41 protein-coding genes are annotated in these 47,311 nt (G+C 39.2%); 2 read left to right on the forward strand and 39 right to left on the reverse strand.

All coding sequences use genetic code 11. From position 1 onward, the window contains the following. Nucleotides 1-503 precede the first annotated feature (503 nt). The 15 genes from KI375_RS04780 to KI375_RS04850 all read right to left on the reverse strand — a co-directional run bounded on the left by KI375_RS04780 (nt 504) and on the right by KI375_RS04850 (nt 17,155). Nucleotides 504-734 (reverse strand): KH domain-containing protein, encoded by a 231-nt coding sequence (locus tag KI375_RS04780; protein ID WP_207452954.1) that lies wholly within the window; start codon nt 732-734, stop codon nt 504-506. Nucleotides 735-745: 11 nt separating this feature from the next. Beyond that, nucleotides 746-1,018, reverse strand: coding sequence for a 30S ribosomal protein S16 (gene rpsP, locus KI375_RS04785; RefSeq protein WP_057986695.1), 273 nt, complete (start codon nt 1,016-1,018; stop codon nt 746-748). A gap of 207 nt (nt 1,019-1,225) precedes the next feature. Next, nucleotides 1,226-2,569, reverse strand: a complete 1,344-nt coding sequence (gene ffh / locus KI375_RS04790) for a signal recognition particle protein (RefSeq protein ID WP_212972378.1) — start codon at nt 2,567-2,569, stop codon at nt 1,226-1,228. A gap of 11 nt (nt 2,570-2,580) precedes the next feature. Beyond that, nucleotides 2,581-2,913 carry a putative DNA-binding protein gene (locus tag KI375_RS04795; protein WP_207452967.1) on the reverse strand — a complete coding sequence of 111 codons (333 nt, stop codon included), beginning with the start codon at nt 2,911-2,913 and terminating at the stop codon, nt 2,581-2,583. Nucleotides 2,914-2,995: 82 nt separating this feature from the next. Further along, the gene (gene ftsY / locus KI375_RS04800) at nt 2,996-3,991 is read right to left on the reverse strand and encodes a signal recognition particle-docking protein FtsY (protein ID WP_212972379.1); all 996 of its coding nucleotides are present in this window, start codon (nt 3,989-3,991) and stop codon (nt 2,996-2,998) included. 18 nt (nt 3,992-4,009) lie between these two features. Further along, nucleotides 4,010-7,573, reverse strand: coding sequence for a chromosome segregation protein SMC (smc, locus tag KI375_RS04805; protein ID WP_212972380.1), 3,564 nt, complete (start codon nt 7,571-7,573; stop codon nt 4,010-4,012). Nucleotides 7,574-7,599: 26 nt separating this feature from the next. Further along, a complete protein-coding gene (gene rnc, locus KI375_RS04810) occupies nt 7,600-8,337 on the reverse strand; it encodes a ribonuclease III (protein ID WP_212972381.1) in 738 nt (245 codons plus the stop codon). Nucleotides 8,338-8,544: 207 nt separating this feature from the next. Further along, on the reverse strand, nt 8,545-8,778 hold the full coding sequence (locus KI375_RS04815) for an acyl carrier protein (RefSeq protein WP_212972382.1): 234 nt from the start codon (nt 8,776-8,778) through the stop codon (nt 8,545-8,547). A gap of 111 nt (nt 8,779-8,889) precedes the next feature. After that, a complete protein-coding gene (gene fabG, locus KI375_RS04820) occupies nt 8,890-9,633 on the reverse strand; it encodes a 3-oxoacyl-[acyl-carrier-protein] reductase (protein ID WP_212972383.1) in 744 nt (247 codons plus the stop codon). Between the two features lie 3 nt (nt 9,634-9,636). Next, complete coding sequence (gene fabD / locus KI375_RS04825) at nt 9,637-10,578, reverse strand: ACP S-malonyltransferase (protein ID WP_212972384.1); 942 nt, start codon at nt 10,576-10,578, stop codon at nt 9,637-9,639. Between the two features lie 297 nt (nt 10,579-10,875). Then, the gene (gene plsX, locus KI375_RS04830; RefSeq protein WP_212972385.1) at nt 10,876-11,865 is read right to left on the reverse strand and encodes a phosphate acyltransferase PlsX; all 990 of its coding nucleotides are present in this window, start codon (nt 11,863-11,865) and stop codon (nt 10,876-10,878) included. Then, complete coding sequence (gene fapR / locus KI375_RS04835; RefSeq protein ID WP_207452961.1) at nt 11,862-12,446, reverse strand: transcription factor FapR; 585 nt, start codon at nt 12,444-12,446, stop codon at nt 11,862-11,864. The genes plsX and fapR overlap by 4 nt, the downstream gene beginning before the upstream one ends. Before the next feature lie 314 nt (nt 12,447-12,760). Further along, complete coding sequence (gene recG, locus KI375_RS04840; protein ID WP_212972386.1) at nt 12,761-14,809, reverse strand: ATP-dependent DNA helicase RecG; 2,049 nt, start codon at nt 14,807-14,809, stop codon at nt 12,761-12,763. Nucleotides 14,810-15,103: 294 nt separating this feature from the next. Further along, the gene (locus tag KI375_RS04845) at nt 15,104-16,774 is read right to left on the reverse strand and encodes a DAK2 domain-containing protein (RefSeq protein ID WP_212972387.1); all 1,671 of its coding nucleotides are present in this window, start codon (nt 16,772-16,774) and stop codon (nt 15,104-15,106) included. Nucleotides 16,775-16,792: 18 nt separating this feature from the next. After that, a complete protein-coding gene (locus tag KI375_RS04850) occupies nt 16,793-17,155 on the reverse strand; it encodes an Asp23/Gls24 family envelope stress response protein (protein WP_207451851.1) in 363 nt (120 codons plus the stop codon). Nucleotides 17,156-17,440: 285 nt separating this feature from the next. Between KI375_RS04850 and rpmB the strand changes: the two genes are divergently transcribed. Beyond that, nucleotides 17,441-17,629 carry a 50S ribosomal protein L28 gene (rpmB, locus tag KI375_RS04855; RefSeq protein WP_212972388.1) on the forward strand — a complete coding sequence of 63 codons (189 nt, stop codon included), beginning with the start codon at nt 17,441-17,443 and terminating at the stop codon, nt 17,627-17,629. Between the two features lie 200 nt (nt 17,630-17,829). Here rpmB and spoVM read toward each other — a convergent pair whose 3' ends face one another. The 14 genes from spoVM to KI375_RS04925 all read right to left on the reverse strand — a co-directional run bounded on the left by spoVM (nt 17,830) and on the right by KI375_RS04925 (nt 33,700). Next, complete coding sequence (gene spoVM / locus KI375_RS04860) at nt 17,830-17,910, reverse strand: stage V sporulation protein SpoVM (RefSeq protein WP_062105115.1); 81 nt, start codon at nt 17,908-17,910, stop codon at nt 17,830-17,832. A 96-nt stretch (nt 17,911-18,006) separates the two neighbouring features. After that, nucleotides 18,007-18,660 (reverse strand): thiamine diphosphokinase, encoded by a 654-nt coding sequence (locus tag KI375_RS04865; RefSeq protein ID WP_212972389.1) that lies wholly within the window; start codon nt 18,658-18,660, stop codon nt 18,007-18,009. After that, a complete protein-coding gene (rpe, locus tag KI375_RS04870) occupies nt 18,653-19,312 on the reverse strand; it encodes a ribulose-phosphate 3-epimerase (RefSeq protein ID WP_212972438.1) in 660 nt (219 codons plus the stop codon). Before rpe ends, KI375_RS04865 begins: the two co-directional genes overlap by 8 nt. A gap of 1 nt (nt 19,313) precedes the next feature. Next, nucleotides 19,314-20,195 carry a ribosome small subunit-dependent GTPase A gene (rsgA, locus tag KI375_RS04875; RefSeq protein WP_212972390.1) on the reverse strand — a complete coding sequence of 294 codons (882 nt, stop codon included), beginning with the start codon at nt 20,193-20,195 and terminating at the stop codon, nt 19,314-19,316. 54 nt (nt 20,196-20,249) lie between these two features. Continuing rightward, complete coding sequence (gene pknB / locus KI375_RS04880; protein WP_212972391.1) at nt 20,250-22,298, reverse strand: Stk1 family PASTA domain-containing Ser/Thr kinase; 2,049 nt, start codon at nt 22,296-22,298, stop codon at nt 20,250-20,252. Continuing rightward, nucleotides 22,298-23,050: a Stp1/IreP family PP2C-type Ser/Thr phosphatase gene (locus tag KI375_RS04885; RefSeq protein WP_212972392.1), complete on the reverse strand. Its 753-nt coding sequence runs from the start codon at nt 23,048-23,050 to the stop codon at nt 22,298-22,300. Before KI375_RS04885 ends, pknB begins: the two co-directional genes overlap by 1 nt. A gap of 34 nt (nt 23,051-23,084) precedes the next feature. Then, a complete protein-coding gene (gene rsmB / locus KI375_RS04890; RefSeq protein ID WP_212972393.1) occupies nt 23,085-24,449 on the reverse strand; it encodes a 16S rRNA (cytosine(967)-C(5))-methyltransferase RsmB in 1,365 nt (454 codons plus the stop codon). After that, nucleotides 24,442-25,395, reverse strand: coding sequence for a methionyl-tRNA formyltransferase (gene fmt, locus KI375_RS04895; protein WP_212972394.1), 954 nt, complete (start codon nt 25,393-25,395; stop codon nt 24,442-24,444). Before fmt ends, rsmB begins: the two co-directional genes overlap by 8 nt. A 447-nt stretch (nt 25,396-25,842) precedes the next feature. Further along, complete coding sequence (priA, locus tag KI375_RS04900) at nt 25,843-28,245, reverse strand: primosomal protein N' (protein ID WP_212972395.1); 2,403 nt, start codon at nt 28,243-28,245, stop codon at nt 25,843-25,845. Next, the gene (gene coaBC / locus KI375_RS04905) at nt 28,242-29,450 is read right to left on the reverse strand and encodes a bifunctional phosphopantothenoylcysteine decarboxylase/phosphopantothenate--cysteine ligase CoaBC (protein WP_212972396.1); all 1,209 of its coding nucleotides are present in this window, start codon (nt 29,448-29,450) and stop codon (nt 28,242-28,244) included. The genes priA and coaBC overlap by 4 nt, the downstream gene beginning before the upstream one ends. Nucleotides 29,451-29,725: 275 nt before the next feature. Beyond that, complete coding sequence (gene rpoZ, locus KI375_RS04910) at nt 29,726-29,923, reverse strand: DNA-directed RNA polymerase subunit omega (protein ID WP_212972397.1); 198 nt, start codon at nt 29,921-29,923, stop codon at nt 29,726-29,728. Beyond that, nucleotides 29,923-30,540, reverse strand: coding sequence for a guanylate kinase (gmk, locus tag KI375_RS04915; protein WP_212972398.1), 618 nt, complete (start codon nt 30,538-30,540; stop codon nt 29,923-29,925). Before gmk ends, rpoZ begins: the two co-directional genes overlap by 1 nt. A gap of 7 nt (nt 30,541-30,547) precedes the next feature. After that, nucleotides 30,548-30,811 carry an extracellular matrix/biofilm regulator RemA gene (remA, locus tag KI375_RS04920; RefSeq protein WP_207451840.1) on the reverse strand — a complete coding sequence of 88 codons (264 nt, stop codon included), beginning with the start codon at nt 30,809-30,811 and terminating at the stop codon, nt 30,548-30,550. 219 nt (nt 30,812-31,030) lie between these two features. Beyond that, on the reverse strand, nt 31,031-33,700 hold the full coding sequence (locus KI375_RS04925) for a calcium-translocating P-type ATPase, SERCA-type (RefSeq protein ID WP_212972399.1): 2,670 nt from the start codon (nt 33,698-33,700) through the stop codon (nt 31,031-31,033). A 282-nt stretch (nt 33,701-33,982) separates the two neighbouring features. Between KI375_RS04925 and KI375_RS04930 the strand changes: the two genes are divergently transcribed. Beyond that, entirely contained in the window at nt 33,983-35,686 is a 1,704-nt protein-coding gene (locus KI375_RS04930) for an Rqc2 family fibronectin-binding protein (protein WP_212972400.1), read from the forward strand. 92 nt (nt 35,687-35,778) lie between these two features. Here KI375_RS04930 and pyrE read toward each other — a convergent pair whose 3' ends face one another. The 10 genes from pyrE to KI375_RS04980 all read right to left on the reverse strand — a co-directional run bounded on the left by pyrE (nt 35,779) and on the right by KI375_RS04980 (nt 47,211). Beyond that, a complete protein-coding gene (pyrE, locus tag KI375_RS04935; protein ID WP_212972439.1) occupies nt 35,779-36,405 on the reverse strand; it encodes an orotate phosphoribosyltransferase in 627 nt (208 codons plus the stop codon). Between the two features lie 2 nt (nt 36,406-36,407). Next, complete coding sequence (gene pyrF / locus KI375_RS04940) at nt 36,408-37,124, reverse strand: orotidine-5'-phosphate decarboxylase (RefSeq protein WP_212972401.1); 717 nt, start codon at nt 37,122-37,124, stop codon at nt 36,408-36,410. Beyond that, nucleotides 37,114-38,037, reverse strand: coding sequence for a dihydroorotate dehydrogenase (locus KI375_RS04945; protein WP_212972402.1), 924 nt, complete (start codon nt 38,035-38,037; stop codon nt 37,114-37,116). The genes pyrF and KI375_RS04945 overlap by 11 nt, the downstream gene beginning before the upstream one ends. Beyond that, a complete protein-coding gene (locus KI375_RS04950; RefSeq protein ID WP_212972403.1) occupies nt 38,034-38,816 on the reverse strand; it encodes a dihydroorotate dehydrogenase electron transfer subunit in 783 nt (260 codons plus the stop codon). The genes KI375_RS04945 and KI375_RS04950 overlap by 4 nt, the downstream gene beginning before the upstream one ends. Further along, nucleotides 38,813-42,028, reverse strand: coding sequence for a carbamoyl-phosphate synthase large subunit (carB, locus tag KI375_RS04955; RefSeq protein WP_212972404.1), 3,216 nt, complete (start codon nt 42,026-42,028; stop codon nt 38,813-38,815). The genes KI375_RS04950 and carB overlap by 4 nt, the downstream gene beginning before the upstream one ends. Beyond that, the gene (locus KI375_RS04960) at nt 42,021-43,121 is read right to left on the reverse strand and encodes a carbamoyl phosphate synthase small subunit (protein WP_212972405.1); all 1,101 of its coding nucleotides are present in this window, start codon (nt 43,119-43,121) and stop codon (nt 42,021-42,023) included. The genes carB and KI375_RS04960 overlap by 8 nt, the downstream gene beginning before the upstream one ends. Further along, nucleotides 43,121-44,398 (reverse strand): dihydroorotase, encoded by a 1,278-nt coding sequence (locus KI375_RS04965; protein ID WP_212972406.1) that lies wholly within the window; start codon nt 44,396-44,398, stop codon nt 43,121-43,123. Before KI375_RS04965 ends, KI375_RS04960 begins: the two co-directional genes overlap by 1 nt. A 13-nt stretch (nt 44,399-44,411) precedes the next feature. After that, the gene (locus KI375_RS04970; protein WP_212972407.1) at nt 44,412-45,287 is read right to left on the reverse strand and encodes an aspartate carbamoyltransferase catalytic subunit; all 876 of its coding nucleotides are present in this window, start codon (nt 45,285-45,287) and stop codon (nt 44,412-44,414) included. A gap of 146 nt (nt 45,288-45,433) precedes the next feature. Next, nucleotides 45,434-45,970: a bifunctional pyr operon transcriptional regulator/uracil phosphoribosyltransferase PyrR gene (pyrR, locus tag KI375_RS04975; protein WP_212972408.1), complete on the reverse strand. Its 537-nt coding sequence runs from the start codon at nt 45,968-45,970 to the stop codon at nt 45,434-45,436. A gap of 788 nt (nt 45,971-46,758) precedes the next feature. After that, on the reverse strand, nt 46,759-47,211 hold the full coding sequence (locus KI375_RS04980; protein WP_212972409.1) for a hypothetical protein: 453 nt from the start codon (nt 47,209-47,211) through the stop codon (nt 46,759-46,761). Between the last annotated feature and the right edge of the window lie 100 nt (nt 47,212-47,311).

Consider the following 47,311-nt stretch of genomic DNA (forward strand, 5'->3'; position numbering starts at 1 on the left):
TCCTCCGAACATTTTTATGTATAGTGTTTAATTATCTTATAATACCTGTTCAAAAAGGAGGATAAAAAGGACCTGTCGGCTAAGAGCGCTGATGTCCTGTCAGCAACGCCGACACTAGCACATCCTGTGCGTCGAAAGTTCGAGGCGGCGCCGTTTCGAGCAGCGGACTTGTACAGGATGTACTGACTTCTGCGTTGCCCACAAGACGTGGGCGATTTTAGCAGAAGATCCTTATCCTGATACATGAGCAGCGTAGAAACAAGCCAACGAGCTACCACAGGACGTGGTTACTTCGACGTTCGACACAGGACGTGTCGGTACTTAGTCGAAGATCCTTTATCTCGCAGTGTCAATTTTACCGGACTTTTTGAACATCCTTTGATAAAATCAAAATGAAGGGAGGTGTCTTCGCCTCCCTTCATTTAGAACAAGCTTTAGCACTTAGCAAACTTTTAGCTTCATCCTACATGAAGTATAAATCGCTATGGGCGCCTCTGCTTTACTCAGTCGATTTCTAAGTAAACCTTTTTTTGTTGTTTTTGTCCTGCTGCTGCATAAATAATCGCCCTAATGGATTTTGCTACTCGACCATTCTTCCCAATTACTTTTCCGATATCCTCTTCATGAGTAATAAGTTTATAAATGACATGGTTTTCTTCTTCCTTTGTCTCCACACGAACGTTGTCAGGAAAATCAACAATTGGCTTGACGACCGACAGGATTAAATTTTCCATGCTTATCCCAATTATTTGCCAAGCTTGGCGTTATGGAATTTTTCCATGATCCCTTGTTTTGAAAACAAGTTGCGAACCGTATCAGATGGTTTTGCACCATTTTGCATCCATTTAATCGCATTTTCTTCATTAATTGTCACTTGAGCCGGTTGTGCAACCGGATTATATGTGCCAATCTCTTCAATAATTCTTCCATCACGTGGAGAACGAGAATCTGCAACTACGATACGATAGAAAGGAGCCTTTTTTGCCCCAATACGTTTTAAGCGAATTTTAACTGCCATTTTATATAGCACCTCCGAATAGTTTCACACAAGATATAATAATATCAAATAAGTGTTTTGGTTGTAAAGTATTTTTTCTTAACAATCTAGAAAAGCGCTGGAGCTGGATGTCGACTGCAACATAAGCTACTTATCCACAAGCTACAATTTTATAATTTCCTAAACAACAATGAAAAGCGAAAAAGCCTGTCCAGCGACGTACGAACATTACATAAAAGGAAGCTTAAAGCCTTTCTTCTTGCCTTTTTGTTGCATACCAGACATTTGTTTCATCATTTTCTTCATCTCTTCGAATTGCTTTAAAAGCCGGTTAACCTCTTGAATGGTTGTGCCACTTCCTTTTGCAATTCGTCGTCTGCGTCCTGAATTGATAATATCAGGTTGTTGCTTTTCTTGCTGTGTCATGGAATGAATGATTGCCTCTATTCGATTGATTTGTTTTTCATCAATCTGCAGATTATTCATTCCCTTAATCTTATTGGCCCCAGGCATCATTTTTAATAATTCGTCAAGTGGCCCCATATTCCGCATTTGTGATAATTGCTCTAAGAAATCATCAAAATCAAGCGAAGCATGCTTTATTTTTTGTTCTAATTCTTTTGCTTTCTCTTCATCTACTGAGTCTTGCGCTTTTTCGATTAATGTCAGCATATCACCCATGCCTAGAATTCTAGAAGCCATGCGTTCTGGATGAAAAGCTTCCAATGCATCCATTTTTTCACCCATACCAACAAACTTGATTGGTTTATCAGTTACCGCACGAATAGATAGGGCAGCACCACCCCTTGTATCACCGTCTAGCTTCGTTAAAACTACACCAGTAACTTCCAGTTGATCATTAAATGCTTTTGCGACATTTACGGCATCTTGCCCAGTCATCGCATCCACAACCAGGTAAATTTCATCAGGACGTGCAACTTCCTTCACATCTTGTAATTCTTGCATGAGTTCACCATCAATATGCAAGCGCCCTGCTGTATCAATCAAGACATAATCAAAATGTTCTTCCTTCGCCTTTTCGATTGCTTTTTGTGCAATTTCAACTGGACTTACTTGATCCCCCATTGAAAAAACGGGTAAATCTAACTGTTTGCCAATCGTTTCTAATTGTTTAATCGCAGCTGGCCGATATATATCAGCAGCCACCAATAATGGCTTCCGATTATATTCCTTACGAAGTAAATTGGCTAACTTCCCGGTTGTCGTTGTCTTACCAGCCCCCTGAAGACCGGACATCATAATAACCGTTGGAGGACGATTTGCTACAGCGATTTTGCTTTGCTCCCCACCCATCAAATCTGTTAGCTCTTCTTTTACTACTTTGATAACCTGTTGTCCTGGTGTTAGACTTTTCATAACCTCTTGTCCAACAGCTCTCTCGCTTACTTTTTTGATAAACTGCTTGACAACTTTAAAGTTGACATCTGCTTCAAGTAAAGCAAGTCGGACTTCACGCATCATCGCTTTTACATCCGCTTCTGAAACCTTCCCTTTACCGCGGATTTTTTGCATTGTTGCCTGTAATCGGTCGGCTAAACCTTCAAATGCCATATGGCCGCCCCCTAATCCAGTTCATCAAGCAAACCTATAAAATGTTCCAACATCACTTTATCCAATTTGTCTTGATCCAGACAAAGTTTCATTTGCTTGGTGACTTTTTTTCGTTTTTGGTATTTATGAAATAAATTCAACTTTTCTTCGTAATCCTCCAGCATCGCCTCTGTCCTTTTAATATTATCATAAACAGCTTGACGACTGATCTGGAATTCTTCGGCTATTTCACCCAATGAAAAATCATCCAAGTAATAAAGGGACATATAATTCCTTTGTTTTGGAGTCAACAAAGCTTGATAAAAATCAAATAAGTAATTGATGCGCGTAGTTTTCTCAAGCATTGTCATGTAAAACCCACCTTGTTAAGTTAAACGCCTTTACAGCAAAATAATACCGATAAATAACAGGATTGTCAAGAGGCCTTTATTTTTCTTCCTCTACATTGTCAATCATATCAGAGAAAAGCCCATAAACATATTTTTCAGGATCAAATTCTTGAAGATCATCCATTTTCTCACCAAGCCCAACAAATTTCACTGGCAAATTCAATTCATTACGTATAGCCAGGACGATTCCACCTTTAGCTGTCCCATCAAGCTTCGATAGGACGATTCCACTAACATCAACAGCTTCTTTAAAAGTCTTGGCTTGAATCAAAGCATTTTGGCCAGTTGTCGCATCTAAAACAAGCAAGACTTCATGCGGTGCGCCCGGTATTTCTCTTTCAAGTACACGTTTCACTTTTTCTAATTCTTTCATCAAATTCACTTTATTTTGCAAGCGCCCAGCTGTATCACATAGAAGAATATCCACTTTTCTCGATTTCGCCGCCTGTAAAGCATCATACATTACAGCGGCCGGGTCTGATCCTTCCCCCTGCTTTATAACATCGACATCGACGCGCTGTCCCCATACTTCTAATTGTTCAATCGCACCAGCTCGGAAGGTATCTCCAGCAGCTAACATTACCTTTTTTCCTTCTTGCTTAAATTTATGAGCTAGTTTCCCAATTGTCGTCGTTTTTCCAACTCCATTGACGCCAACAAATAATATAACCGTTAATTCATGATCTTTTATAGCCAATTCTGAGGATAGATTTTCCCCACCATCATAAATCTCAATCAATTTTTCTGAGATTACGGGTTGTAGTTCCGCGGGATCTTTTATGTTTCTTCTTTTCACTTCTAACTTTAATTCTTCAACTAAATCCATTACTGTTTCAAAACCAACATCCGCTTGAATGAGAATTTCTTCTAATTCTTCAAAAAAGTCCTCATCAACCTTTCGATACCGAGCAACGAGGTCATTTACCTTGCCAGCAAATTGATCTCTTGTTTTCGTTAATCCCGTTTTAAACTTTTCGGATACAGAATCTGATGAAGAAGTAAATTTTTCTTTTAATTTATTAAAAAAACTCATTTTAAGTCCCCCCTTTATTTATTGCACCATCTCTTGTGCATTTTCCAACTTAACAGATACGATTTTAGACACTCCCGATTCCTGCATGGTAACACCGTACAGCACATCTGCTCCTTGCATTGTACCTTGGCGATGCGTAATGACGATAAATTGTGTCTCTTGACTAAATGCTCGTAAATAATGACTAAATCTCTGTACATTAGCTTCATCTAAGGCCGCTTCTACTTCATCTAAAACACAGAAAGGTACGGGGCGAATCTTTAAAATAGAAAAAAGCAAGGCAATTGCGGTTAAAGATCTTTCGCCACCTGATAAAAGACTTAAATTTTGCAATTTTTTTCCAGGTGGTTGAGCAACAATATCCACTCCTGTATTAAGCAAATCTGATGGATCTGTAAGCTTCAATTCCGCATGTCCACCACCGAACAGCGCCCTAAACACACCCATAAATTGGTCTTGGATTTCATGGAAGGTTGTGCCAAATCTTCTTTTCATTTCATCATCCATTTCATCCATTACGTGAAATAGATGCGTTTTTGCCTCTGTTAGATCTGTCTGTTGTTCCAAAAGAAAATGATATCTTTCGTAAACTCGGTCATATTCTTCTATAGATCCTAGATTAACAGAACCTAGTTCCTCAATGCCTAGTTTAGTTAATTTAACCTTTTTTCGTGTTTCTTCAACAGATAAGATCAAAGGATATTGATCTTTCGCCCCTTCGTATGATAGGGAATAATCTTCACGCAGCATATGTAGCAGGTTATCCAGCTCAACATCGAGCCGATTCTTTTTAACCTCTTCTGCTCTCAAGGCATTGCTTATGCCAGAGTATAATCTTTTCTGTTCTTTTAGATCGGCTTCCCTTTGCTCAATCAATACTTGTAATTGGAATCTGTCTTCTCTTTCCTTATTCAAACGCTCTTCTATTCCATCTTTCTCACTAGAGCCTTGTTGTATCAGCTGAGCTAGGTCTTCTTCACTTGTCTGATGTCCTGTCATCTCTCCTTGAATAAATCCCCATTCATCCATAAGTGAGTTTTTATGCGACTCTGCCTCATCAAATTCAGTTGCAAGATTCTTAAGCTGTTTCTCAGTAGACTGAAGCTGCTCGTTTATGACAGCAGATTTTGATGAGAGCTCATTAATTTCTCTCTCAAGCGATTCTTTGGATTGCCTTTCATCATTTCTTTGCTTAGTTAATTCATCTATTTTTGCATTTAAAGAAACGATTTTCTCACTGCATTCAGCAGTAATTTTTTCTAAGGCGTCCATTCGTTCCTTTATTTTATTTTTCTCTTCTTTTAACTCGGTTGTTTCTAAATCATATAGAGCAAGACGATCATCAACATTTTTTTTCGTCATCTCTATCTGGGAAAGATCGGCTTGCGCTTCATTTTTTTGCAGGCGAAGCTGCTCGCCATTCTGTTTCATTTCCTCCACTTGTTGTTCACTATTTGCTAATTGTTCTTTAAGTTCTTGCCACTCTTCTTCAACATTCTTGGTTTTGCTTTTCATTTCTATTAATTTATTTTTGAGCTCTTCTAGCTCGGTTTTCCGTCCTAATAAAGAAGTCGTTTTTTGTTTAGTGGCACCACCTGTCATCGAGCCGCCTGGGTTCACAACATCCCCATCAAGGGTAACGATTCGATAACGGAACTGTAATTGTTTTGCTAGTTGATTCGCTCCTGCTAAAGAGTCGGCAATCACAATATTGCCAAGCAAATGCTCGATCACTTGTTTATAAGCTTGATCGGTTTCCACTAGATCTGCTGCTATTCCTACAAAAGAGGGATGAGTAGAGAGATCTATTCGTTGATTTGCAGGTAAGCTCCTCCCTTTAATTACATCCATAGGTAAAAATGTAGCTCTTCCTAATTGCTTTCTTTTCAAAAAGGCAATCGCATTCCGTGCATCAGCTTCAGTATTAACAACAATATGTTGCATAGCTCCACCAAGAGCTGTTTCCATTGCCTTTGCAAATTGCTGAGGAACATGGATAAGTTCGGCAATCGCTCCTTCAACCCCTGCTAATTCACTCTTTTTAGCCTTCAGGACTTCCTTTACCCCATAATAAAAACCTGTGTAATCCTCTTCCATTTCTTCTAACGTATCTTTACGGGATTCCGCCTTTTGAATAAACTGATAGGCCTTGTTTAACAATTCATTCTTTGCTTCATATTTTTCTCTTATGTCTTTAGTCAAACTTTGTGCAGCTCGAAATTGCTCAATTTGAGCAGTTAACTCGCTGTCAATTTTTTCTACTTCCTGCATTTTCTCATCTAATTGTGCGATATAATTTGCTCGTTGTTCAAGATATTTTCTATTTTCTTGATCTAATCGATTACTCTTGGCAATCTGTTGTTCTAATTGCTGCTGTAAATAACGAAATTCATTTTTCGCTGTTGCTTGTTGATTCAGCACTTCAATATAATCACTTTTTAATGATTCGATCGTCTCCTCAATCGAATCATTGAGGGCACTGGCCATTTTCTTCTTGTCTACTAATATTTTCTTAAGTTCTCGAGCTTCATTTCTCTTTTTATGAAGTTCAGCTTCCGTATCTTCTTGTTTTTGTTTAATTAAGGTTATTTTTTGTTCAGCATCCGTAATGTTTTTCTGCAATTGCCCAGAGTTTAACGCTGCGTTATTTTTTCTTTCTTTTAATATCCCCAGTCTACCTTGAAGCTTTTCCAAATCTTTTGAAGCGGTCAGTAAGGCAGATTGCCATTCAGTAATTTTTTCATCAAAAGCACTTAATTGGCTTCTTTCATTCTCTAGTGATAACTCAATCTGTTGAATATAAGAGGATCGATCTTTTTCCTGGGTTGTTAGTTTTTCCAACACTTTTTTAGCAGTTTCCCATTGGGTATGCTTTTCATCTATTTCATAGACAGTTAAAGCAATTTCATGTGTCTCTAAATCCTGCTTCTTCTGTAAATAATCTTTTGCCATTGACGCTTGCATTTCGAGGGGTTCCAACTGGCCTTCCAATTCATACAAAATATCATTTACTCGATTTAAATTCTCAGATGTTTCTTGAAGTTTAAGTGAAGCCTTTTTCTTTCGATTTTTGTATTTTAAAACGCCTGCTGCCTCTTCAAATATTGTCCTTCGTTCCTCAGGTTTACTATTTAATATCTCTTCAATTTTTCCTTGACTGATAATAGAGAAAGCTTCTTTTCCTAGTCCTGAATCCATAAATAAGTCAACAATATCTTTCAGCCGACAACTATGCCCATTCAATAAATATTCACTGTCACCATTTCGAAAAACTCTCCGGGTGACACACACCTCATTATATTCAACAGGTAAGGTTCCATCTTCGTTATCTAATGTAAGAGAAACTTCCGCGAAATTGAGCGATTTTCTAGAATCACTACCCGCAAAAATGACATCCTCCATTTTTCCTCCACGCAATGATCGTGCAGACTGCTCCCCTAAAACCCAGCGTATCGCATCGGTAATATTACTTTTTCCACTTCCATTCGGACCAACAACTGCTGTAACGCCAGGCACAAATTCAAGTGTCGTTTTCTCTGCAAATGATTTAAATCCGATAATATCTAGTTGCTTGAGGAACATCATCATCCTCCTCTTTTTTTACAGGATTATTGTTTATCTGAACGCAAATGATCTAAGGCCATCTGCGCCGCATGTTGTTCCGCCTCTTTCTTCGATCGCCCTTTTCCTTCTCCAAGGATCTTGCCCTCTAGAGAAACTTGGGATATAAATATGCGATTATGGGCTGGTCCCACTTCTTGTAAAATTTGATATGATAATGTCCTTGTCCCATCTTTTTGAACGACTTCCTGAAGTTGGCTTTTAAAATCCATCGCATGCGAAAAAGCACCTGCATCTACTTTAGGATAGACAACTTTTTCTAACAATGCTATCACCTTGTCTAACCCTTGATCAAGGTATAGGGCGCCTATAACAGCTTCAAATGCATCTGCTAGCAATGCTGGCCGTGCGCGCCCCCCTGTCATTTCTTCCCCTTTTCCCAGAAGCACTGCATCGCCAAATTCTAATTCATTTGCAAACTCAACTAGAGCTGGTTCACAAACAATAGAAGCACGAAGTTTTGTTAGTTCTCCTTCACTAATAGTCGGAAACTTTTTATATAAGTATTGGGAAATTGTTAATTCTAAAACCGCGTCGCCTAAAAATTCTAAGCGTTCATTATCTTCATAGTTTTTTTTGCGATGCTCATTCACATAAGATGAATGGGTAAGAGCCTGTTTTAATAAGCGTTCATTTTGAAATTGCATGCCGATTCTCTCTTGAAAATCCTTTATTTTTTGATTTTCAAAATGATTTTTTGTTTTGCTTCGATTCGTTTTGCGCATAGATCCTCACCTAAGTTGATTTTTTGTCGTTAGGAAAATATAAAATCTTAGCTTTGAGATAAGTTATAATTTTTGAGTTTTGTCGTCAAGCTCCAGCACCTACACTAGATTAAACCATTTTCTCTCCACAGTGTATACACTAAAAAAAATTCTATACAACGTAGAAAAGCCCCGTCAGCAATCGACGGGACATATCCTTACATTAGACTAGGCATTACTTTCTATGTAATTGACTGTATCGCCTACTGTTGCAATTTTTTCAGCATCATCATCAGAGATTTCCATATCAAACTCATCTTCTAATTCCATGACAAGTTCAACAACATCTAGTGAATCAGCACCTAGGTCGTCTTTAAATGAAGCTTCAAGCGTTACTTTTGATTCCTCAACACCTAAACGATCCACAATAATTTTTGTTACACGCTCTACTGTGTTTGCCATTTTGTCACCTCCCCTCAAGTATTATAGTCGAATCTGTCCAAAAGATAAAGTGAAACTCTATCAGCGAGGATCATGCTGAATATACAAGCCATAACACAAAAGTCAAATTTTTCACATGTACATTCCGCCATTCACATGAATGGTCTGGCCAGTAATATATTTCGCATCGTCGGAAGCCAGAAAAACGGTTAGTGCTGCAATGTCTTTTGGCTCACCTAGTGAACCTAATGGAATTTGCTTCAACATTGCTTCTTTTGTATCTTCCGGTAATTTTTCTGTCATATCGGTCGTAATAAAACCAGGTGCAATCACATTTACAGTAATCCCTCTCGTCGCTAGCTCCAAAGCAGATGTTTTAGTTAATCCAATAACACCAGCCTTTGCCGCAGAATAATTCGCTTGTCCAGGATTACCGCTTGACCCTACCACAGAGGAAATATTAATAATTCTTCCTTGCCGTTGCTTCATCATTGGTCTTGATACACTTTTCGTGCAATGAAAGACGCCTTTTAAATTGGTATCTAAGACATCGTCCCATTCGGATTCTTTCATCCTCATTAATAGATTATCCCGGGTAATGCCGGCATTATTCACCAAAATGTCTATTTTTCCAAACTCTTGAACAGTTTCCTTGATCATCGATTGAACGGAAGAAGAGTCAGCTACATTACATTGATAAATCATTGATTTTCTTCCTAAAGCGACAATCTCATCCATTGTTTCCCGTGCTTTTTCTTCGTTGCCAGAGTAATTCACAATTACATTTGCCCCTTCCTTTGCAAGCGTAAGGGCAATTTCCTTACCGATCCCTCTAGAGGCACCTGTGACAATCGCTACTTTATTCTCGAGTTTCATCGATCATTCCCCCCTTAAGGCTGTAATAGCTGCCTGACAGCTTTCCGGATCTTGAACAGAGAAAGTTGTTACCTCTCTATTAATTTTTCTAATAAGGCCTGTTAATACTTTTCCTGGTCCAATTTCCACAAAAGTATCGACACCAAGATCAATCATTTTTCGTACAGAATCCTCCCATAAAACAGGTGAATACAATTGCTCCAGCAACAGTTCGCGAATCTCGTTTTGCTTATTTGTTGGTTCCGCTGTTACATTGGCAATTATTGGAATTTGTGCTTCCTGAACTTGTATATCATCCAAAACAGCCGCAAATCTTTCTGCTGCAGGTTTCATTAAAGCGGAATGAAAAGGTCCACTCACTTGCAAAGGCAGCACTCGTTTTGCCCCATTTTTTTTCGCTTCTTCTCCTGCTTCAGTGACCCCATCAACCGAACCAGAAATCACAATTTGGCCAGGGCAATTCATATTTGCTAACTGCACTGATTTTCCCTTATCCGTTACCTTCTGACAAATATCAGTTAGCAGATTTCGATCCATTCCAAGGACAGCCGCCATTGTGCCCTCACCATTTGGCACGGCTTCTTCCATTAATTCCCCTCGTTTTGCGACAGCATAAACAGCTTCGGAAAAAGAGATGGCGTCACTTGCCACTAATGCGGTATATTCCCCAAGACTGTGGCCAGCCGTATAATCTGGTTGAATACCTGCCTCCTTCAAAGCTTGTAAAAGCGCAATACTTGTTGTAAGAAGAGCTGGTTGCGCGTTTGCTGTCTTTGTTAATTCTTCTTGAGGGCCATCTAGTATAATGGATGTCAAATCACGGCCCAAGCTTTTATCTGCTAAATCAAATATTTTTTTTGCATTTTCTTCCTTTTCCCTTACAGAAGCTCCCATTCCAACGGTTTGAGACCCTTGACCAGGAAATACGAAGGCTATTTTCCCCATACCTATCTCTCCCTCTATTCGATATTCAAAAAAGTCCGTTAAAAATGACACTGCGTTCAACTAAACACCGACACGTCCTATGTCGAACGTCGAAGTCACCACAACTGCTCCACAGAAAAGAAAACCGCTTTCCCTTCGTGCGATGCAGATTCAGAGAAGTTCTTCTTGCGATTATGTATTTAAAAGCATACATTCCACTGCGCGAAAACTTCGCCACTTCGAACTCTCGATGTACAGGATATACTAGTGTCAGCATAGTCGCCGACTGGTTCTTTTTATCCTTTTTTTGAACTCATATTATTCATTGTCTGTTTTTAATGAGGTGGCAATTGTTTCGGAAATTTGATGTTGTACCATTTCCCTAGTTTGTCTGATTGCATGATAAATAGCATTGGCATTGGAAGAACCATGTGCTTTCACAACCGGCGCATTTAATCCAAACAGACAAGCACCACCATATTCTGTATAATCCATTTTATTTTTAATTTGCATCAAGTCTGATTTAATGAGACCAGCTGCTAATTTATTTTTGAAACTATTCATAAAGGTATCTTTTAACATAGAAAAAAGGCTTGCTGCTGTCCCTTCAATTGTTTTTAGTACAACGTTGCCCGTAAACCCATCTGTCACGATTACATCAGCGGAGCCGTCTAATACATCACGTGATTCAATATTGCCAACAAAGTTCAAGTTGGACTCTTGAAGTAATGTGAAGGCTTTTTTCGTTAATTCATTCCCTTTATTTTCTTCTGTTCCGATATTCAATAACGCCACTCTAGGTTGAGTAATCTTTCTTACATTCTGTGCATAAATACTGCCCATAATTGCGTATTGCAATAAATGCTCCGGCTTCGCATCTGCATTAGCCCCTACATCTAAAAAAACAAACCCTTTTCCATCTAATGTTGGTAATGTTGGAGCAAGAGCAGGACGATCAATCCCTTTGATTCTTCCCACAATAAATAGGCCAGCAGCCATTAAAGCCCCAGTGTTTCCTGCAGAAATACAGGCATCAGCAGTTTTATCCTTGACAGCTTGTGCCATCATTACCATTGAAGCTGTCTTTTTTCTTCTAACAGCTTTAACAGGTTCATCCGTTGATTCAATCTTTTCATCTGTATGAACGATCGTTATCCGCTCATTTTCTTTAATATACTGATTTATTTCTTCTTTATTTCCAAATAACGTACATTCAATATCGGGAAATTCCTCCAGCGCACGATGAACACCAAGGATAATTTCTTTAGGAGCATGATCCCCTCCCATAGCATCAATCGCAATTTTCATACTTTCTCACCTTCTGACGTTTGACTAGAACGAAACATCTCAAATTCTCCCTTAAACACTAATTCTTTATCGACAAAGCTTTTTACATCCACAATCGTACGATCTCCTTGCCATTGCTGTTTTCGCACTTTTGCCTTTGCAATCACTCTTTCCCCAGCTTTTACTGGTCGTGTAAAGTGAATATTTACCTTAACCGTTAAGGCAAGCGCGTCATTTATCACAGCCACAGCAAGTGAATTGGCTTGCGCAAATAAATGATGTCCTCTTGCAATTGCGTTTCGTTTAAAAGTATGCTCCTTTTGGACATCAAAGATCGAAATTGCAGCTTCATCTAATTCAATATCAATAATGTCACCAATGACTTCTTCAATCGGCAGAGCTTTCACTTCATCTTCTACATGTTTTTCTGCCACAGTTTTAATTCTCTCTCTTAATTCAGGGATCGCCAACTCCATCCGATCAAGGCGAATGGTTTGCACACTTACAGAAAATTTCCCTGCTAATTCCTCATCCGTAATAAATGGATTTTCAAGGATTGTCTCTTGTAATAAATTTTGACGTTCTTTTTTTGGAGGTCTCATATTTCATCAGCACCAATCAAGATATTAAGACTAGGTATTAACAGTAGTATATAAAAAGAAGGAGCAATGCGCAACCTTTACGCTGGCTACTGAATGTGGGTTATAACTCGTGAAGATTCATCGGGTTCTGTCCCTAAAGGAGCGCCCTGCACTTTTGTGTGGATAACTGGCGTGATGTTGCAGTCGATGGCGGCCATCGTCAATAGGCCCGCAGGAACGAGTCTATTGACATTGCAACCTACAGGGTGTATTCGTGAGACACAACGACAGGGCAAGCCTTTCTTTCTAGATCAAAGCGCTTGTACTTTTTGTTCTCAATCCAATTTTTCACCATTTAAAACATCTGTCCTTGCTAAATAATCTCGTAATGATGCATATTCGGGACTTTGCCAAAAGTCATCCTGTTCCAATAAAGTAACCGTATCGTTGCGAGCTGCTTCTAAAGCGCGGTAATCATGAACCATATCCGCAATTTTAAACTCAGGTAACCCACTTTGTTTCTTTCCAAAAAAATCACCTGGACCACGCAACTCTAAATCTCTCTCGCTTAATACAAATCCATCTGTAGTTTCAGTCATGATTCTCATCCGTTCTTTTCCGTTATCTGACTTAGGATCTGCTAATAGGATACAGTATGATTGCTCGCTCCCTCTGCCTACTCTTCCGCGAAGCTGATGCAGCTGGGAAAGGCCAAAACGTTCAGCATCATAAATCACCATTAACGAGGCATTAGGGACATTGACTCCAACCTCTACTACTGTTGTCGAAACGAGTAATTGAATTTGATTTTCACTAAAGGATCGCATCACGGCATCCTTTTCTTTTGCTGGTAATTTCCCATGCATGAGCCCGACTTGGTATTTCTCCTGAAAATATTGCGATAGCACCTCATATACATCAATAGCATTTTGAACATCAAGCTTGTCCGATTCTTCAATAAGAGGGCAAATCATATAAGCTTGCCTTCCCTTCACTAATTCTTTATCAATAAATTCAAAAACACGATCAATACTATTATGTTTCACCCAGTAGGTTTCGACCTGTTTTCTCCCTGATGGCATTTCATTGATAACTGAAACATCCATTTCTCCAAAGACAGTGATGGCTAAGGTTCGAGGAATGGGTGTTGCTGTCATGAATAATACATCAGGTGTTTCACCTTTTTCACGTAAAATTCTCCGTTGCTCAACCCCAAAACGATGCTGTTCATCTGTAATAACTAAGCCTAATTTCGCGAAAATGACATCCTGCTGAATAAGTGCATGTGTTCCAATCAAAATATCAATCTCGCCGTTAGCCAATTTGCCAAGGATTTCTTCCCGCCTTTTACCTTTTACTGAGCTTGTTAATAATTCGATCGTCACGTCCGTTTGTTCGAATAGTTTTGCTAAGGAGGTAAAATGTTGCTCTGCTAAAATTTCTGTTGGCACCATCAATGCACATTGATAACCAGCTGTTACACTAGCATAAAGTCCGATAGCTGCTACAACAGTTTTACCTGAACCGACATCCCCTTGTAATAAACGATTCATCCGGTATGATGATTTTAAATCCCTGCAAATTTCATTGACTACTTTTTTTTGGGCATTGGTTAATTCAAAAGGGAGAGATTGGATAAATGCCTTTAATTGTTGGAGCTGATAGTGTTGAGAGAGCCCGGTAGACGCTTCCCTTTTCAATTGACGAAAAGCCTGAAGCCTTAGTTGAAAAAAGAAAAATTCCTCATAAATAAGGCGGCGTCTGGCTTCCTTTACTTCAGAAAGGCTTTGTGGAAAATGAATTTTTCTCAGAGCTAGTTTTCGACTTGGTAATTTATATTTTTTTACAAGCGTTTCAGGTAAGGTCTCATTAATAGCCTCCCCATATTCTTTAAAAGCTTGTTCCATAAATCTTTGCAAAGCCTTAATTGTCATTGATCCTTTTAATGGATAGATCGGTGCAAAGTCGTTTGTATGGTCTGCGGGATTGATCTGAATCTCCTGTCCAGTTATCGTCATGCGATGTTTATCCCACTTACCAGACACAATGACTGTATCTCCAATCGATATCTTTCTTTTTAAAAATGCTCGATTAAAAAAGACAGCCTTTACTAAATATTGATCGATAAGTAAATGAATCACTAGTCGATTTCTCTTCCTGCCATAATACACAATCGCTGGCTCACTATGCACCTTTCCCTCGATGGTTATTTTCTCATCATGAGCCACTTCATTTAAATCACGTAATCTGACATCTTCATAGCGATAGGGGAGGTAATTGAATAAATCATTAATGGTATCAATTCCCATTTCAGAGAGAGCTTCAGCCGTTTCCTCCCCAATGCCGTTTAATAATGTTGTTGATCCTTCAAGCAAACTATTCACCTTTTTACACTCCCGAATATGACTTCTAGAGGGGTTCAAAAAATTGACACTTCGATAATAGATCTTCTACTAAACCGCTCACGTGCTGTGAGCAACGGAGAAGTCAGTCCATCCTGCCGCCTCGAACTTTCGAAGTACAAGATGTACGAGTGTCGTGTTGCTGACAAGACGTCAGCGTTTTTAATCGACTTGTTCCTTTTTGAACACTCACTTCTATCTATTCTATATTTTTCCTTGATAGAAAAAGGAAGGGTTTCCCCTTCCTTTCTATAACAATTATATGATCTTGGGTGATTATTCCACAGAAAAGATATAAGGATAAAGTGGTTGTTTTCCATCATGTACTTCTATTTCAAGATCTGGATATTGATCATTAAGATCCTCTACTAGCTGGTCCACTTCGCTCGCATCCGTATCTACTCCATATAGAATCGTCAGGATTTCGGAATCTTCATCAAGCATATGCTGAAGAAGATTTTTTACTGTGCTCTTTAAGTCTTGATTGGCTTCGACAATGTCTCCGTCATTAATTCCCATATAATCATCTTTTTGAATTGACAAACCATCGATGACTGTATCGCGAACCGCATACGTAATTTGCCCTGTTTTAACCTCTTTTGCAGCTTCACTCATCCCTTCCCCATTTTGCTCAAGTGCAAGTGTAGGATTAAAGGCCAGAACAGCCGCTAAGCCTTGAGGAACAGTTTTTGTAGGAACAACATAGACGGATTCTTCCACTACTTCTGCAGCTTGCTCAGCCGCCATAATAATATTTTTATTATTTGGAAGTAAGAGAACCTTTTCCGCATGGGTAGATTGAATTGCTTTAACAATATCCTCTGTACTAGGATTCATCGTTTGGCCGCCTTCGATGACCTTTTCAACACCTAGACTGTTAAATAGTTCGGCAATTCCTTCCCCCATCGAAACAGCGATCATAGCATAAGCTTGTTTCTCCTGTTGAGCTGGATTGGTTCCTCTATGCTGTTGTTGATCTTGTTCTAAAATTGAACTATGCTGCTCACGCATATTTTCAATCTTCATATTGATTAGACTGCCATACTTTTGTCCATAGCTGAGAACGTCTCCCGGTTTTTCAGAGTGGATATGAACTTTTACTACATCATCATCTGAGATGACAAGGAGAGAATCACCATAGTGACTTAAATCTTCTTGAAAAGCTTGTTCCGAGAATTTCTTTTTCTGCTCATCAAACTTCACCATAAATTCAGTACAATAGCCGTAAACAATTTCGTCTGTATGTAGAAAACCTTGTACACTTTGATGATGCTGTGCATTCACAAGCTCATCCATACTTGGTTCAAGGACAGGTCTGTCTGGTAAGGCTTCCCCCTTTAAAGCGGCTAAAAAACCTTCATATACACAAACTAATCCTTGCCCACCACTATCGACAACGCCAACTTCTTTCAAAACTGGTAATAAATCAGGAGTCCTCTCCAAGGAAGCTCTTGCCTCATTTAAAACGGCTTCCATAATGACAATAATGTCATTTTCCGATTTAGCGGATTCGATTGCCTTTTGAGCAGAATCCTTCGCAACAGTCAATATAGTTCCCTCTACTGGTTTCATCACAGCTTTATAAGCAGTTTTGACTCCAGCCTCAAAAGCGTTCGCAAATTCACTTGCATGTAAAACAGATTTTTGTTCAATATCTTTAGCGAACCCGCGAAAAAGCTGAGATAAAATCACTCCTGAATTCCCACGAGCTCCCATTAATAGACCTTTCGATAAGGCCATGGCGACTTTTCCAATATGAGCCTGTTTATTTTTTTGGACTTCTTTTGAACCAGAAGTCATAGAAAGATTCATGTTTGTTCCCGTATCGCCATCAGGTACTGGAAAAACATTTAATGCATCGACCATTTGAGCATTAGCTCCTAAATGGTTGGCTCCTTTTATGATCATTTCAGCAAATTGATTTCCATCCAATGATTGTATAGACACTAATTTTTTCCTCCTCCATTACGGGTTCACTACACGGACGCCTTGAACATAAATATTAACCGTGTCAGCGGCAACTCCTATTGTCTGTTCAAGTGTATATTTCACTTTGGATTGTACATTATGAGCGACTTCAGATATTTTCGTTCCATAACTCACAATAATATACATATCTATGTGTAGAGCATCTTCCTCCTGGCGGACAATGATTCCACGAGTGAAATTTTCTTTTCGTAAAATATCAGTCAGACCATCTTTAATTTGATTCTTGGAAGCCATTCCGACAATCCCATAACAATCAATCGCAGCTCCACCCGCAGTAATTGCGATTACTTCATTGGATATATCAATATGACCGTAGTTATTTTTCAATTCTATGGACATGCATATTCCTCCTTAATTGGTCGAAATCCTCCACAGCTTACAATTACACTCTAATTATAACGCACTCATAACATAGATAAGAATATTTTACTATACTGTCAGCTTTTTTTAAAGTATTGCTTGTTTTGAATATCTAAGATTAAAAAATTAAAGCTTCGCCACTTTACAACTAATAAGAATGATTGCAATCAACATATATCTATGGTAAATTATTTAAGTGTCTGAGGAATTTTGAAGGAATGAACGAAGCAATAGTTTGACTTCAGTGACAGGAGGGAATACAAAATGGCAAAACAATGTGTCGTAACAGGTCGTAAAACAAAATCTGGAAATAGACGTTCACACGCAATGAATGCGAATAAACGTACTTGGAAAGCGAATCTTCAAAAGGTAAGAATCCTTGTAGATGGTAAACCTAAACGTGTTTGGGTTTCTACGCGAGCACTTAAATCCGGTAAAGTTGAACGTGTATAAAAGAAAAGCGTAAGGCGCCGCTACCTTTGACAAGCGTTCGCATGTCTTCATAGGTGGCGCCTTGAGCTAGACATTTACCGTAACATATCCTCAAGCTAGAATTTTATAAATTCCTAAGCAACAAAAAAGGCGCCCATAATGGACGCTTTTTTGTTTTCGATTTACTTTTGCAGATTATCCCATCTATAAGGGTCAGCGGCTTACCCCTTTTTAAAGGCACCTAGCATGGCCCTTACAATTCCACCCAAAAATCTTGGAAGCTTAATCGTATAAAATCTCACTTCATTCCCTCCTAACCTAGAAAATACCCACATTTACTCTTAATCATTATATACAATGTTTATAGATAAGTACTTGCCTTTTAATAAGGCTATCTCTTAATCATTACTTCTTATCATCATTAATATGCCTTTTTCAAATGAAAAAGTACCAGTTTTTTGTATAAGTTCATTGCTTATACATAAGGACGAAGCAAAATGGATATTTTGATTAACAAGTGGATATTTAAAACCGGTTAGGAATAGGCTGTCGACTTCCTTGGTCAATGGAATGAAAGAAATATATTTTTTATTTTTATTACTATTGATTTGATACTGTCCAGGATAAAAAACTGTTAATTCATTTTGCAGGTCAATGATCTCAATCGGTTTTGAATGAGGCTGTTGATACTTCACTAACATAAACGCATTAGCTAAAAAATGATCCAATCTTCCCCCAGTTGCCCCAAAAATTTTAATACTCGCAGGAGTCTGACTGGTCGCCCATATTAAGGCTAATTCCATGTCAGTTTCATCTTTTTCTGGCTGATGAATGTCCAATTCATTCACACTTTGTTGAATAGTCTTCCATTCTTCAGCAGAGACAGAGTCAAAATCACCAATTGCGATGGTTGGATTGAGCTTATGTTTTAATAAATAATAAACGCCACGATCCACCCCAACCCAAACCGTATGTTCATCATTATATAAGGTTAGGTCAGGTATGAGTTGCGGAGGGCCCCCAGCCACAATATTTATGCTTTTTTTATTCATTTCCAATACTGGAACGAATTTCTTGAATGGCGATTTTTCGATCCGTAACCCCGAAAATGGCTGAACCTGCTACAAAAACATTTGCTCCTGCATCCTTACACATTTTTACCGTTTTCGTGTCAATCCCGCCATCTACTTCAATATCAATATCTAAATTTTTAGCTTGGATCATGTTTTTTACTTCCCTGATCTTGGGCAATACTGCTTCAATAAAGGCCTGACCCCCAAAGCCAGGGTTCACCGTCATTAATAAAACCATATCGATTTCTTCCAAGATATTTTCAATCATAGACACAGGTGTGGCAGGATTTAGTACAACACCAGATTTCACACCTAATTGTCTAATTGCTTGCAGAGTTCGGTGAATATGTTTGTCAGCTTCAACATGTACGGTAATGAAATCTGCTCCCGCTTGGGCAAATTCATGGATATATTGTTCTGGATGTTCAATCATTAAATGAACATCTAATGGTAAATTCGTTACTGTCTTAACGGCATCTACAATGAAAGGTCCCATCGTAATATTGGGTACAAAATGACCGTCCATGATATCTATATGAATATAGTCAGCCCCTGCTGCCTCTACTTCTCTAATTTCTTCTCCTAAATTCGTAAAATCCGCCGATAAGATGGAGGGTGCAATTTTCATAATATTAATACCTCGGCTTTCTCTCTTTAATTTCCCCTAAAAATTGCAGATAATGTTGATAGCGACTACCGTCGATAATACCTGTCTCTACTGCAGATTTTACCGCACATTTTGGTTCCTTTTCATGGGAACAGCCACGGAATTTACAGGCTTGCCCTTCTACTCTTATTTCCGGAAAGGTCCAAGCTAAATCTTCAGTTGCTAGCTCATTAAACTCCAATGAGCTAAATCCAGGTGTATCAGCAATGAAACCATGATCGATTGGAATGAGCTCCACATGCCTTGTTGTATGCTTACCTCGCCCTAGGTGTGTCGAGATCTCATTTGTTTCCAATTCCAAATCAGGGTCCAAAGCATTTAACAACGAGGTTTTCCCGACTCCCGATTGCCCGGCAAAAACACTCGTATGACTCCCAATCATAGAACGAAATTGTTCAATACCTTCTGTCGTATGAGAGGATAAAAAAACCACTTTATATCCGACTCGTTCATAAACTGCAAGGCGCTCTTGCAGCATTCTAAATTCCGCTTCTTGCAAAAGATCCGTCTTCGTTATGCAAATAACAGGAATAATCTGATGAAACTCAATCAAGACAAGGAAGCGATCAAGTAGAACCGGATTAAACTCCGGTTCTTTCGCAGAAAAAACGAGGAAGGCTTGATCAATATTCGCTACCTGTGGCCGAATCAATTCATTCTTCCTTGGTTTGACTTCCATTATATATCCTTCTTTATCATTTTCAGCTTGATATACAACATGATCTCCAACAAGGGGGGTAATTTTATTTTTTCTAAAAACCCCTCTCCCCCGGCATTGAATCACTTCCCCATTGTCTTCAACATAATAAAATCCACTTAAAGCTTTTATAATGATTCCTTCCGTCATGTCACCTGTCCTTTCATTTTAAGATCTTCAAGAAGTCGAGCAAAATCACGAATTTTAGTCTCCAGGATAAGGTACATCATCTTCTTTAATCACTGTATTCCCCCGCATTACCTTATAACTAGCTGTGGTATCTTTTTGTATCCTAAACGTTACTTCTTTTACCACCGATTCTTTAATAGTAAAGGTATCAGCTGGAACCGACATATTATTATCCATATCTTGAATTAATATTTTTATTTCCTGCTCCGGATTCTCATCTTCTGGCTTTTCTTCTGGATTTTCTTCTTGCCCCTCTTCCTCCTCCTGCCCTTCGTCATTGTTTTCTTCATTCGCTTCAGGATCATAAGGAATTGGAATTTCTACTGTGACCTCTTGAAACGGGATTTCCTCTGGGCCTTTTGAAATAACGACCTTTACCTTATCCCCTTTAGAAAGTTCTGTCCCCTCTTCAGGATCTTGTGATATAACAAGTCCTTCCGGCACAGAATCATTATACTCCTCAGCAGACATATCAATATCTAATCCACTTGAATCTTCGTAATCCTCTAAGCCCTTGCGGTTATTACCAGATAAATCTTTCAGTGTAATTTTCTCCTGACCTTTACTGACAACAAAGCTAATGGTCTCTTCATCCGGTATCACTTCTGTGTTTGGACTAGGCTTTTGTTCTAAGATTGTTCCAGATTCTGACTCATCAAATTCTTCTTCTACCTGAATTTCCTCCACATTAAATCCAAGCTCTTTCAATATCACTTTCACATCTTCAAGGGATTGGCTAGTATAATCAGCAAAAGGTACTTTCTCTTTCCCTGTACTTACATATATATCCACAGTATTGCCTTTTTTTACAGACTTGCCTGCTTTCGGGTTCGTTTTAATGACTGCTCCTTCAGGTATTTCTTCATCGGCAAGCTCCTCCTTCTTACCGATTTGTAACCCTTGCTCTTCAAGCATGGAGACAGCATTATCGTATTCTTCTCCCTTTACATCAGGGATATTAATTGTCTGGGCGTCACGAATCGCTGGTAAAATAAACATCAAAAATACAAGGAGTAATATCAATAAAGCTGTAATACTCCCTACAATCCATGGCCATTTTTTGCGTTTTTTCTTTTTTGGACTCTTTTTTGTATCAGGGTTTGCAGCAATTGTTGTTTGTCCATTTTTTTGATGTGGAATCGTTTTGTTGTTCATATTCGTAAGATCATCTTCCGAGATAATAGGAATCGCCTTTGTGGCTTCATGATCTTCAGGGATCGTAAACTTAGGTTCATTTTCCCGAGCAGGATCCAGAGCAGTATCTATATTACTACCCATTTCCTCCGCGCTGTCATAACGCTGGAAGGGATCTTTGGCTGTTGCTTTTAAAACAATGTTTTCAACACTTTGTGGAATCGCTGGGTCCCAACGTCTTGGAGATGGAGTATCAGATTGCAAATGCTTTAATGCTATCGAGATGGCAGATTCTCCAAAAAATGGCAAACGCCCTGTTAAAAGTTCGAACATGACAATCCCTAAGGAATAAATATCCGATTTTTTTGTCGCCATTCCGCCTCTTGCTTGTTCTGGTGATAAGTAATGAACGGATCCTAACACGGCATTGGTCTGTGTAATTGACGTCGCACTTAAGGCCATCGCGATACCGAAATCCGTAATCATCACATGACCATTATGGTCAATTAATATATTTTGCGGTTTTATATCTCTGTGTACAATATGATTCTGATGGGCATGGGCAACAGCCGAAGTTAATTGCTTCATGATATCAATTGTTTTTTCGATGTCAATCGGATGATAGCTTTGAATATATTCTTTTAACGTCATTCCATCGACAAATTCCATGACAATATAATAGATATCATCTTCTTCTCCCACATCATAGATACTAACGATATTTTCGTGGGTTAAGCTTGTCGCTGATTGTGCTTCTCTCTGAAAGCGACGAATAAATTCATCTTCATTCGCAAAATCTAAACGTAATATTTTAATTGCCACATCACGATCAAGAATCATATCATGAGCCAAATAAACATTGGCCATACCGCCCCCGCCGATTAATCGGATCACCTTATAACGGCCGCTGACTCTTCTTCCTATTAACATTAATCCTTGCACCTGCTTTCAGCTTGTGCTTCTATAATGGCAACGGAAATATTATCTTCTCCACCGTAATGATTGGCTAAATCAATTAGTTTATTTGCCTTCAGGTCAAGCTCCATTTCATTGTCAAGAATTTCCTCCATCTCAGCTATTGAAAGCTTGTTGGATAGTCCATCCGAACAAAGTAACAGTTTATCATTTTCTTCAAGTGTAATAGTTAAAATATCCATATCTGTCTCTAATTCCGTTCCCATTGCTTTTAGCAACATATTTTTTCTAGGATGAAATTCTGCATCTTCTTCCGAAATTTCTCCTGCTTTCACAAGTTCATTTACAAGTGAATGATCTTCCGTTAATTGTTTAAAGCCATTTTCATTGTATAAATAGCAACGACTATCCCCGATATTGACGATTGTCACAAAGCCATCTCCACACAATGCCGCTACCAAAGTGGTTCCCATTCCCTCGCATTCAGGATGCAGCTGCGCATGTTCAAAGATTTTTTTATTCACATTTTCTACTTGTACACGAACCCACTTCGCAGTCTCTTCAGGTGAAGGAAAGCTTGCCGTGTTTTTCCAAAGTTTCCCTAAGCTTGACACAGCTATTTCACTAGCTACTTCTCCAGCATTATGTCCACCCATTCCATCTGCGACAACAGCAAGATAATGATTATCGGAATTCAAAAAAATTCCGCCACTATCTTCATTATGCTTTCGTATTTTTCCCTGATCTGTTTTAAAAATTGCATCCATATTCTCTTCTCCTCTTTAAGCTTCTCGCTTATCCTTAAGGGTTCGAATCATCTGTTCCTGATCCTTCTTTTTTAAAAGCAGCGATAAAAAAGCCATCTCCGCCGAAATCCTGTGGGAAAATTTGCAGTTTATTCGCTTTTGGATCAACTAGATGAGCTAAATTATTAGGTAAATGAATGTCATGTGGTGTGAAGTGTTCATGCTGCCGTAAAAATTCATTCACAGTCTCTAGATTTTCTTCAAGATCAACTGTACAAGTACTATAGATCAGTAGGCCATTCTCTTTTAGTAATTTTGCGGATTCATTTAAAATTTCTAATTGAACTTGACTCAATGCAGCAATATCTTGGATTGTTTTTGAATATTTTATATCAGGTTTACGTCGTAAAACACCTAAACCAGAACAAGGAGCATCGACCAAAACACGATCGAAGGATTCAGCTTGTAAGGCTTGACTTGCTGTCCTACTATCCATCACTCTAGCCTCAATATTTTGAAGACCCAGACGTTTCGCATTTTCATTTATTAGTTTTACTTTATGAGCATGGAGATCAAGTGCCACAACCTTTCCAGTCCCTTGTAGTTTTTCGGCAATATGGCCCGTTTTTCCCCCTGGTGCGGCACAAGCGTCAAGAACTGCGAAATCTGGGGATAATTCCAAAGCATAGGCAACAGCCATAGAACTCTCATCTTGGATACTAATCAAACCTGCTTTATATACTTTCGAATGAGCAATATTTCCTCTTAGGACCCTCAGGCCTTCAGGAATAATCGGACTTGATTGAACTTCAAACCCTTCTTCCTTTAATAGAGGAATTACCTCTTGCACTGTCGTCCTTACTGTATTAACCCTAGCTGTTTGAACAGGTGGTAAAAGATTATATTCACACATTGCTTTTGTTTTTTCCCACCCAAACTGCTTATTCCATCTTTGTACTAACCATAAAGGATGGCTTGTCTCAACTGAAAGCTGTTCGATCGGATCAACAATGTCAGCAAGGGACGGTACACCTTGTCTTTGCACCTGTCTAAGAATCCCATTTGCGAAACTAGAAATCCCTTTATGTCCACGTTTTTTTGCGATTTCAACAGCTTCAAATAAAATCGCTCGATCAGGAATTTTATCTAGATATACCATTTGATATATCGATAGACGCAGTAAATTTAACACCCAGCTGTCAGGTTGTTTGCGCAAAAAAGGTTGCAAATAATAATCTAAAGTTTGTTTACGTTGAATGGTTCCATAAACCAACTCAGTAAGCAATCCGACATTAGGACCTGTTATGTTTTCTTTTTGAATGACTTGATTTAATAATAAATTACTGTAAGATTGCTGTTTATCAATCAATTCCAGTATATGAAGCGCGGCTTCTCGGACCGATTTTTTCTTTTTATTCATTATCTTGCCCCAATCGATCTCCGAGTTTGATTGTCGAGCCTGTTCCATGTAAAAACTGTTCACTTGTCATTTTCTTTTTACCTGCAGGTTGTACCTCGAGTATTTTTATTCCCATTCTATTATTGGTCGCAACAGTGAAACTATTTTTTTCTAATTGTACAATCGTTCCAGGAGAAGATGGCTTAGAAATTTCTACTTTTTTTGCTCGCCATATTTTTAATGTCTTCCCTAACCAAATCGTATAAGCTACAGGCCATGGACTAAGCCCTCTGATTTGATTATAAATCGTCTCGCCTGGTTCATTCCAATTAATTTTTTCTTGTTCTCTTTTAATGTTTGACGCAAAAGTAGCAAATTGATGATCTTGTGGGACTGGATTTATTTTCCCCGCTAATAAATCAGGAATCGTCTCGGAAAGCAATTGCGCTCCAGCTAAACTTAATTTATTATGTAAACTTCCAACATCATCATTTTCTGCAATTGGTACTTCAACCTGTGTAAGAATATCCCCAGCATCTAATTGTTTCACCATATACATAATCGTAATACCTGTTTTTTCTTTTCCCTGTAGTAATGCGTAATGGATGGGCGCCCCACCTCTTAATTCAGGTAATAAAGAGGCATGTACATTAATACAACCAAATTTTGGCCCTTCTAATAATGATTCAGGAAGTATTTGTCCGTAAGCAGCGGTTACTAATAGATCAGGTTTTAAATCTAGAATTTTCTTCACTTCAGAAGCATCACGAACCTTCTCTGGTTGTAAAACAGGAATGCCGTAACGTTCCGCCTCTAGTTTAACGGGCGGAGCCGTTAACTTTTTCTTCCGTCCAACTGGACGATCGGGTTGTGTTACAACCCCTACAACATCATATTGATCATCTACTAATTTTTTTAAAACCGGGACCGAAAAATCAGGTGTTCCCATGAAAACAATTCTTGTCATCTTTCTCACTACTTTCTGACACTTATCTTTTTTAGAATCACTGGTGTGGAGTAGGACAAAGCTCACTTAGTTCAAGCTTTTCTTTGTCTAGCTCCGGCTCCTAGCTGCTAGCAAACTTTCGGTGCCTTCCTACGATAAGTCAACATCCATTCGCTTTTCAAGCTCATGGTGTTTCCTTTATCTCGTCAGGCCCCTAAAAAGTTTGTACACAGCTAGACAGTCGCCTGCGCTTTTCTTTTTGTCTAGCTCCAGCGCCTAGCGACTAGCAAATTTACGTCTTCTTCCTACGATAAGTCAACATCGGCTCATTCTTCGCCGTGTTTCCTTTATCTCAGGCCAGCAGGATGGTGGTCAGAACGGCGTTGCGCCAGGACGGCGCGCCCTTAGCCGTTCATCCTTATCAACCAAATTTGTACGTCGCTGAACAGGCGCTTGCGCTTTTCTTTGTCACATTACATTATAAGGGTTAACATCGATTGAAATTGTCAAACCTTCTTTGTTGTATTGTTGTTGATAATGTTCTAATAGTTTTTTTAATGTTGGTATTAATTTTGGTTCATGTTTGTATTTTATCAAACATTGGTAACGATATCTATCATTGATTCGGGGAATGGGAGAGGATGCAGGTCCTAATATGACCGCTTGCTCAGAGAGATTAGCGCGAATAAAATTCGCCATCTTTTCTGTTACAGCAATCACCTTCATTAAATCCTCGTGACTGACTGTCACTAATGATAAATAAAAAAATGGCGGATAGGAACCCATTTTTCGAAGAATCATTTCTTGCTGATAGAAATGATCATAGTTTTGCTGTCCTGCTAGCTCCACACTATAATGATCAGGTGTATACGTTTGGATAACGACCTCTCCTGTTAATTCATGTCTCCCTGCCCTGCCACTTACTTGTGTAAGTAATTGAAACGTCTTTTCTGCAGCTCTGAAATCAGGCAAATGCAACATTGTATCTGCACTTAATACACCAACAAGGGTAATATTAGGAAAATCTAAGCCTTTTGCAATCATTTGTGTCCCCAATAAAATATCTGCTTTCCCTGATTTAAATTGGTCAAGCAGCCTTTCATGTGCCCCTTTTCTTGAGGTTGTATCAACATCCATGCGAATAATGCGCGCCTCAGGCAACACTTTATTCAATTCTTCCTCCACCTTCTGAGTCCCTGTTCCAAAATAACGAATATGCTCACTTTCACACTCAGGACATTTTTGTGGAACGCCTGTTGTAAAGCCACAATAATGGCATTTCATCTCATTCGAAAATCGATGGAAGGTCAAGGAAATATCACAATGCGGACACTGCATCACATATCCACAATCACGACAAAGCAAGAAGGATGAATGTCCTCTGCGGTTTAAAAATAGAATCGTTTGTTCCTGTTTATCTAAACGATCCTTTAATTTTTCAAATAGCTCTACAGAAAACATTGATCGATTACCATTTCTCATTTCCTCACGCATATCGACAATCGAAACAGCTGGCAGTGCCTTTTCATTCATCCGTTTCGACAACGTTACTAAATGATATACGCCTTTTTGCGCTCTAGCGAAAGATTCCAGTGAAGGTGTTGCACTCCCCAAAATAACCGGACATTGATAATGTTTTGCCCTTTTAATCGCCACATCACGAGCATGATAACGAGGTTGCTCTTCTTGCTTATAACTTGTTTCATGTTCTTCATCAATGATAATAATCCCGATATTTTCCAAGGGAGCAAAAATGGCAGAACGCGCACCAACCACTACCTTGGCTTCTTTTCTTTCGATCTTGCGCCATTCATCATATTTTTCACCCATTGACAAGCCACTATGAAGAACAGCGACATCATCCCCGAATCTACCCTTGAAGCGGTCAACCATTTGCGGGGTTAAAGATATTTCTGGTACTAAAACAATCGCTTCTTTTCCCTTTTCAAGTACTTTTTGAATTGATTGTAAATAAATTTCCGTCTTTCCACTGCCTGTTACACCGTATAACAAGAATGTTTGATACTCATTTGTTTCAATTCGGGATAAAACAGGAGTAATCGCCTTTTTTTGTTCCTCTGTCAAGGCCAATGGTAAGGTACGCTCGAATTCTTTACCGGCAAATGGATCTCGATATACTTCATCCTGACTTTTTTGCAGTATACCTTTTTTTACAAAGGCTTGAATCGCCGTAGAAGAAGTACCGCTTAATTCCGTTAATTGTTGTCCAGTAAAGTTCTCTTTCGGGTGCTTTAATAGAAACAAGATGAGGTTCCTCTGTGCTGTTGCATTCGCTCTTATTTCATTTTGCTGAGCAATCAAATCATTTTCACTGTAATTTGTAGTATAAATATGCACCGTCTTTTTTTTAGCACGGTCTTTTATATCATAAATCACTTCGGCATTGCCCTGATTAACTTGCTCACGTAATATGTGGAGGATGTCCCTGCGCTCGGCTTCTTTCCACGTGATTTCTTCTTGGTCCAAAAAAAGCGAGTCTAATTCGGGATCAGCTTCTAAGTCAGTTCGCCGGATATACTTTTCATATTTTGCTTTCATCGCCGCGGGCAACATCGCGTGAAAGGCAGATATTTTAAACGAAAGTGTTTCATTTGCCATCCACTGTCCCAATTCTAGCAATTCTTTATTTAGAGCAGGTGTTAGATCCAATAACTCTTTCACTTCTTTAAGCTTCTTAAAGTTACTTTCCGTTTTCACAGCCATTACAAACCCCTGGATCAGTCGAGGTCCAAATGGAACAGCCACCCTCATTCCAGGTTCTACTACACTCAGCCACTTTTCGGGTATTAAATAATCAAAGACCTTATCTGTTCCAAGTGATGGAACATCAACAATGACTTCTGCAATCATTTTTGATCTTCCTTTGCTAGATTGTTGACAATTTCATCTAAGATTCGTCTTGCCGTTTCATTTTTACTTAGTAAAGGTAACTTCTTAGGTCCTTGATTTTTTTGTACAATCGTGACAATATTCGTATCTGCTGAAAAACCTGCGCCTTTTGCCGTAATATCATTGGCGATGATCATATCTGCATTCTTTCTTTCCAGTTTGCCTAAAGCATGTTCTTCGAGGTTTTCCGTTTCAGCCGCAAAACCAACAAGATATTGATGCTCTTTCTGTTTACCTAATTCCATTAATATATCGATTGTTCTTTCAAATTCAACAATGAGATTATCGTCTTTTTTCTTTATTTTTTGCCGAGAAGTTTGTTTTGGGCGATAATCTGCTACAGCCGCACTTTTGATCACAATATCAGCCGTAGGGAAATAGTTTAACACATGATCATACATTTCCTTCGCCGTCTCAATCGAGATAAAATTAACACCATTTGGTACAGATAAAGTGCTTGGACCAGAAATTAAGATCACATCTGCCCCCATTTTCTCTGCCTCTTCCGCTAACGCGTAGCCCATTTTCCCAGAAGAGTGATTCGTTAAATAACGAACTGGATCAATTTTTTCCTTTGTGGGTCCTGCAGTAATCAGGATTTTTTTTCCCTTAAGGGGCTGGTATGGCTTTGTAAAATACTGTTCAATATGCGCCACAATCGTTTCAGGTTCTTCTAATCTTCCCTTTCCAACATAACCACAAGCTAGATATCCATCACCAGGTTCAATAAAGCGATGCCCAAATTCATTTAAGAGCTGAATATTTTTTTTCACAGCTGGATGCTGATACATATGTACATTCATCGCTGGTGCAATCCAGACAGGAGCTGTCGTGGCAAGTAATGTTGTAGAAACCATATCATCTGCTAGTCCATGGGCTAATTTTGCGATCATATTTGCTGTGGCAGGTGCTACTAAACATAAATCTGCCCAATCCGCTAGATCAATGTGTGCAATCACCTCAGGATTATTTTCAACAAAGGTATCTGTGTAAACTTCATTTCGAGATAAGGCTTGAAACGTTAGGGGTGATACAAAATTTGTAGCCGATTTTGTCATCATTACTTTAACAGAGTAACCCGATTGAACAAGCTTGCTTGTTAATGCAGCTGCCTTGTAGCAAGCAATACCACCTGTGACACCTAATAAAATATTTTTATTCTTCATTTCATACATCCCCATTTACATTTTTACGATTTGAATTATCTCTATTATGTCGATCCAAAACAGAAAAGACAACCCATAGTTCCTATAGGTTGTCTGTACTAAGAAGGCCACATAAAGTGAAACTTTATCAGTGGGGGCTTCATCCCCCACTGATTTCAGGAAATGCTAAATTCGCGACATCCTGTCGGCCTGAATAAATCTAGCTTTTACTGGCTGTTGATCCTCCACGAATGCTTGAAGCGGAGGGCTTACAGCCAGTTAAGGCAGGATAAAATTTAATTTGCACCTTTTACTTCTAATTCTCCCGCATAAAGTTCCTCTAGAGCTTTTCCAACAAATTTATGTGATTTGTAATTCTCCATAAGTGGGTTCGATTCCTCTTGTAAGCGACGGGCCCTGCTGGCAGAAACCGTTACAAGAGAATATTTAGAATCAATCACATTTAACAACTTATCAATAGATGGATATAACATTATTTCCCAACCTCCAACATTTTTATATACTTTCCGGCAATGCGCTCACTTCTATAATGTTCGGCTTGAACAATTGCGTTAATACGATCTACCGCTTTTTCTACATCATCGTTTTCAACAATATAATCATATAAACTCATTAATTCAATTTCATGGCGAGCTGCTTCCATACGATTATGAATTAAGTCCACTGATTCAGTGCCTCTCCCGACAATCCTACTTTGAAGTTCATTCAAACTTGGAGGCATTAAAAATATAAATAAACCATCTGGAATTTTATCGCGTACTTGCCTGGCTCCTTGAACTTCTATCTCTAGAAAAACATCTTTTCCAGAGTTTAATGTTTCATTCACATAATCTAAAGGCGTACCATAATAATTCCCTACATATTCAGCATATTCCAAGAGTTTTCCATTTTGAATCATCTGTTTAAATTCTTCCTTGCTCTTAAAGAAGTAATCTACACCATCTATTTCGCCTTCACGAGGAGATCTAGTCGTGGCCGAAATCGAATACTCAAATTGAGCATCGGGACGCGAAAATACTGCTTTTCTTACTGTGCCTTTTCCAACCCCTGACGGACCGGAAAGAACAATCAATAACCCCTTTTCTTTCATTTTGTTCCTACCCTTCTTCATTCTCATCCTTACCGCCAAACAACCGTTGAGCTACGGTTTCAGGCTGAACAGCCGAAAGAATCACATGTTCACTGTCCATAATAATTACTGCCCTGGTTCTTCTCCCATAAGTAGCATCAATCAAGGTGGCTCGATCTCGTGCATCCTGAATGATACGCTTTATTGGAGCTGACTCAGGCCTAACAATCGAAATAATTCGATTGGCTGAGACAATATTCCCAAAGCCAATATTTAAAAGCTTCGTTTGCATAATGCTCCTCCAGTCAACTATCGGTTTTTTTATACATTTATATACATTTATGTATAGGTACTGTCTTGAATATAGTGAAAATTCAAGAGTGGGGGCTTTCATCCCCCACTTATTATCTTGCTTCTCCTCTATTGCTTGAAGTGCGACCTTACTGCCAATTGATTCGGGATAAAAAAAGTAATAGAGCTTTGTCTATTACTTTTAAAAGTATATCACAATTTATTTCTTTTTTCTTATAATAAAACTTCCAGCGAGTAAAAAAGTTGGTAAAGCACTCATGACTGTGATGAGAAGCCAGTCTATTCCTGCAATCGGAACAGTATGAAAAATCGGCTGTAAAGCAGGAATATAAATGACGCAGACAGTCAGAACAAAGGAAGAAAGCACAGATAATACTAAATATTTATTTTCAAAAGGATTTCTTGAAAAAACAGATACCTCACTTCGACAATCAAATACATGAATAAGCTGTGCCATGATTAAGGTAGCGAATGCAACGGTTTGTGCATAAGCGAGATTTGCTGGGTCGCGTTGATAAACGATCATAAATGCAATAAGGGTTGAGACTCCGATCAAAAATCCCCGCGAGAGAATTTTCCAGCCTAATTTTCTTGCAAATACCCCTTCATTAACGGGCCGGGGCTTCCTTTTCATGACATTCTCCTCTGGTTGATCTAAACCTAACGCCATTGCCGGTAACCCATCTGTCACTAAGTTCACCCATAATATTTGTATCGGCAGAAGAGGGAGAGGCATGGACATCAACATCGCAAAAAGCATAACAAGGATTTCTCCTACATTCGATGCTAACAAATAGCGAATAAACTTCCGAATATTTTCGTAAATATTTCTTCCTTCATGAATGGCTGACTTGATCGTTGTGAAATTATCGTCCATTAATATTAACGAAGACGCTTCTTTCGCCACATCTGTTCCGGTAATGCCCATCGCGATGCCTATGTCAGCTGACTTAATCGCAGGTGCATCATTGATCCCATCACCGGTCATTGCCACAATATGTCCATTGCTCTGTAAAGCTTTGACAATTTTCAATTTATGTTCTGGAGTGACACGGGCAAAAACGGCCACATTTTCCACCACTTTTTCTAATTCTTCAGCTTCTAGTTGACTTAGCTGTTGCCCGTCCATGACTAAATCATTTTTTCCAAGAATCCCTAATTGTTCCGCTATTGCACAAGCTGTTGCTCGATGATCCCCTGTGATCATGACCGTCTTAATTCCCGCTTGCTTACATTCCGCTACTGCTGCTTTCACTTCAGGTCGCGGAGGATCAATCATGCCTTGTAAGCCAATAAAGGTTAAATCTTTTTCAATTTCCTTTTCATCTTGAGGATAAACATTCCCATGAAATGGTTTAAAAGCAATCGCAATTGTTCGTAATGCTTGCTCAGAAAGGTGCTGCACGCTTGCTTGAATCCCTTCTTCTAGCTCTCTACTAAGCAATTTCTTTTTTTGTTCCCATAAAATAGATTCACATTTTCCAGTTAAAACATCCGGAGCGCCTTTTGTGATCACAAATTGCTTTCCGTTTTCATCCTTGACAATTACACTCATCATTTTTCTTGCGGAATCGAATGGATATTCTTTTTGAATCGTAAATTGCTTTAATAACGTTTCACGATGGACATCTGCTTTTAAGGCAGATATTAGCAGTGCTCCCTCTGTGGGATCACCATCCACAATGATCTTTTCGTCCTTCATCATCACTTCCGCATGGTTACATAAAACGCCGAATGTTAATAATTGTTTAAGCGACTTTTCATTCCTTAAATTAACCTTTTCCTCATTATAATAAAATTGATCATGCTCATCTCCAGCAAGTTGGTACGTTTTCCCCCCACTCCAAATACGTGTTACAGTCATTTTGTTTTGTGTCATCGTTCCTGTTTTATCGGAACAAATCACGGAGGCGCAGCCTAATGTCTCAACAGCGGGTAGTTTGCGTACAATGGCTTTCTTTCGAATCATCCTTTGGACACCCAATGATAAGGCTACTGTCACAATAGCAGGCAACCCTTCAGGAATAGCTGCTACAGCAAGCGAGACTCCTGCTAAGAACATGGTAAAGACATCATGCCCATGTATAATTCCAACAACAACTACAAGCAAGGTTAAAGCTAAAGCAACCATAATTAATAATTTTCCTAATTGCTGTAAACGTCTTTGCAACGGAGTGGTCATTACAGTAGCGGTTTGAATCATATCGGCAATTTCACCCATTGCCGTTTTCATACCTGTTGCCGTCACCATCCCCATCCCGTTCCCACTTGTAACCAATGTACCTTTAAAGGCCATATTATTGAGGTCACCAAGATTAGGATTCGTATCTTGAACGATTCCCGTGTGTTTGGTGGAAGGGATCGATTCTCCTGTTAAAGCTGATTCCTCAATTTGTAAATTATTCGCTTGAAGAAGTCGCAAATCGGCACCTATTCGATCACCACTCGAAAATCGTATTATATCACCAGGTACCACATCTCTAGAATTGATTTTCGCCCATTGCCCTTCTCGCAATACAGAAACTTGTGGGGCCGAAAGATTCTTTAAGGCTTCTAACGATTTCTCTGCCTTTCTTTCTTGGACAAACCCTAAAATGCCGTTTAGAAAAACAATCGCCATAATGGTAATCGCATCGATATACTCACCGAGAATCCCGGAGATAAGGGTCGCGCCGAGCAAAACAAGCACCATAAAATCTTTGAACTGACTAAAAAATAATAGAAGCGCTGATTGCTTTTCCCCTTCAGATAATTCGTTCCATCCGAAATTTTTTCTTTTTGTTTCAACCGCTTTATTCGTTAGTCCCTGTTCAATACTTGTGTTTAGAGCTTCTTCCACTTCTTTTTCCTGCATCCCATAAAACTGCATGCCCTTCACCTCATCACTCTCTTTCTCTTAACATACAGAAGTTGTCCATGTACTAGCATGCTTATTCAGTAGAAGTGGATTTCATGATATAATTTTATCTAAGAGGATGTTCAAAAAGTTCTGTAAGAAGGAAACTATAAGAAAAAGGATACACTCCCTGTGTCGAACGTTTGCGATTGGCGTCAGCGTCTTTAGCCAACTCGCCTCTTATATTAACCTTCTCTTTGAACACGTACCTAGGCACAAAAGTTTCGAATATAAAATGGAAGAGGTTGTTATGTAATGCCTTTTGATGGTTTTTTTACACGTGCAATAGTATCCGAATTAACGTCCCTACTTGTTGGTGGTAGGATAAGTAAAATACACCAACCTTTTAAAAATGAAATTGTCATGATTGTGAGAGCAGCTAGAAAAAATCATAAGTTGCTTATTTCCTCCCATCCTAGCTATGCTAGGATTCAAGTAACCGCTGATAGCTTTGAAAATCCGCAAGAACCACCAATGTTTTGTATGATTTTGCGAAAACATTTAGAAGGAGCCATTATTGAGGAGATAAGCCAGGTTGAAATGGATCGAATTATTATGTTAAAGATCAAAGGACGTGACGAACTGGGAGATGTTCGTTATAAAAAGTTGATCATCGAAATTATGGGCAGGCATAGTAATATCATTTTAGTTGATGAAGAGACAGAAATGATTCTGGATAGTGTCAAACATATTCCTGCCGCTTTAAATAGCTATCGGACGATTTTACCTGGAGCTCAGTATATTTTCCCACCTGCACAAAACAAACAAAATCCATTAGAAGTTGCGCAGGAAGATCTATTAAGAACAATTGATTTTAATGCAGGTAAATTAGACAAACAGATGGTTGGGGCTTTCTCTGGCGTTTCTCCTATACTTGCAAAAGAAATCATTCATCAAGCTGGACTAGCGAATAGGGAAACAGTACCACAAGCTTTCTTAACGATGATGAATAAGCTTAACGCTCATCAATACGAGCCTAGTATTACAATATCAAAGAAAAAAGAAGAGTTTTATTTATTTCCTCTCACAGTGCTGGATGGGGAATCCAAACAATTCTTCACCCTGAGTGAAATGCTAGATCGTTATTATTTTGGGAAAGCGGACCGTGATCGCGTAAAGCAGCAAGCTCATGACTTAGAGAGATTGATGAAAAATGAAAGGGAAAAAAACGAAGGGAAGTTAGGTAAATTAGCAAAAACATTAGCAGATGCAGAAAATGCGGATCAACATCAATTGCTTGGAGAGTTATTAACAGCCAATCTTCATCAGGTACAAAAAGGAATGAAGAAGATTTCTGTCCCGAACTATTATGATGAAGATTATCAAGAGGTCACAATTCTGTTAGATCCGCGAAAAACACCTTCAGAAAATGCGCAAATGTATTTTACAAAATATCAAAAAGCGAAAAACGCAGTCCGAGTTGTAAAAGAGCAAATTGAAAAAACAAAACGGGAAATGGCATATTTTGATGGCTTAATTCAACAGCTTGACTCTGCTTCTCCTCATGATTTGGAAGAGATTCGAGAAGAACTAGGAGAAGAAGGCTATATACGGTCGCAAAAGAAAAATAAAAAAAAGGCGAATGCTAAACCTGTCATTGAGCGTTATCAAGCCAGTGATGGAACAGATATCTTTGTAGGAAAAAATAATAAACAAAATGATTATTTAACGAGTAAAATGGCGGCTAGAGATGAGATTTGGTTACACACGAAGGATATTCCTGGGTCTCATGTCGTGATTCGACATAAAAATCCTGAGGAAACGATCATTTTGGAAGCGGCCATGCTTGCTGCCTATTTTAGTAAAGCAAAAAACTCAGCCTCCGTCCCAGTCGATTTTACAAAAGTCAGACACGTCAAAAAGCCGAATGGGGCCAAGCCCGGATTTGTCATTTACGACAACCAACAGACCGTCTACGTAACACCCAATGAAGATCAAGTCAGAAAGATGCATAAGTAGGTGATTGGCATCACCCAAAATATGTCGAATGGTATTAAAAAATCCTTTATAGGAGTTGCTCCAGAGATGAGCATTCCTATAAAGGATTTTTATTATTTTTTCTGCCATTGTTCAGGATGTTTACGCCAATTTTCAAGGGTTACTTGATCATTTTCTTCAATCACACCTTGGTGTAGAGCGACTTGTATTAAGGTGGAATAGCCTGTTAATGAGTAAGCCTTTAACTGAGCCTCTTCCAGTCTTTTTTGCCCTTTTTCTAATTCATATGTAAAGATTGAAACAATCCCTAGTACCTCGACACCTTCTGCCTGAAGAGCCTGGGCTGCAGATATCGCGCTGCCCCCTGTAGAGATTAAATCTTCTACAACGACTACTTTCTGCCCTTTTGTAATTTTCCCTTCAATTTGATTGGTTTTTCCATGGCTTTTAGCAGAAGAACGGACATAACACATTGGTAAATTGAGTTGCTCACTAACCCAGGCTGCATGAGGAATGCCAGCTGTAGCTGTACCGGCAACCAGTTCTACTTCAGGAAAATGCTGCTGAATTAATTGTGATAGTCCTCCTGCAATTTCTCTTCGTAATGAAGGATAAGACAGGGTTAAACGGTTATCACAGTATATAGGTGACTTCAATCCAGAGGACCATGTAAAAGGATCTTGCGGCTTCAATGATACCGCCTGAATCTCTAATAATTGTTTCGCAATATTTTCTGCTATTGTCATTTTTCATTCATCTCCCAATCTGATTTCACATGCATATAGGCGCTATATGGATCTTTTGCTTTCGTAATCGAGCGGCCGACAACAATATGGGTCGAGCCAATTTCAGCAGCTTGCAGAGGGGTTACGATTCTAGTTTGATCATCTGCAGCATCACCTATTAATCGAATGCCTGGCGTTACACGCAAAAATTGCTCATCTGTTTTATCCTTTATCCCTCTTGCTTCTAGTGCAGAACAAACAACACCATCTGCGCCAGCTTGCTGTGCTAATCTTGCATAATGAAGAACAGACTCTGCCAAGGGATGGGAAATCAATTGTTCTTGCTGCATTTGTTTCTCGCTCGTACTCGTCAATTGTGTTACAGCAATCATTTTAGGTCTCTTTTGCTTACCAATCAATCCATCATTTAATCCCCGGACAGCTGCCTGCATCATCTCTAATCCTCCTGCAGCATGAACATTAACCATATCAACTTCAAATTGAGCGAGCACCTTCATTGCGCTATAAACAGTATTCGGGATATCATGTAATTTCAAATCCAGAAAGATTTCGTGCCCATGCTCTTTTAGCAAAGCTAATAAACTAGGACCTTCTTTATAAAATAATTCCATCCCTACTTTTACATATAAGGATTCACCTTCAAAATGCTGTAAAAATTGTATTGCATCATTCTTCTCTGAAAAATCAAGCGCGATAATAGGTTTAGCCCGCATATGTTTTCCAGCTCCTTCCAACCAATTCAGATATATGGGATACATTTAATTCAGCCAATTTTTGCGGAAGTTCCTCTATCAAGCGCGGGCAAATAAAAGGATCAGAAAAATTGATCGTACCAACCGCTACTGCACTCGCTCCAGCATAATAATATTCAATAATATCATCAACAGATTCGATGCCGCCCATACCAATAATGGGAATAGATACTCTTTGACTGACTTCATATATCATTCGAATTGCCACTGGTTTGATTGCAGGTCCGGATAATCCTCCACTCTGATTGGCCAAGATCGGTTTACCAGTTTTTAAATCCAATCTCATACCAAGCAATGTGTTAATCATCGTTAATCCATCTGCACCAGCTTCTTCTACAGCTTGTGCCATTCCAACAATATCAGCGACATTTGGAGAGAGTTTGACATAAACAGGAACGGCTGAAGCATCCTTTACTCTTTTCGTTAATTCAGCTGCAACCTCAGGAATGGTCCCAAAAGCGATCCCGCCTTTTTTCACATTTGGACAAGAAATATTTAATTCAAGGGCATGGACATTCGGTGCCTTCGAGATTTCTTTGGCTACCTCCACATAATCCTCCATTTCGGAGCCAGCTACGTTTGCAATAATCGGCACATCAAATTGTTCTAGCCATGGCAATTCATTCGCTAGAACTCCCTTTAGACCAGGATTTTGTAAACCAATTGCATTCAACATCCCAGCTGCTGTTTCTGCCACTCGAGGGGTTGGATTTCCAAATCGCGGCTCTAGTGTCGTTGCTTTGATCATAATGGCGCCTAATGTACTTAAATCATATAATTGGCTAAATTCTCGACCAAATCCAAAACAGCCAGATGCGGGCATCACTGGATTTCTTAAAGATAATCCTGGTAATTCTACTTGCAAGTGATTCATGTTAATACCACCCTTCCAATTGGAAAAACAGGACCATCACTACAAACTTTTACATAGTCTTTTCCATCTATTGGTTCATTGACATGGCATACACACGCAAAACAAGCGCCAATCCCGCATCCCATTCTTTGTTCCATTGATAGAAATCCTTTTCGATCTTTATATTGTTGTTGCAAAGCATTCAACATAGGTGACGGGCCACAGGCAAAAAGTACATCAAAATCGATCTGCCTTTCGGTTATGACATTTGTGACAAACCCTTGCGTTCCTCTTGAACCATCCACAGTTGCAATATACGTCTCACCATAATGTGCAAATTCTTGCTCATAAAAAACGACATCTTCTGATTGAAAACCAAGTATATGTTTCGTTTTTACCCCTTGTTTTGCAAGTTGCTTGGCCAACTCATATAACGGAGGAACCCCAATCCCGCCTCCAACAAGCAAAGCCGTTTCTCCTGGATCAGTCGCATTCAAAGGAAAACCATTTCCTAGAGGCCCTAAAACATCAAGTCCGTTATTCTCAGTTTGAAGGGAAAGTAAATTCGTTCCTTTCCCTTCCGCTCGATAAATAACCGTAAATTGCTGATTTGGTTTATCAATATGAGCAATACTAATAGGTCTTCTAAGGAGAGGATCCAGCCCCGGGTTTGTCCGAATATGGACAAATTGACCAGGCTGGCTCATTTGTTTTACCATGGCGCCTTCCAACGTTAATTCAAATATATTGCTGGCAATCTCCTGTTGCGAAACAACACGCATCATTTCTTGTTGAATCAAAGTTGCATCGCCTCTTTTCTTTTAGCCGCTCCTCCTATCATCGGCTCAGAGGAGAAAACCATCGATTCCAATACCCCCAAAATCGCTTCAGCCGTATCAAGTGATGTTAAGCAAGCAATCTCATTTTCTACAGACTCTCTTCTAATTCTAAAGCCATCTCGTTCAGGTTGCTTTCCTTTTGTTAATGTATTGATAACAATTTGTGCCTTCCCTTGGCGGATCACATCAATCAAAGTAAGTCCCTCAGAGCCAATTTTCCCAACTACTTCAACAGGAATGCCTTCATTGGCAATTACCTTTGCTGTCCCACTTGTAGCAAGAATACGATAGCCAATGGCTGAGAATCTTTGTGCCAATCGACGAGCTTCTTCTTTATCTTTATCAGCCACTGTAATTAAGACTGTTCCATACGTTTTTATTTCCATTCCAGATGCAACTAGTCCTTTGTACAAGGCTTTTTCCATCGTTTTATCTTTCCCCATTACTTCCCCAGTCGATTTCATTTCAGGTCCTAATGTAATGTCCACTCTTCTTAGCTTTGCAAACGAGAAGACAGGTACTTTCACATATACCCCTTCTTGTTCTGGGATGATGCCAGTGGCATAGCCTAATTCAGGTAACGATTTTCCTAAGATCACCTTCGTTGCTACATTAGCCATTGGTACGCCGGTGATTTTGCTCAAGAATGGAACGGTCCGGCTTGAACGCGGATTAACTTCGATCACATACAATTCATTTTGCGAAATAACATATTGGATGTTTAACAGACCGACAATTTCAAGTCCTCGTGCTAAACGCTTTGTATAATCGACAATTTTCTCCTTCATTTCAGCGCTAATATTTTGCGGTGGATAAACGGCAATCGAATCACCAGAGTGAACACCCGCTCGCTCAATATGCTCCATGATACCTGGGATTAGGACATTCTCTCCATCGGAAATCGCATCGACTTCAATTTCCTTTCCTATTAAATAACGATCCACTAAAACAGGATGCTCTGGATTAATCTTCACCGCATTTTCCATATAGTGCAACAATTCTTGTTCTTCATAGACAATCTCCATCGCTCTTCCACCTAGAACATAGGATGGACGAACAAGAACTGGATAGCCAATTTCCGTGGCAATCTTCACCGCTTCTTCCACAGAGAATGCAGTTTTCCCTTTTGGTTGTGGAATTCGTAAATTTTCTAATGCTTGCTCAAATTTATCACGATTTTCAGCGCGATCCAGACTTTCTAGAGAAGTCCCCAAAATTTGCACGCCCCGACTTTCTAACTCATCAGCCAAATTAATCGCTGTTTGTCCTCCAAATTGGACCACAACTCCCTCTGGCTGCTCAAGATCAATGACATGCATCACATCTTCGATTGTCAGTGGTTCAAAATAAAGCTTATCCGATATACTGAAATCTGTTGAGACCGTTTCAGGGTTATTATTAATGATAATCGCTTCGTAGCCTGCTTCCTGAATCGCCCAAACACTATGGACGGTTGCATAATCAAACTCAACCCCTTGGCCAATCCTGATTGGTCCTGATCCTAGCACGACAACGCTCTTCTTATCGCTCTGAGTTGATTCATTCTCTAGCTCGTAAGTTCCGTAAAAATAAGGTGTTTCGGCTTCAAATTCACCTGCACAAGTGTCCACCTTTTTATAAACAGGCATAATGCCTTCTTCTTTTCTCCATGCATATACATCCTTCTCAGTGATGTTCCACAGCTTGGCGATCGTCTGATCACTAAAACCCAATTCCTTTGCTTTTCTTCCCCATTCGATATCCTTAGGATAATCTCGTAGTTGTTGTTCAAGCTTGATGATTTTTTCAAGCTTATACAAAAAGTAAAGGTCGATTTGACTCCATTCATGAATTTTTTCAATCGAGATCCCTTGTCTTAATGCCTCTCCAATGAAGAACAATCGTTCATCTGTTGCTCTTTCAATCTGTTTCTGGAGCACCGCATATTCAATCTGTGCACTTCCGGGAAGTTCAAGATGGGAAATCCCGCTTTCCAATGAACGTACCGCTTTTAATAGGGATTCCTCAAAGGTTCTGCCAATAGCCATCACTTCACCTGTTGCTTTCATCTGTGTTCCCAGACGTCTATTCGCAGATTCAAACTTATCAAATGGCCATCTCGGTATTTTTGTGACAATATAATCGATGGTTGGTTCAAAGCAAGCATATGTTTTACCTGTAACAGGATTCATAATTTCATCCAGTGTGTAGCCTGCCGCAATCTTGGCAGCGAGTTTAGCGATTGGGAAGCCAGTCGCTTTGGATGCAAGCGCCGATGAGCGGCTCACCCTTGGATTGACCTCAATACAGTAGTACTGAAAACTCTCTGGATCAAGAGCAAGTTGGACATTACATCCGCCTTCAATGCCTAAAGCACGTATCAGTTTTAGTGAGGCATTGCGCATGATTTGCACTTCACGATCACTCAGTGTTTGACATGGCGCGACCACAATGGAGTCACCTGTATGGATTCCAACAGGATCGAAATTTTCCATATGACAGATCACGATCGCATTATCATTCGCATCTCTCATTACTTCAAATTCAATTTCTTTGAATCCGGCAATACTTTTTTCTACAAGACATTGATGAACTGGACTATGTTTTAATCCACTTGCTACAATTTCCTTTAATTGCTCGAGATTCTCACAAATTCCTCCACCTGTTCCTCCTAATGTATAAGCAGGTCTTACGATAATTGGATAGCCAATATCTTCAGCAAAAGAAATAGCTTCATCAATCGTATGAATAATATCACTATCTGGTACAGGCTCATTCAGCTGATTCATCAAAGTACGAAATTGGTCACGATCTTCTGCCTGCTCAATCGCTGATAGCTTTGTTCCGAGAATTTCAACCTTGCATTCTTCTAAAATCCCCGCTTGTGCCAGCTGCATGGCCATATTCAAACCAGTTTGCCCGCCCAAAGTTGGTAAAATCGCATCGGGTCTTTCTTTGCGAATGATTCTTGCGACAAATTCTAATGTCAATGGTTCAATATAGACAGCATCCGCGATTTCTGTATCTGTCATAATCGTAGCAGGATTAGAATTAATTAATATTACACGATACCCCTCTTCTTTTAAAGCTAGACAGGCTTGGGTACCCGCATAATCAAATTCTGCTGCTTGGCCAATGACGATAGGACCAGATCCAATTACAAGTATACTTTTAATATCCGTTCTTTTAGGCATGTTGTGTCGCTCCTTTTTCTTGATGGTCCTTTACATTCATCAGCTTCATAAATTGATCCAATACTATTTTTCCATCTTCGGAGCCTGGGGCTGCTTCCGGCTGAAATTGAATAGAAAAGGCTGGCCATTTTGTATGTTTCAATCCTTCGATTGAATGCCCATTGAGAGCTTGATGAGTTACACTAAGCTTACTTGAATCAACGGATGCTTCTACTACTTCATAGCCATGATTTTGAGAGGTGAAAATTATCTTTCCAGTAGTGAGGTCTTTTACTGGATAACTTGATCCTCTATGGCCAAAAGTCATTTTCTCGATTTGACAGCCATTGGCTAGAGCAAATAATTGATGGCCTAACCCAATTCCGAATAAAGGAATCTGTTTTTGCACAATCTGAATCATTTCACAGACTTGGAGGATATTCTCCGGATTGCCTGGTCCATTTGAAAGGAGAATTCCATCTGGTCTGTAAGCAAGGATCTCTTCGGCCGATGTGTCATAAGGGACGACGGTAATATCACATCCACGTTCTGTTAATTCTCGTAAGATGCTATGCTTTAATCCAAAATCGACTACAACGACATTTTTCCCGCGGCCTGGGCTTGGAAAAGGTTTCGTTCTAGAAACATGCTTCACTTCATTTGAAGGATAGGTTGTGGCACGTATTCGAATCAGTACATCTTCTGTTTTTTCATCGATATGACAAAAAATGCCTTTCATCGTTCCTTTTTCTCTAATTAATCGTGTTAGTTTTCTTGTGTCTACACCCGTAATACCTGGAATTTCCTTGAGCTTTAGAAATTCTCCAATTGACATGTTGGAACGCCAATTCGATGGAAAATCACATGCCTCTTTCACAACCATTCCTTTGATCATTGGTTGAATACTTTCAAAATCATCACGATTAATCCCATAGTTTCCAATGAGTGGATAGCTAAAGGTCAGGATTTGGCCGTAATTAGAAGGATCAGAAATGATTTCCTGATAGCCGCTCATACTACTATTAAACACAACTTCCCCAGTAACTTCTTTTTCACTTCCAATGGCATCTCCTACAAATACAGTGCCATCTTCTAATACAAGTTTCCTTTTCATTAAGCTTCCTCTCCTTCAGACCATTTCAATTCTCCATTAACAAAGGTAGCGACAGGCCATCCTTGACATTTCCATCCCGCGAATGGTGTATTTTTCCCTTTAGAAACAAACTCATGAGGGTCGATTGTTTTTTCTTGCTTTAAGTCAATCAATGTAAAATCTGCGGGTACTCCAAGATTGATGTTTCCTTTATCAAGGTGAAACGTTTGAGCTGGCTTAATCGTTAACCAATCCAAAAGTTGTTCCAATTGGAAAATTCCTTTTTTAACAAAATGTGTGTAAAGGAGCGGGAAAGCTGTTTCTAAGCCCACGATTCCAAATGGGGCATTGCGCATCCCTTTCGCCTTATCCTCAGCTGTATGCGGGGCGTGGTCGGTTGCAATAAAATCAATCGTCCCATCTAGTAAACCTTCAATCAGTGCCTCTCGATCTTCTTTACTTCTTAAAGGTGGATTCATTTTGAAATTTGTATCTTCTCCAGGAATATCCTCTTCACAAAGCAATAAATGATGTGGCGACACTTCTGCTGTTACATGAATACCCGCTCGTTTAGCATCTCTGACAGTCCTAACCGATTCTTTTGTGCTGATGTGACAAACATGATAATGGCAATTCGCTGCTTCCGCTAACAATACATCTCTAGCAATTTGTACAGATTCACAAATCGATGGAATGCCTGGGATCCCCGCTTGCTGGGAGAATTTCCCTTCATGAACAGCTCCACCATAAATAAGAGAGTTATCTTCACAATGAGCCACAATCGCCATATCAAGTTTCGCCGCCTGCTTCATTGCTTCATACATCATAGCTGCCTCTTGCACGCCGACACCGTCATCTGTGAAAGCAAACGCTCCTGCTTGCTTTAATGCTTCAAAGTCTACAAGCTCATCTCCTTTTTGTCCCACCGTGATTGCAGCATATGGTAATACTTGAACATGCCCGCGTTCTTTACACTCGTTTACAAGCCAATTCATTTGTTCGGCCGAGTCAGGGACCGGATTTGTATTTGGCATAGCGGCAACAGTTGTAAAACCACCCTTTGCTGCAGCAAGTGTACCCGTTTCAATTGTCTCTTTCGCCTCACCGCCTGGTTCGCGTAAATGAATATGTACATCAACCAATCCAGGACTAAGCAGTAACCCGTTTGCATTCCATTCCTTTTCACCATGATTTGAAAGCTCTTTTCCAATTTCTTTTATTTTTCCATCAGTAATTCTTACATCTACTTTTTCTAGAGTATTAGTTGGCAAACTTGCGTTCTTAATTAACCAATTCATAAAAAATCTCCTCCTAGGATTCTAGTAATTTTCTTAAAACAGCCATTCTGACATAAACACCATTTCCCATTTGTTTGAAAATTCTTGAGCGCTCACACTCTACTAAAGAATCAGCTATCTCTACCTGACGATTCACTGGCGCAGGGTGCATAATAATGCTCCCATTTTTCATTCTTTTTTCACGTTCCACTGTCAAGCCATGTTGCCCGTGATATTGTTCAGCTGTGATCGCTGATAAACTTAAATGGCGCTCATGTTGAATGCGAAGGAGCATGACCACATCAACGGATTCAATAATTTCATCTATATTGTAGTTAGGTGTTCCCTTATCCAAAAACCATTCATCAGGCCCAGAAAAAACAACTTCTGCTCCCAGTTCAGATAAAGCTTTTACATTTGATTTAGCTACACGACTATGATTTAAATCCCCAATGATTGCCACCTTTAAACCTTGAAAGGAACCAAATTCTTGTTGAATGGTTAACAGATCTAGTAAACATTGTGTAGGATGCTGTCCACAACCATCTCCTCCATTCACAAGGTGAAGACCCACTCTATCTTTTAAATCATTATAGTAGGCTTCTTGTTCATGGCGGATCACAGCAATGGAAATCCCGATCGATTCTATGGTACGAACGGTGTCATATAAACTCTCACCTTTCGTTGTACTGCAGTATCCTCCATCAAAAGGGATTACATCGAGCCCGATCTTTCGTTCTGCCATTTCAAAGCTTGTTTTCGTTCTCGTACTTGGTTCAAAAAATAAATTGGCCGCATATGTCTTTTGTGTTGGAGTCCAACTGTCGCCCTTTGCAAATGAATCGGCAATATGTAAAATTTCCAATATCTCGCTCGACGTTAAATCATTCATAGTAAGCAAATGCTTCATTCCCGTTGCCTCCTCATTTTCCCCATAAAAAAACTCTCTGTCCAAATCCAGACAAAGAGGGTACAAAAAGAAGCAGGCAGAAATCGCTCCTGTTTTAACCTCCCTTTGTCAGTCTCTCTGGACTGTCTTTTAAAAGGGATTTCTATTTATTTATGAATGTTTACTTGATCTACCCCATCAGACTCTAAAAGTTCAACGACAACCTTCTCCTGGCTTGATGTAGGGATGTTTTTTCCGATGAAATCGGCCCGGATAGGTAATTCTCGATGTCCGCGATCCACCAAAACAGCCAATTGAATGGATGAAGGGCGTCCAAAGTCAACCAATGCATCCATTGCCGCTCTCACGGTTCGGCCAGTATATAAAACATCATCAACTAAAATGACTTTTCTATTTCTTGTTTCGACTGGTAGTTCAGACCCTCTTACTTCAGGCTCAGCATCAACTGTTTTATAAGTCAAATCATCTCGGTAAAGGGTTATATCTATTTCTCCAACAGGGATTTTCTGCCCTTCGATTTGTTCGATGCGCTTTGCTAACCGTTCAGCTAGATGAATTCCTCTTGTTTTAATGCCAATCAAAATGCATTCTTCAATTCCTTTATTTCTTTCTAGAATTTCATGAGCAATTCTTGTTAAAGCCCTCTGAATCGATTTATCATCCAAAACCAATGTTTTTCCCATTATGACTCACCCCTTTTTGAAGAAATGAAAAACCCTCACACCTTAAGGTATGAGGGTATACGAATCCCAAAATGAATGACTTATGTCATGTTGACACAAGTAGTGGTTTGTATCCTTCATAGCCTCACAGGACTACATTAAAGGTTTATATGTAACTATCCATACTATATACATTCCATTGACGATTGTCAATGTTTTTTCTTCGTTAAGTTTCCCGATTTTCATTAGATATGAATGATTATTTCATCAACCAGACATTTTCAAAGCAGCAATCGTTGGATTGATTTCTTTTTACACATTTTATGCAATACAAACTAATGTGCGGTTATGCACATTTGTTATAATGGTTAGTAGTGGGATGAAGATGTCGATTTCCGTTTTGGCTGGACGCTTTCCGCGGGGCGTGCCTTGAGCCGCTTCGTCGCTTCGCTCCTGCAGGGTCTCAAGTTGCACGCTCATTCCCGCAGGAGTCGCCAGCCGCCACTCCAATCAACACATTCTAAATGATATACATCTTCCTTCAAAATTGATTTTGGAATAGTTAATTAAAGTTATTTATTGTTTCATTCACTTGAACAGAAGCAACAAACTATAATAAAAAGAAATACACCGTATAGATGAACAATCAGATTTTGTTGGCTGTTGTTAAAAATAAATACCTTGTCTATAATACATCCAGTCTCCCTCTATAAGATTACAACTTTAAAAATGTTACAAACTCTTAAATATAATTTGCTGAATCACACTCTCCTTCGCAACTTGGTATCTTTTAAAATAGTGGTATATTATTAAAGAAAATATTCTCTTATAAGTTGAGGTTCCACAGTTTGTATTTTAGGCTCTAGAAAGATCTTTATAGCTAAGTTCCACCCCAATTCAGCACTATAATTACATAATATTTCAAGATGTCTTTTATCAATACCTCTTACAACTGTATTTGAATCACTCACAAGATCTTCTGCTTCTTTTTTTGAAACACATAAAATTAAAAATGAATTTTCTTCTGTAACAAAAGTACGTATGTATGTACCAGTGATCTGCTTTTCATTTCCCAATTCCATTAAGCAATAAAAAGGTTCTCCAGCAACTGATTCATCAGGAAGTACCACTTGCAACCTTTTCTGAACAACTACAGCAAGTAAAGATTGTTCGCTTCCTGATATTAATTCAATTTCATGATGCTCAGCGAATTGTTGTATTTGATAATCTAAAATTGAGCCACTTTTAAATGGTTCGATCACATAAAAATGAGCCACTGATTTCCAATTTTATCAATCTCTCTTATGATAGAAAGTGACTATCTATTCTACATGGAGAGAGGAAAAAAGGATGATCAATATG

The sequence above is a fragment of the Bacillus sp. J14TS2 genome (genome assembly GCF_018333015.1).
In the GTDB taxonomy this organism is placed as follows: domain Bacteria; phylum Bacillota; class Bacilli; order Bacillales; family Bacillaceae_C; genus Lederbergia.

What these genes read in the sequence shown, in the direction of transcription:
- KI375_RS04780 (WP_207452954.1), bottom strand. Translation starts at nt 734, where the DNA reads ATGGAAAATTTAATCCTGTCGGTCGTCAAGCCAATTGTTGATTTTCCT.
- rpsP (WP_057986695.1), bottom strand. Translation starts at nt 1,018, where the DNA reads ATGGCAGTTAAAATTCGCTTAAAACGTATTGGGGCAAAAAAGGCTCCT.
- ffh (WP_212972378.1), bottom strand. Translation starts at nt 2,569, where the DNA reads ATGGCATTTGAAGGTTTAGCCGACCGATTACAGGCAACAATGCAAAAA.
- KI375_RS04795 (WP_207452967.1), bottom strand. Translation starts at nt 2,913, where the DNA reads ATGCTTGAGAAAACTACGCGCATCAATTACTTATTTGATTTTTATCAA.
- ftsY (WP_212972379.1), bottom strand. Translation starts at nt 3,991, where the DNA reads ATGAGTTTTTTTAATAAATTAAAAGAAAAATTTACTTCTTCATCAGAT.
- smc (WP_212972380.1), bottom strand. Translation starts at nt 7,573, where the DNA reads ATGTTCCTCAAGCAACTAGATATTATCGGATTTAAATCATTTGCAGAG.
- rnc (WP_212972381.1), bottom strand. Translation starts at nt 8,337, where the DNA reads ATGCGCAAAACGAATCGAAGCAAAACAAAAAATCATTTTGAAAATCAA.
- KI375_RS04815 (WP_212972382.1), bottom strand. Translation starts at nt 8,778, where the DNA reads ATGGCAAACACAGTAGAGCGTGTAACAAAAATTATTGTGGATCGTTTA.
- fabG (WP_212972383.1), bottom strand. Translation starts at nt 9,633, where the DNA reads ATGAAACTCGAGAATAAAGTAGCGATTGTCACAGGTGCCTCTAGAGGG.
- fabD (WP_212972384.1), bottom strand. Translation starts at nt 10,578, where the DNA reads ATGGGGAAAATAGCCTTCGTATTTCCTGGTCAAGGGTCTCAAACCGTT.
- plsX (WP_212972385.1), bottom strand. Translation starts at nt 11,865, where the DNA reads ATGAAAATTGCGATTGATGCTATGGGAGGGGATCATGCTCCTAAAGAA.
- fapR (WP_207452961.1), bottom strand. Translation starts at nt 12,446, where the DNA reads ATGAGACCTCCAAAAAAAGAACGTCAAAATTTATTACAAGAGACAATC.
- KI375_RS04850 (WP_207451851.1), bottom strand. Translation starts at nt 17,155, where the DNA reads ATGTCCATAGAATTGAAAAATAACTACGGTCATATTGATATATCCAAT.
- rpmB (WP_212972388.1), top strand. Translation starts at nt 17,441, where the DNA reads ATGGCAAAACAATGTGTCGTAACAGGTCGTAAAACAAAATCTGGAAAT.
- KI375_RS04865 (WP_212972389.1), bottom strand. Translation starts at nt 18,660, where the DNA reads ATGAATAAAAAAAGCATAAATATTGTGGCTGGGGGCCCTCCGCAACTC.
- rsgA (WP_212972390.1), bottom strand. Translation starts at nt 20,195, where the DNA reads ATGACGGAAGGAATCATTATAAAAGCTTTAAGTGGATTTTATTATGTT.
- pknB (WP_212972391.1), bottom strand. Translation starts at nt 22,298, where the DNA reads ATGTTAATAGGAAGAAGAGTCAGCGGCCGTTATAAGGTGATCCGATTA.
- KI375_RS04885 (WP_212972392.1), bottom strand. Translation starts at nt 23,050, where the DNA reads ATGGATGCAATTTTTAAAACAGATCAGGGAAAAATACGAAAGCATAAT.
- rsmB (WP_212972393.1), bottom strand. Translation starts at nt 24,449, where the DNA reads ATGAATAAAAAGAAAAAATCGGTCCGAGAAGCCGCGCTTCATATACTG.
- fmt (WP_212972394.1), bottom strand. Translation starts at nt 25,395, where the DNA reads ATGACAAGAATTGTTTTCATGGGAACACCTGATTTTTCGGTCCCGGTT.
- priA (WP_212972395.1), bottom strand. Translation starts at nt 28,245, where the DNA reads ATGATTGCAGAAGTCATTGTTGATGTTCCATCACTTGGAACAGATAAG.
- coaBC (WP_212972396.1), bottom strand. Translation starts at nt 29,450, where the DNA reads ATGAAGAATAAAAATATTTTATTAGGTGTCACAGGTGGTATTGCTTGC.
- rpoZ (WP_212972397.1), bottom strand. Translation starts at nt 29,923, where the DNA reads ATGTTATATCCATCTATTGATAAGTTGTTAAATGTGATTGATTCTAAA.
- gmk (WP_212972398.1), bottom strand. Translation starts at nt 30,540, where the DNA reads ATGAAAGAAAAGGGGTTATTGATTGTTCTTTCCGGTCCGTCAGGGGTT.
- remA (WP_207451840.1), bottom strand. Translation starts at nt 30,811, where the DNA reads ATGCAAACGAAGCTTTTAAATATTGGCTTTGGGAATATTGTCTCAGCC.
- KI375_RS04925 (WP_212972399.1), bottom strand. Translation starts at nt 33,700, where the DNA reads ATGCAGTTTTATGGGATGCAGGAAAAAGAAGTGGAAGAAGCTCTAAAC.
- KI375_RS04930 (WP_212972400.1), top strand. Translation starts at nt 33,983, where the DNA reads ATGCCTTTTGATGGTTTTTTTACACGTGCAATAGTATCCGAATTAACG.
- pyrF (WP_212972401.1), bottom strand. Translation starts at nt 37,124, where the DNA reads ATGCGGGCTAAACCTATTATCGCGCTTGATTTTTCAGAGAAGAATGAT.
- KI375_RS04945 (WP_212972402.1), bottom strand. Translation starts at nt 38,037, where the DNA reads ATGAATCACTTGCAAGTAGAATTACCAGGATTATCTTTAAGAAATCCA.
- carB (WP_212972404.1), bottom strand. Translation starts at nt 42,028, where the DNA reads ATGCCTAAAAGAACGGATATTAAAAGTATACTTGTAATTGGATCTGGT.
- KI375_RS04960 (WP_212972405.1), bottom strand. Translation starts at nt 43,121, where the DNA reads ATGAAAAGGAAACTTGTATTAGAAGATGGCACTGTATTTGTAGGAGAT.
- KI375_RS04965 (WP_212972406.1), bottom strand. Translation starts at nt 44,398, where the DNA reads ATGAATTGGTTAATTAAGAACGCAAGTTTGCCAACTAATACTCTAGAA.
- KI375_RS04970 (WP_212972407.1), bottom strand. Translation starts at nt 45,287, where the DNA reads ATGAAGCATTTGCTTACTATGAATGATTTAACGTCGAGCGAGATATTG.
- pyrR (WP_212972408.1), bottom strand. Translation starts at nt 45,970, where the DNA reads ATGGGAAAAACATTGGTTTTGGATGATAAATCGATTCAGAGGGCTTTA.